The organism is Seohaeicola nanhaiensis (genome assembly GCF_042654245.1).
GTDB lineage: Bacteria > Pseudomonadota > Alphaproteobacteria > Rhodobacterales > Rhodobacteraceae > Seohaeicola_A > Seohaeicola_A nanhaiensis.
This window is the reverse complement of record NZ_JBHSGI010000002.1, coordinates 161,372-218,373: the sequence shown is the minus strand read 5'-3', so window position 1 is coordinate 218,373 and position 57,002 is coordinate 161,372. Positions and strand designations below refer to the sequence as shown.

The 57,002-nt window shown below is 64.3% G+C and carries 50 protein-coding genes and 2 tRNA genes (2 of these 52 running past the window's edge); 34 read left to right on the top strand and 18 right to left on the bottom strand.

All coding sequences use genetic code 11. The features are described from left to right. Positions 1-755: the 5' portion of an ACR3 family arsenite efflux transporter gene (arsB, locus tag ACFO5X_RS01215; protein ID WP_380715116.1), read on the bottom strand. The gene continues 298 nt to the left of window position 1, outside the view; the window shows 755 of its 1,053 coding nt (coding positions 1-755); it begins with the start codon at positions 753-755; its stop codon lies off the left edge, out of view. 118 nt (positions 756-873) lie between these two features. Between arsB and ACFO5X_RS01210 the strand changes: the two genes are divergently transcribed. The 3 genes from ACFO5X_RS01210 to ACFO5X_RS01200 all read left to right on the top strand — a co-directional run bounded on the left by ACFO5X_RS01210 (position 874) and on the right by ACFO5X_RS01200 (position 2,990). Next, complete coding sequence (locus ACFO5X_RS01210; RefSeq protein WP_380715114.1) at positions 874-1,203, top strand: ArsR/SmtB family transcription factor; 330 nt, start codon at positions 874-876, stop codon at positions 1,201-1,203. A 99-nt stretch (positions 1,204-1,302) separates the two neighbouring features. After that, positions 1,303-2,232, top strand: coding sequence for an ABC transporter ATP-binding protein (locus ACFO5X_RS01205; RefSeq protein WP_380715112.1), 930 nt, complete (start codon positions 1,303-1,305; stop codon positions 2,230-2,232). Next, complete coding sequence (locus ACFO5X_RS01200; protein WP_380715110.1) at positions 2,229-2,990, top strand: ABC transporter permease; 762 nt, start codon at positions 2,229-2,231, stop codon at positions 2,988-2,990. The genes ACFO5X_RS01205 and ACFO5X_RS01200 overlap by 4 nt, the downstream gene beginning before the upstream one ends. 4 nt (positions 2,991-2,994) lie before the next feature. On the opposite strand, the gene lipB is transcribed toward ACFO5X_RS01200, so the two are convergent. Both lipB and ACFO5X_RS01190 read right to left on the bottom strand, forming a co-directional pair. Further along, complete coding sequence (gene lipB / locus ACFO5X_RS01195) at positions 2,995-3,672, bottom strand: lipoyl(octanoyl) transferase LipB (protein WP_380715108.1); 678 nt, start codon at positions 3,670-3,672, stop codon at positions 2,995-2,997. Then, a complete protein-coding gene (locus tag ACFO5X_RS01190) occupies positions 3,669-4,316 on the bottom strand; it encodes a DsbA family oxidoreductase (RefSeq protein ID WP_380715107.1) in 648 nt (215 codons plus the stop codon). The genes lipB and ACFO5X_RS01190 overlap by 4 nt, the downstream gene beginning before the upstream one ends. A 150-nt stretch (positions 4,317-4,466) precedes the next feature. Here ACFO5X_RS01190 and ACFO5X_RS01185 point away from each other — a divergent pair. Then, a tRNA-Leu gene (locus ACFO5X_RS01185) sits at positions 4,467-4,553 on the top strand. Between the two features lie 277 nt (positions 4,554-4,830). Further along, complete coding sequence (locus ACFO5X_RS01180) at positions 4,831-6,501, top strand: thiamine pyrophosphate-binding protein (protein ID WP_380715105.1); 1,671 nt, start codon at positions 4,831-4,833, stop codon at positions 6,499-6,501. A 1-nt stretch (position 6,502) separates the two neighbouring features. Here ACFO5X_RS01180 and ACFO5X_RS01175 read toward each other — a convergent pair whose 3' ends face one another. Next, positions 6,503-7,390 (bottom strand): LysR family transcriptional regulator, encoded by an 888-nt coding sequence (locus ACFO5X_RS01175; protein WP_380715103.1) that lies wholly within the window; start codon positions 7,388-7,390, stop codon positions 6,503-6,505. A gap of 114 nt (positions 7,391-7,504) precedes the next feature. Here ACFO5X_RS01175 and cuyA point away from each other — a divergent pair, with 114 nt between their 5' ends. The 3 genes from cuyA to hisD are packed head-to-tail and all read left to right on the top strand — an operon-like array spanning position 7,505 to position 10,560. Next, entirely contained in the window at positions 7,505-8,527 is a 1,023-nt protein-coding gene (gene cuyA / locus ACFO5X_RS01170; RefSeq protein WP_380715101.1) for a D-cysteate sulfo-lyase, read from the top strand. Positions 8,528-8,545: 18 nt separating this feature from the next. Then, positions 8,546-9,289 carry a cysteate racemase gene (gene cuyB, locus ACFO5X_RS01165; protein WP_380715100.1) on the top strand — a complete coding sequence of 248 codons (744 nt, stop codon included), beginning with the start codon at positions 8,546-8,548 and terminating at the stop codon, positions 9,287-9,289. Continuing rightward, a complete protein-coding gene (gene hisD, locus ACFO5X_RS01160) occupies positions 9,286-10,560 on the top strand; it encodes a histidinol dehydrogenase (RefSeq protein WP_380715099.1) in 1,275 nt (424 codons plus the stop codon). Before cuyB ends, hisD begins: the two co-directional genes overlap by 4 nt. Before the next feature lie 67 nt (positions 10,561-10,627). On the opposite strand, the gene ACFO5X_RS01155 is transcribed toward hisD, so the two are convergent. The 6 genes from ACFO5X_RS01155 to ACFO5X_RS01130 form a co-directional block, all read right to left on the bottom strand. Then, entirely contained in the window at positions 10,628-11,611 is a 984-nt protein-coding gene (locus tag ACFO5X_RS01155) for an ABC transporter ATP-binding protein (protein WP_380715098.1), read from the bottom strand. Next, entirely contained in the window at positions 11,608-12,600 is a 993-nt protein-coding gene (locus tag ACFO5X_RS01150) for an ABC transporter ATP-binding protein (protein WP_380715097.1), read from the bottom strand. Before ACFO5X_RS01150 ends, ACFO5X_RS01155 begins: the two co-directional genes overlap by 4 nt. A gap of 2 nt (positions 12,601-12,602) precedes the next feature. After that, on the bottom strand, positions 12,603-13,520 hold the full coding sequence (locus ACFO5X_RS01145) for an ABC transporter permease (protein WP_380715094.1): 918 nt from the start codon (positions 13,518-13,520) through the stop codon (positions 12,603-12,605). Next, complete coding sequence (locus ACFO5X_RS01140; RefSeq protein ID WP_380715092.1) at positions 13,517-14,458, bottom strand: ABC transporter permease; 942 nt, start codon at positions 14,456-14,458, stop codon at positions 13,517-13,519. Before ACFO5X_RS01140 ends, ACFO5X_RS01145 begins: the two co-directional genes overlap by 4 nt. 61 nt (positions 14,459-14,519) lie before the next feature. Next, the gene (locus ACFO5X_RS01135) at positions 14,520-16,097 is read right to left on the bottom strand and encodes an ABC transporter substrate-binding protein (RefSeq protein WP_380715091.1); all 1,578 of its coding nucleotides are present in this window, start codon (positions 16,095-16,097) and stop codon (positions 14,520-14,522) included. A gap of 48 nt (positions 16,098-16,145) precedes the next feature. After that, on the bottom strand, positions 16,146-17,642 hold the full coding sequence (locus ACFO5X_RS01130; protein ID WP_380715089.1) for a M81 family metallopeptidase: 1,497 nt from the start codon (positions 17,640-17,642) through the stop codon (positions 16,146-16,148). A gap of 557 nt (positions 17,643-18,199) precedes the next feature. Here ACFO5X_RS01130 and ACFO5X_RS01125 point away from each other — a divergent pair. Next, positions 18,200-19,531: a PEP-CTERM sorting domain-containing protein gene (locus ACFO5X_RS01125; RefSeq protein ID WP_380715087.1), complete on the top strand. Its 1,332-nt coding sequence runs from the start codon at positions 18,200-18,202 to the stop codon at positions 19,529-19,531. 29 nt (positions 19,532-19,560) lie between these two features. Here the strand turns inward: ACFO5X_RS01125 and ACFO5X_RS01120 are convergent, their stop codons facing one another. The 4 genes from ACFO5X_RS01120 to ACFO5X_RS01105 all read right to left on the bottom strand — a co-directional run bounded on the left by ACFO5X_RS01120 (position 19,561) and on the right by ACFO5X_RS01105 (position 25,856). After that, the gene (locus ACFO5X_RS01120) at positions 19,561-21,315 is read right to left on the bottom strand and encodes an ABC transporter ATP-binding protein/permease (RefSeq protein ID WP_380715085.1); all 1,755 of its coding nucleotides are present in this window, start codon (positions 21,313-21,315) and stop codon (positions 19,561-19,563) included. 1 nt (position 21,316) lies between these two features. Beyond that, the gene (locus tag ACFO5X_RS01115) at positions 21,317-23,533 is read right to left on the bottom strand and encodes a TonB-dependent hemoglobin/transferrin/lactoferrin family receptor (RefSeq protein ID WP_380715084.1); all 2,217 of its coding nucleotides are present in this window, start codon (positions 23,531-23,533) and stop codon (positions 21,317-21,319) included. A 121-nt stretch (positions 23,534-23,654) separates the two neighbouring features. Then, entirely contained in the window at positions 23,655-24,704 is a 1,050-nt protein-coding gene (locus ACFO5X_RS01110; RefSeq protein WP_380715082.1) for an SIP domain-containing protein, read from the bottom strand. 255 nt (positions 24,705-24,959) lie between these two features. After that, a complete protein-coding gene (locus tag ACFO5X_RS01105) occupies positions 24,960-25,856 on the bottom strand; it encodes an IclR family transcriptional regulator (RefSeq protein ID WP_380715080.1) in 897 nt (298 codons plus the stop codon). Positions 25,857-25,912: 56 nt separating this feature from the next. Between ACFO5X_RS01105 and ACFO5X_RS01100 the strand changes: the two genes are divergently transcribed. The 11 genes from ACFO5X_RS01100 (at position 25,913) to ACFO5X_RS01050 (ending at position 41,127) form a co-directional block, all read left to right on the top strand. Then, positions 25,913-26,830, top strand: a complete 918-nt coding sequence (locus ACFO5X_RS01100; protein ID WP_380715078.1) for an amidohydrolase family protein — start codon at positions 25,913-25,915, stop codon at positions 26,828-26,830. A gap of 9 nt (positions 26,831-26,839) precedes the next feature. Then, a complete protein-coding gene (locus ACFO5X_RS01095; protein ID WP_380715076.1) occupies positions 26,840-27,808 on the top strand; it encodes an ABC transporter permease in 969 nt (322 codons plus the stop codon). Next, a complete protein-coding gene (locus tag ACFO5X_RS01090) occupies positions 27,805-28,719 on the top strand; it encodes an ABC transporter permease (protein WP_380715074.1) in 915 nt (304 codons plus the stop codon). Before ACFO5X_RS01095 ends, ACFO5X_RS01090 begins: the two co-directional genes overlap by 4 nt. After that, entirely contained in the window at positions 28,716-29,549 is an 834-nt protein-coding gene (locus ACFO5X_RS01085) for an ABC transporter ATP-binding protein (RefSeq protein ID WP_380715072.1), read from the top strand. The genes ACFO5X_RS01090 and ACFO5X_RS01085 overlap by 4 nt, the downstream gene beginning before the upstream one ends. After that, positions 29,546-30,577 (top strand): ABC transporter ATP-binding protein, encoded by a 1,032-nt coding sequence (locus ACFO5X_RS01080; protein WP_380715070.1) that lies wholly within the window; start codon positions 29,546-29,548, stop codon positions 30,575-30,577. Before ACFO5X_RS01085 ends, ACFO5X_RS01080 begins: the two co-directional genes overlap by 4 nt. Before the next feature lie 50 nt (positions 30,578-30,627). Next, positions 30,628-32,280 carry an ABC transporter substrate-binding protein gene (locus tag ACFO5X_RS01075; protein WP_380715068.1) on the top strand — a complete coding sequence of 551 codons (1,653 nt, stop codon included), beginning with the start codon at positions 30,628-30,630 and terminating at the stop codon, positions 32,278-32,280. A gap of 74 nt (positions 32,281-32,354) precedes the next feature. Next, on the top strand, positions 32,355-34,514 hold the full coding sequence (locus tag ACFO5X_RS01070; RefSeq protein WP_380715066.1) for an acetate--CoA ligase family protein: 2,160 nt from the start codon (positions 32,355-32,357) through the stop codon (positions 34,512-34,514). 695 nt (positions 34,515-35,209) lie between these two features. Continuing rightward, complete coding sequence (locus ACFO5X_RS01065) at positions 35,210-37,249, top strand: AAA family ATPase (protein ID WP_380715065.1); 2,040 nt, start codon at positions 35,210-35,212, stop codon at positions 37,247-37,249. 330 nt (positions 37,250-37,579) lie between these two features. Next, positions 37,580-38,068 carry a DNA packaging protein gene (locus ACFO5X_RS01060; protein WP_380715064.1) on the top strand — a complete coding sequence of 163 codons (489 nt, stop codon included), beginning with the start codon at positions 37,580-37,582 and terminating at the stop codon, positions 38,066-38,068. Further along, positions 38,061-39,845 carry a phage terminase large subunit family protein gene (locus ACFO5X_RS01055; RefSeq protein ID WP_380715063.1) on the top strand — a complete coding sequence of 595 codons (1,785 nt, stop codon included), beginning with the start codon at positions 38,061-38,063 and terminating at the stop codon, positions 39,843-39,845. Before ACFO5X_RS01060 ends, ACFO5X_RS01055 begins: the two co-directional genes overlap by 8 nt. A gap of 163 nt (positions 39,846-40,008) precedes the next feature. Beyond that, positions 40,009-41,127, top strand: a complete 1,119-nt coding sequence (locus ACFO5X_RS01050; RefSeq protein WP_380715061.1) for an SEC-C domain-containing protein — start codon at positions 40,009-40,011, stop codon at positions 41,125-41,127. 100 nt (positions 41,128-41,227) lie between these two features. Here the strand turns inward: ACFO5X_RS01050 and ACFO5X_RS01045 are convergent, their stop codons facing one another. Next, complete coding sequence (locus ACFO5X_RS01045) at positions 41,228-41,473, bottom strand: hypothetical protein (protein WP_380715059.1); 246 nt, start codon at positions 41,471-41,473, stop codon at positions 41,228-41,230. Between the two features lie 191 nt (positions 41,474-41,664). Here ACFO5X_RS01045 and ACFO5X_RS01040 point away from each other — a divergent pair, with 191 nt between their 5' ends. From ACFO5X_RS01040 to ACFO5X_RS01010, 7 genes are read left to right on the top strand one after another with little or no spacing between them, the layout of a single operon-like run. Beyond that, positions 41,665-42,237: a hypothetical protein gene (locus ACFO5X_RS01040; RefSeq protein WP_380715057.1), complete on the top strand. Its 573-nt coding sequence runs from the start codon at positions 41,665-41,667 to the stop codon at positions 42,235-42,237. Between the two features lie 2 nt (positions 42,238-42,239). Beyond that, the gene (locus ACFO5X_RS01035; RefSeq protein ID WP_380715055.1) at positions 42,240-43,628 is read left to right on the top strand and encodes a phage portal protein; all 1,389 of its coding nucleotides are present in this window, start codon (positions 42,240-42,242) and stop codon (positions 43,626-43,628) included. After that, positions 43,618-45,399, top strand: a complete 1,782-nt coding sequence (locus ACFO5X_RS01030; protein ID WP_380715053.1) for a prohead protease/major capsid protein fusion protein — start codon at positions 43,618-43,620, stop codon at positions 45,397-45,399. Before ACFO5X_RS01035 ends, ACFO5X_RS01030 begins: the two co-directional genes overlap by 11 nt. Further along, positions 45,399-45,617 carry a phage head-tail joining protein gene (locus ACFO5X_RS01025; protein ID WP_380715051.1) on the top strand — a complete coding sequence of 73 codons (219 nt, stop codon included), beginning with the start codon at positions 45,399-45,401 and terminating at the stop codon, positions 45,615-45,617. Before ACFO5X_RS01030 ends, ACFO5X_RS01025 begins: the two co-directional genes overlap by 1 nt. Before the next feature lies 1 nt (position 45,618). Continuing rightward, positions 45,619-45,945: a DUF2190 family protein gene (locus tag ACFO5X_RS01020; protein WP_380715049.1), complete on the top strand. Its 327-nt coding sequence runs from the start codon at positions 45,619-45,621 to the stop codon at positions 45,943-45,945. Between the two features lie 4 nt (positions 45,946-45,949). Further along, on the top strand, positions 45,950-46,195 hold the full coding sequence (locus ACFO5X_RS01015; RefSeq protein WP_380715048.1) for a helix-turn-helix transcriptional regulator: 246 nt from the start codon (positions 45,950-45,952) through the stop codon (positions 46,193-46,195). 15 nt (positions 46,196-46,210) lie between these two features. Continuing rightward, positions 46,211-47,260, top strand: coding sequence for a tyrosine-type recombinase/integrase (locus ACFO5X_RS01010; RefSeq protein WP_380715046.1), 1,050 nt, complete (start codon positions 46,211-46,213; stop codon positions 47,258-47,260). 90 nt (positions 47,261-47,350) lie between these two features. Here the strand turns inward: ACFO5X_RS01010 and ACFO5X_RS01005 are convergent. Then, positions 47,351-47,425, bottom strand: a tRNA-Glu gene (locus ACFO5X_RS01005). Between the two features lie 269 nt (positions 47,426-47,694). Here ACFO5X_RS01005 and ACFO5X_RS01000 point away from each other — a divergent pair. Genes ACFO5X_RS01000 through ACFO5X_RS00975 form a run of 6 tightly spaced genes read left to right on the top strand, consistent with a single transcriptional unit; the run spans position 47,695 to position 54,342 of the window. Then, complete coding sequence (locus ACFO5X_RS01000; protein ID WP_380715045.1) at positions 47,695-48,843, top strand: aromatic ring-hydroxylating oxygenase subunit alpha; 1,149 nt, start codon at positions 47,695-47,697, stop codon at positions 48,841-48,843. 10 nt (positions 48,844-48,853) lie between these two features. After that, on the top strand, positions 48,854-50,128 hold the full coding sequence (locus tag ACFO5X_RS00995; protein ID WP_380715043.1) for a flavin-containing monooxygenase: 1,275 nt from the start codon (positions 48,854-48,856) through the stop codon (positions 50,126-50,128). 21 nt (positions 50,129-50,149) lie between these two features. Beyond that, on the top strand, positions 50,150-50,566 hold the full coding sequence (locus tag ACFO5X_RS00990; protein WP_380715042.1) for a RidA family protein: 417 nt from the start codon (positions 50,150-50,152) through the stop codon (positions 50,564-50,566). 4 nt (positions 50,567-50,570) lie between these two features. Further along, entirely contained in the window at positions 50,571-51,245 is a 675-nt protein-coding gene (locus ACFO5X_RS00985) for a DUF1028 domain-containing protein (protein WP_380715040.1), read from the top strand. Between the two features lie 41 nt (positions 51,246-51,286). Continuing rightward, positions 51,287-52,243 carry a LysR substrate-binding domain-containing protein gene (locus ACFO5X_RS00980; RefSeq protein ID WP_380715038.1) on the top strand — a complete coding sequence of 319 codons (957 nt, stop codon included), beginning with the start codon at positions 51,287-51,289 and terminating at the stop codon, positions 52,241-52,243. Positions 52,244-52,275: 32 nt separating this feature from the next. After that, positions 52,276-54,342, top strand: a complete 2,067-nt coding sequence (locus ACFO5X_RS00975) for an oxidoreductase (RefSeq protein ID WP_380715036.1) — start codon at positions 52,276-52,278, stop codon at positions 54,340-54,342. Between the two features lie 9 nt (positions 54,343-54,351). On the opposite strand, the gene ACFO5X_RS00970 is transcribed toward ACFO5X_RS00975, so the two are convergent. Then, the gene (locus ACFO5X_RS00970) at positions 54,352-54,996 is read right to left on the bottom strand and encodes a pyrimidine 5'-nucleotidase (RefSeq protein WP_380715034.1); all 645 of its coding nucleotides are present in this window, start codon (positions 54,994-54,996) and stop codon (positions 54,352-54,354) included. A gap of 233 nt (positions 54,997-55,229) precedes the next feature. On the opposite strand from ACFO5X_RS00970, the gene ACFO5X_RS00965 reads away from it, so the two are divergent. Next, the gene (locus tag ACFO5X_RS00965; RefSeq protein ID WP_380715031.1) at positions 55,230-55,883 is read left to right on the top strand and encodes a GntR family transcriptional regulator; all 654 of its coding nucleotides are present in this window, start codon (positions 55,230-55,232) and stop codon (positions 55,881-55,883) included. Positions 55,884-56,020: 137 nt separating this feature from the next. On the opposite strand, the gene ACFO5X_RS00960 is transcribed toward ACFO5X_RS00965, so the two are convergent. Continuing rightward, a protein-coding gene (locus ACFO5X_RS00960; protein ID WP_380715029.1) for an ABC transporter permease crosses the window boundary here: on the bottom strand, positions 56,021-57,002 show its 3' portion. It continues 689 nt past the right edge of the window; only the last 982 of its 1,671 coding nucleotides appear in the window; its start codon lies beyond the right edge, outside the window — the gene reads right to left on this strand; it ends in the stop codon at positions 56,021-56,023.

Sequence of the window (57,002 nt, the reverse complement as noted above, 5' to 3'; positions counted from 1 at the left end):
ACGATGGGGCGGTCGAGGATGACGCCGCCCTGCAAGCCGAAGAGGATGACCACGGTGGCGATCAGGCCGATCATCGACCAGGGCTTGATGCGGGCGGTGAAGGCCTCGATGGCCTGCGGATTGCCAAGGGCGCGCCGGGTCGCCATGCCGGCCGCCAGGGGCAGGACGACATAGAGCAGGGTGGCCAGGATCAACGTGGACCAGGGCACAGCGATTTCGGTCACGCCGAGCAGGAAGGCGACGATGGGGGCGAAGGCCACGACCATGATCAGATCGTTCACCGAGACCTGCACGAGGGTATAGGTGGCATCGCCCCGGGTCAGCTGCGACCAGACGAAGACCATCGCGGTGCAGGGGGCCGCGCCCAGTAGGATCAGCCCGGCGGTGTATTGCGCGGCGTCCTGGGGCGAAATCAGCGGGGCGAAGATGTGGTCGAAGAATAGCACGGCAAGCAGCGCCATCGTGAAGGGCTTGATCAGCCAGTTGATGACCAGCGTCACGAGAAGGCCCCGCGGTTGGCGGGCCACGCCTTTGACGGCGCCGAAATCGACGCCAATCATCATCGGATAGACCATGGCCCAGATCAGCACCGCCACGACGATGTTGATCGAGGCAACCTCGGCGGCGGCGATTGCGCCGAACAGGCCGGGTGCCACAGCGCCGAGCAGGATGCCGCCGGCTATGGCCAGCGCGATCCAGAGCGACAGGAGACGTTCGAAGCGGCCCATGGGGGCGGGGAATTCGGAATTGGACATGGAGCGGATCACAGTCGAGGCAAAGCGTTTCTTCATTTCGCGTAAACACGAATTGATGGGTGCTTAGCGGTCTGTGCCGACCCTTGTCAACTGTCTTCATTTCGCATAATCCCGAAATATGGATGATGCTCTGGCAATAGACGCGCTGGGTGCGCTGGCCCATGCGGGACGGCTGGCGGTGTTTCGCCTGCTCGTGCGGCGCGGGCCCCGCGGCACGCCCGCGATGGAGGTCGGCAAGGCGCTGGACATGAAGCCATCGACCCTGTCCGGCCATCTGTCGGCCTTGAAACGGGCGGGGCTGGTCACGTCCGAACGGCGGCACCGCGAAATCCTCTACGCGCCGGATTTCGCGGCGGTGAACGGGCTGGTGGCTTTCCTGCTGGAGGATTGCTGCGACGGCAATCCGGACGCCTGCGCCGGCTTCCGGTCGGTCACGGCGCAAGTCTAGCGCCCATGGTCTTCAAGGCCGCACACCCCCCTGTGCGCGCCCCAGACTTGGCCGGAACAACACCAAGGGCTATCTGCCTGAGATCGAAAGGGCCCGAACATGTCAGCCATTCTTTCAATTCGTGATCTAAAGAAATCCTATGCCTCGGGCCAGGTGGCGCTGAAGGGCGTGACGCTGGACATCGAGGAGGGCGAGATCCTCGCGCTGCTCGGGCCCAACGGCGCGGGCAAGACAACGCTGATCGCGACCGTCTGCGGCATCGTCAATCCGACCTCGGGCAGCGTCACGGTGGGCGGGCACGACATTCAGCGCGACTATCGCGCCGCGCGCGAGATGATCGGCCTGGTGCCGCAGGAAGTGGCCCTGGAGCCCTTCGAGAAGGTGTGGAACACGGTGCGCCTGTCGCGCGGGCTGTTCGGGAAGCCGAAGAACGACGCGCTGATCGAGCGCATCCTGAAGCGACTGTCGCTGTGGGACAAGCGGACGGCGCGGATCAACGAGCTGTCGGGCGGAATGAAACGCCGGGTGCTGATCGCCAAGGCCCTGAGCCACGAGCCGCGGGTGCTGTTCCTGGACGAGCCGACCGCCGGGGTGGACGTGGAACTGCGCAAGGACATGTGGGACATCGTGGCCGAACTGAAGGCGCAGGGTGTCACCATCATCCTGACGACGCATTACATCGAAGAGGCCGAGGCCATCGCCGACCGGGTGGGTGTGATCGCCAAGGGGGAAATCCTGCTCGTCGAGGAGAAGGCCTCGCTGATGGACCGGATGGGCAAGAAGCAGATCGAACTGCAACTGGCCGAGCCGCTGGATGCGGTGCCCGAGGCGCTGGCCCATCAGAACCTGGTGGTGGGCGGGGACGGGCATTCGCTGGTCTATACCTACGATACGCGCGGGCCACGCACCGGGCTGACGCAGCTGCTGAACGATCTCGCCGCGGCCGGGCTGAGGCTGCGCGACGTGCAGACGCGGCAATCGAGCCTTGAGGACATCTTCGTCGATCTGGTGCGGGAGAACGCGCAATGAACCTGACCGCCATCCGCGCCATCTATCGCTATGAGATGATGCGCTTTTTCCGGACGCTGCTGCAAAGCTTCCTGTCGCCGGTGATTTCGACCTCGCTGTATTTCGTCGTGTTCGGCGCGGCCATCGGCAGCCGGATCGAGGAAGTGGAGGGCGTGAGCTATGGCGCGTTCATAGTGCCGGGGCTGGTGATGCTGTCGGTCATTACGCAGGCGATTTCCAACGCGTCCTTCGCGATCTACTTCCCGAAGTTCATCGGCACGACCTACGAGATCCTCTCGGCCCCGGTGAGTTTCATCGAGATCGTGACCGGCTATGTCGGTGCGGCGGCGACCAAGTCGCTGTTCATCGGGGTGGTGATCCTGGCCACATCGACGCTGTTCGTCGACATGTCGGTGGCGCATCCGGTGGCGATGGTGGCCTTCCTTCTGCTGACCTGTCTCAGCTTTGCGCTGATGGGGTTCATCATCGGGATATGGGCCAAGAACTTCGAACAGCTGCAGCTGGTGCCGCTGCTGATCGTGACGCCGCTGATCTTCCTGGGAGGGTCGTTCTATTCGGTGTCGATGCTGCCGCCGGTCTGGCAGACCATCGCACTGTTCAACCCGGTGCTTTACCTCATCTCGGGATTTCGCTGGGCGTTCTTCGGGATGGCGGATGTGCCGGTGGGGATGAGCCTGTTGGCCATCGCCCTGTTCACCGGGCTGTGCCTTGCGGTCATCTGGTGGATCTTCCGCACGGGCTGGCGGCTGCGGGTCTGAGCCGCTAGGCCGACTTCAGCGCGCATTTCATCCCCGCCCCGAAGACCTGATCGAAGGTCTCGCGCAGGGCGAGGTCGAGGTCCTCCATAGTCACCGGCAGGCCGAGGTCGACCAGGCTGGTGACGCCATGGTCGCGGATTCCGCAGGGGACGATGCCGTCGAAATGGGTGAGGTCCGGCTCGACGTTGATGGCGATGCCGTGGAAACTGACCCATTTGCGCAGGCGGATGCCGATGGCGGCGATCTTGTCCTCGGCCGGTCCGCCATCGGGCGCGGGCGGTTTCTCGGGGCGTTCGACCCAGACGCCGACGCGGCCCGGGCGGATGTGGCCGGTCACGTTGAAGCGGGCAAGGGCGGCGATCACCCAGCGTTCAAGGGCATCGACGAAGCAGCGCACGTCGCGCCCGCGCGCGCCGACGTCGAGCATGACATAGACCACCCGCTGGCCCGGGCCGTGATAGGTATATTGCCCGCCGCGCCGGGCCTGATGCACCGGAAAGCGGTGCGGATCGGTGAGATCCTCGGGGCGCGCACTGGTCCCGGCGGTGTAGAGCGGGGGATGTTCGAGGAACCAGATGCATTCCTCGGCCGTGCCCGCCGCGATGCCTGCCACGCGCGCCTCCATCGTGGCCAGAGCCGCGTCATAGGAGGTGAGGCCCGGCGTGGTGATCCACTCCATCACGCAGCCTCGGCGGCGCAGCGTTGCAGGACCTTCACATAGTTCTCGACCCCCTGCGCGCCGGTCACCAGGTATTTGCCGCCAAAGATCATTGCGGGCACGCCGGTGATGCCGTTCTCGATCCAGGTGCCGAGCTTCTCTCGGGTCTCGGCCGCGCGGCTGCCGCTTTCGATGATCTGGCGCGCCTCGGCCGGGTCGAGGCCGACGGACTGCGCAACTTCCACCAGAACGTCGATGTCGGACACATCGCGTCCTTCGGTGAAATAGGCGCGGAACAGGGCGAGCTTGAGCGGATGCTGCAGGTTCTGCTCCATCGCCCAGTCGAGCAACTGATGCGCGGCGAAGGTGTTCACCATGCGCATGTCGTCGCTGTACCGGAAATCGATTCCCACCTCCTTGCCGACAGCGCCCAGACGTGCCCGGGCGGCCTGGCTCTGTTCGACGGTGATGCCGTATTTCTCCATCAGATGTTCCCGCAGGTTCTGGCCTTCGGGGCCCATGTCGGGATTCAGCTCGAACGGATGCCAGCGGACGATGGCGCCAAGCCCGGTCTGGCCAAGCGCCTGTTCCAGCTGGCGAAATCCGACATAGCACCAAGGGCAGACGACATCCGAAACGATATCGACCTGAACGGTTGGCAAACTCATGGCGCGGCTCCTTCGCGGCGGGAGGTCTTCGATCTGTTAACATAGGGCGGCCGCCGACGGGACTCACCCCCGCGCACGAAAATCGTGCATATTTGCCTCTTCACAAGCTTCGCCCCCTCGGTTATAGCCCCCGCTACCAAGCCTAGATGTGCGGTCGTGGCGGAATTGGTAGACGCGCAGCGTTGAGGTCGCTGTTCCTTAACCGGAGTGGAAGTTCGAGTCTTCTCGACCGCACCATTTACCCCGAAAATGTGAAATTAGCTGCGCCCGAAGCGCTTTCGGGTGGCGGAGCAGTTTGCATTCTCGGCTGTAGGTCGGTCGCTATCCCAATATCATCGAGCGAGCGCGGCCCGGCTGACACCTCTGGCACGGCCCGAAGCGAAAAAAATCGCTGGTTGAGCTGTGGATCCGAGGCTTGGCGATGGACAAGGGGGGCCAGACGGTGACACACCGGGCCTGGTTTTGCCGCAGGGCGAAGCCGGTGACGAAGGCATCTAGCAGGATGGAGACGGCGATGCGCAACGGTGGACAGCTTCTGGTGGATTGCTTGATCGCATTGGGCGGGCGGAAGGCCTTTGGCGTGCCGGGGGAAAGCTATCTCGCGGTGCTGGATGCGTTGCATGACACCAATGGCAAGCTCGACTTCGTGCTGTGCCGCAACGAGGGCGGGGCGGCGTTCATGGCGGCGGCCTGGGGCAAGCTCACCGGTTCGCCCGGCCTGTGCCTTGTCACGCGCGGACCCGGCGTAACCAATGCCTCGATCGGCATTCACACGGCGATGCAGGATTCGGCGCCGATGATCGTGATGGTCGGGCAGGTCGGCACTGACATGAAGGGGCGCGAGGCCTTTCAGGAGATCGACTATCGCGCCGTTTTCGGCACGATGGCGAAATGGGCGGTGGAGATCGACGACATCGGGCGGATCCCCGAGATTATCGCCCGGGCCTGGAAGACGGCCACGACGGGCCGCCCGGGGCCGGTGGTGATTGCACTGCCCGAGGACATGCTGACCGACCTGACCGAGGCCGCGGCCCTGACCGGCCCGGCCGACATTCCCGAGCCCGAGCCGGCGGCGCGCGCCATGGACAAGGCCCGCGCAATCCTGTCAGAGGCCCGGCGGCCGGTGATTCTGTATGGCGGCTGCAACTGGACCGCCGCGGGCAGCGCCGCGCTGCAGGCCTTTGCCGAGGCGTCGGACATCCCCGTGGTCAACGTCTTCCGATATCAGGACCAGTTCGACAACCGCTCGCCGGTGTTCTGTGGCGAGGCGGGGGTCGGCATGGTGCCGTCGGTCAAGAAGCTATTGTCGCAGGCCGATGCGATCCTGGCCGTGAACTGCCGCTTTGGCGAGAACTCGACCGATGGCTATACGGTGCTGGATGTGCCGCTGCCGAAGCAGCGGCTGATCCACGTGCATGGGTCGGATCTGGAGATCGGCAAGGTGTATCAGCCGGAGATCGGCATTCAGGCCGGGCCGAACGCCTTTGCCCTGGCGCTGGCGCAGGAACCGGTACGGGGCGACTGGGCCGACTGGCGTGCCGAGGGGCGGGCGGCCTATGAGGCGGCGCTGGACCTGCCCGATCTCGATTCGCCAGTGGACATGGGCAAGGTCATGGCGCATCTGCGCGCGATCCTGCCCGAGGACGTGATCCTGACGAACGGGGCGGGGAATTTTGCGGTCTGGCCGAACAAGTTCTTTCCCTTCGGACCCAAGGCGCGGCTGCTTGCTCCTCAGTCGGGCGCGATGGGATATGGCTTGCCGGCGGCGGTGGCGGCCAAGATCGCCCATCCCGAGCGGACGGTGGTCTGTTTTGCGGGGGATGGAGATTTCCAGATGAACTGCCAGGAACTGGGCACAGCGATGCAGGCGGGGGCGCAGCCGATCGTTCTGATCCTGAACAATGGCATATACGGCACGATCCGGGCGCATCAGGAGAGGCATTACCCGGGGCGGGTATCGGGCACGTCGATGCAGAACCCGGATTTCGGGGCGCTGGCGCGGGCCTATGGCTATCACGGCGAGCGGGTGGAGCGGACCGAGGATTTTGCGGCGGCGTTCGAGCGGGCGCTGGCGTCGAAGACCGGGGCGGTGCTGGACCTGAACATCTCGGCCGAGGCGCTGACACCGCGGCAGTCGCTGTCACAGATGCGCGCGGCGGCGCTGGCCGCGCGCGGACAGGGATGAGCTAGCGGACCTCGAGAACGGCGAGTTCCGACCAGATGCGGTCTTCGGCCGCCGATTTGCGGCCGATCAGCCGGGTGGCGGCCGTCGCGAGGCGCGGGGTCGGGAGCATGTCTGCATAGCTTTGCAGGGCGCTGCGCGTCGGCAGGGTGTGAAGCATCGACTGCGGAATCCAGGCAATGCCAACGCCGCTGGCCGCAAGCTGCATGGCGGCGACGGTCAGCGCGGTTTCGACCCTTACCTCGGGGGTGATTTCGGGCGGGATGTGCGGGTTGACCTCGGTGTCGATGAGCTTGCCGAGGAAGACGTCGGAGGGATAGGCGATCACGGGCAGGTGCCCGTCGGCGATCAGGGGGCGCATCGATGCCGTGCCGACGGGGATCAGGTCTTCCTTCGCGATGATCCGTTCTTCGGCGTATTCCTCGGGCGGATGGGCGAGTTCGCTCATCGCCTTGTAGGTCAGGACCAGATCCGCCTCCTTGGTGATGAGCATGCCCCAGCATTCGGATCGGTTTGCCGAGCGCAGGCGGATCTTGTAGCCGAGCGCGCCGAGGCTGTCGGCGATCAGCTGCGGCAAAAGCGAGGTCGTGATCGCGTGCTGGCTGGCGATGACGATGCGGCTACTGACCTGGCGTTCGGCCTTGCGCAGGTCTACGACAAGGGCCTTCAGCTCGGATGACAGGCGGCGCAGGCGGTCTTCCTGTTCGATCAGCGTTTCGGTCGGGCGGGCCGGCTTGCGGGAACGGTCGATCAATTCGACGCCGAGATACTCCTCGATGCTGCGCACCCGGCGCGAGAAGGCGGGTTGGGTCAGGTAGCGGCGGTTTGCCGCCTCGTTCAGAGAGTCGCTTTCGAAGATCGCGACGATGTCTTCGAGCCATTCCAGTTTCATACGGGCACCCCTTCACATTATGCAAGTTTCGCATGATAGAGCGGGAAGTTCGCATTTGAGAAGCCATTTTTGTTGAGGCATTCTGTGTTTGGACGCTTTTCCGGAGGACAAACTATGCATTTTGCGCGATTTGAGCGCGTTCGACTGGCCCACCTGCCGACGCCGCTGGAACCGATGAACCGGCTTTCGGATGCGCTGGGCGGGCCGCGGCTGTGGATCAAGCGGGACGACTGCACCGGCATGTCCACGGGCGGCAACAAGACGCGCAAGCTGGAGTTCCTGATGGGCGAGGCGCTGGCGCAGGGGGCCGATACGGTCATCACCCAGGGCGCGACGCAGTCGAACCATGTGCGCCAGACCGCTGCCTTTTGCGCGCGGCTGGGACTGGAATGCCACGCGATCCTGGAAGACCGCACCCGGTCGAACGATCCCGATTACCGTTTGAACGGCAACGTCCTGCTGGACGGGCTGCATGGGGCGACGGTCGAGCACGTGCCGGCCGACACCAATATGGTCGAGGCCTGCGAGACCGCTGCGGCGGCGCTACGGGCGAAGGGCAAGTCGCCCTATGTCATCCCCGGTGGCGGGTCGAACGCGGTCGGGGCGCTGGGCTATGCCAATTGCGCGCTGGAACTGGTCAATCAGGCCAACGAGATGGGGTTGAAGATCTCACGCATTGTGCATGCGACCGGGTCTGCCGGAACGCAGGCGGGGCTGGTGACCGGGCTGCGGGCGATCAATTCCGGCATTCCGCTGCTTGGGATCGGCGTGCGTGCGCCCAAGGAAAAGCAGGAGGCGAACGTTTTTGCCCTTGCGCAGGCAACAGCCGACAAGCTGGGCTGTCCAGGCGTGGTGTCGCGCGAGGATGTCGTTGCCAATACCGATTATGTCGGCAAGGGTTACGGCATTCCCAACGAGGGGACCATCGAGGCGATCGAGATGTTTGCGCGGTATGAAGGTATCCTTCTCGACCCGGTCTATTCGGGCAAGGGCGGGGCTGGGTTGATCGACCTGATCCGCAGGAAGACCTTCGACGGAGCCGAAAACATCGTCTTTCTGCACACCGGCGGATCGGCAGGGCTGTTCGGATACCGCTCGACCTTTCGCGAACCGGAACTTGTCACGCTGGCGGCCTGACCGGCCGGAAGGACAGCCATGAAGGACCAAGGGCAGCGGCGCAGCGTGATCGGAATTCTGGGCGGGATGGGGCCCGAGGCCACCATCCTGTTGATGTCGCGCTTGCTGGCCGCCACGCCTGCCCGGGACGATTCCGACCACCTGCCGCTGCTCGTGGACAGCAACACGCAGGTGCCCTCGCGGATCGCGCATCTGATCGAGGGGACGGGTGTGGACCCGACGCCGGTGCTGATCGACATGGCGCGCCGGCTGGTGACGAGTGGGGCGGATGTGCTCGCGATGCCCTGCAACACGGCGCACAGCTATTACGATGCCATTGCCGCAGCGGTCCGGGTGCCCATGCTGAACATGGTGGAGCTGACCGCGCAGGCAGCCCATGGGCGCAGCGCGATGGGGCCGGTCGGTATTCTTGCCTCGCCTGCCGTTGAGGTCACCGGTGTCTTTGCCCGCGCCTTCGAGGCGTTGGGGCGCGAGGTGTTCTATCCAACGGACCGAGACGGCATTCTGGGCGCGATCCGCGCCATCAAGTCGGGGCGTGCAGACGAGGCGCTGCCGGTCCTGCGGGCGGCAATGGTTGAACTTGCAGGACGCGGTGCGCAGGTTGCGGTGATTGGCTGCTCGGAATTCTCGATTGTCGCGCCCCGGCTGGCGGACAGCCCGCTGGCTCTTGTGGACAGCCTCGACATGCTGGTCGCGGCCTGTGTCGGCTTCGCCGGCGGCGGCACCTCTTCCTCGAATACAGGAGTCACACTGACCCAATGACCGTTCGTTATCTCAAGACCGCGATGCCCCGTTCCCCCCGGCTTCAGATCGACCTGAGGGACAAGGTGACAGAAATCCTGCTGGACATCGAACAGGGCGGCGAGTCGGCGGCGCTGCGCTATGCCCGGCAGTTCGACAAGTGGGACGGCGCCATCGTGGTCGGACCTGACGAGATCGAGGCCGCCACGGCACGGCTGTCCCCGGCGGTGCGCGAGGACATCGAGTTTGCCCATGCAAATATCCGCCGCTTTGCCGAGGCGCAGCGCGCGACGCTGACCGACATGGAAGTGGAGATGGCGCCGGGGTTTCATGCCGGGCAGAAGTCGATCCCCGTGCTGGGCGCGGGGTGCTATGCGCCGGGCGGGCGGTTCAGCCATGTTGCCTCGGCGCTGATGACGATCACCACGGCCAAGGCGGCGGGGGTCGATTTCGTCGCCGCCAGTTCACCGCCGCGGGGCGAGACGGGGATTTCGGACGAGATGGCCTATGCGATGCACCTGGCCGGGGCCGACCGGATCCTGCGGATGGGTGGGGTTCAGGCGATTGCGTCGATGGCCTTCGGCTTTTTCGGCGTGCCGGCCGTGGATGTGCTGGCCGGGCCCGGGAACAGCTGGGTGGCGGAGGCGAAGCGTCAGCTGTTCGGCCGTGTCGGCATCGACATGGTGGCGGGGCCCACCGACAGCCTGATCCTCGCCGACCAGAGCGCGCAGGCCGAGACGGTGGCCTGGGACATGGTGGGCCAGATGGAACATGGCGCGGATTCGCCGGTCTGGCTGGTGACGGATGACGCGGGACTGGCGCAGGCGGTGCTGGAGATGATCCCGGGCCTCATCGAAACGTTGCCCGAGTCCAATGCCGGATCGGCGCAGGCGGCCTGGGCCAGTCTTTCGGAGATCGTGGTCTGCTCCACGCGCGAGGAGATGGCGGCGATGGCCGACCGCTATGCGCCCGAGCATCTGCACGTGCAGGCCGAGGACCTGGACTGGTGGCTGGGGCGGCTGAGATCCTACGGCTCGCTGTTCCTGGGGGCCGAGACGACCGTGGCCTTTGGCGACAAGGCGTCGGGGCCGAACCATGTGCTGCCCACCTCGGGCGCGGCGCGGTACACCGGCGGGCTGTCGGTGCACAAGTTCCTGAAGACGGTGACCTGGCAGCGGTCGACGGCCGAGGCGGCGCGGCGGGTGGCCGAGGTGACGGCGCGGATCTCGCGGCTGGAAGGGATGGAGGCCCACGCGCGCACCGCTGACATCCGCCTGCCGCCCCGGGCCTGATGGGGCGACCTCAGACCGGATTGTTGGGAAATGGCCCCGGACCGAGTCCGGGGTTTTTTCTTTTGGCTCAGACGGATTCGGCGTAGTGGCAGGCGCTTTGGTGGCCCGGCGCCATCTCGCGCAGCGCGGGCACTTCGCTGGCGCAGCGTTCGGTGGCCATCGGGCAGCGGGTGCGGAAGTAACAGCCGCTGGGCGGGTCGATCGGGCTGGGCACGTCGCCCGTCAGAACGACTCGGTCCCGCGCGGCACCGGGATCGGGCAGGGGCACGGCAGAAAGCAACGCCCTGGTGTAGGGGTGGCGCGGGTGCCGGAACATCGACTCGCGGTCGGCGATCTCCATGATGCGGCCGAGGTACATGACCGCGATGCGGTCGCTCATGTGTTCGACGACGGCAAGGTCGTGCGAGATGAAGAGCAAGGCCAGCCCGAGGCTTTTCTGCAGGTCCATCAGCAGGTTGATGATCTGCGCCTGCACCGAGACGTCGAGGGCGGAGACGGCTTCGTCGCAGATGATGATATCGGGTTCAGAGGCGAGCGCACGGGCGATACAGATGCGCTGACGCTGGCCGCCCGAGAACTGGTGCGGCATGCGCGCCATCGCCTCGCGCGGGAGGCCGACCTGTTCCAGAAGATCGCCGACGCGATTCTGGCGTTCGCTGCGGCTGCGGGCCATGCCGTGGCTTCGCAGGGGTTCGGCCACCAGGTCCTCGACCGTCATCCGGGGGTTCAGTGAGGAGAAGGGGTCCTGAAAGACCACGTTCAGGCGCTTGCGCACGGGTTTGAGCTGGGCGCGGCTGAGCCCGTCGATGCGTTTACCGTCCAGCGTGATCTCGCCTGCGGTCAGCGGAATCAGCTGGGCGAGGCATTTGCCGACCGTGGACTTGCCGCAACCGGATTCGCCGACCAGCGACAGCGTTTCGCCGCGCGCAATGTGGAAGCTGACGTCGCTGACGGCGTGCACCGCCTTGTCCGAGCGCCCGAACAGGCCGCCGCCGAGGGGGAAGCGCTTCACCAGATTGCGGACTTCGATGAGATGCGGGACTTGCGTCATGCGGCGGAGGCCTCTCTCGGCGCGAAATGGCAGGCGGCCAGGTGGTTCGGCGCCTTGGCTTCGAGCGCCGGGTCGATGCGGCGGCAAACGTCCTGCGCCATCGGGCAGCGGTCGGCGAAGGCGCAGCCCCGCAAGGGTTTGGAAAGGTCGGGCACCCGTCCCGGGATCTCGGCGAGGCGGCCCGAGCCCTGCGGGCTGAGCGACGAACCGAGCTTCGGCACGGCATTGAGCAGGCCCTGAGTATAGGGGTGGCGCGGATTGCGGAACAGGTCGGCGACCTTCGCCTCTTCCACCTTGCGGCCGGCATACATGACCAGCACGCGTTCGGCGAATTCGGCGACCACGCCCAGATCGTGGGTGATCAGCATGACGGCCGAGCCCACCTTGCGGCGCAGGTCCTGCATCAGGTCGAGGATTTGTGCCTGAATGGTCACATCGAGCGCGGTTGTGGGTTCGTCCGCCACAAGAAGCGCCGGATTGCAGGCAAGCGCGATGGCGATCATCGCGCGCTGGCGCATCCCGCCGGAGAGCTGGTGCGGATATTCGTCCACCCGGCGCTCGGGCGAGGGAATGCCGACGAGGCGCAGCATCTCGATCGCGCGCTCACGCGCCTGGGCGCGACTGGCCTTTTCGTGCAGGCGCACCGATTCCCCGATCTGCTGGCCGATCGTGAAGACCGGATTGAGCGAGGTCATCGGCTCTTGAAAGATCATGCCGATCTCCGAGCCTCGCAGCTTGCGCATGCGGCGGTCGGAGGCCTTGAGCAGATCCTCGCCGCGGAAGTTGATGTGTCCGGCGATCTTGCCCGGAGGCGTGGGCAGGAGGCGCAGGATCGACATGGAGGTCACTGACTTGCCGCAGCCGGATTCGCCGACCACGGCCAGCGCCTCGCCGGCGTGGATGTCAAAGCTCAGCCCGTCGACGGCGCGGTTGACGCTGGTGGCGGTTCGGAAGTGAATCTGGAGATCGCGGACTTCGAGAAGGGCCATGCTCACACCTGTTTCGCGAGCCGGGGATCGACCGCGTCTCGCAGCCCGTCGCCCAGCAGGTTGACCGCAAGGACCGTGACCGACAGGAAGATCGCCGGGAAGAAGACGATGCTGGGCTTCACCTGCCAGAGCGCGCGGCCCTCGGCCATGATGTTGCCCCACGAGGGGACTGACGACGGCATCCCGGCGCCGATGAAGCTGAGGATGGCCTCGGTGATCATGGCAGAGGCGCAGATATAGGTCGCCTGGACCGAAAGCGGCGCCAGAGTGTTGGGCATGATGTGGCGCCAGATGATGCCGAGTGTGCTGGTGCCGCAGGCTGTGCCGGCCTCGACATAGGGCTGTTCGCGCACCGACAGGACGACCGAGCGGGTCAGCCGGGCGACGCGCGGGATTTCGGCAATGGTGATGGCGAGGATAACGTTGAAGATCGAGCCGCCGCGCATCAGGGTCATGAGCGCGATGGCGAGCAGAATGGCGGGGATCGACATCAGCCCGTCCATCACCCGCATGACGATGTTGTCGGCCCAGCGCAGGAATCCCGACAGCAGACCGATGGCCAGTCCGATGACCGAGGCGCAGATCGCCACGCCGGCCCCGACCATCAGCGAGACCCGGGCGCCGTAGACGGTGCGCGAATAGATGTCGCGTCCCAGCATGTCGGTTCCGAACCAGGCGGCGGCCGAGGGCGGCTTGACCCGCATGGCGGGGTTCAGAGCGGCGGGATCGGTGGTGGCGACCAGGGGGGCGAAAACTGCCATCAGCGTGACGAGCAGAAGCAGGATGGCGCCGATCCACAGGGTCGGATGTTCGACCAGCAGGGCCATCGTCCGGCTGCGCTGTGGCGGTGGGGTGAGGATCTGCGGCCGGTCGGGGGCGGCGGCAAACTCCGCGTCGGGGCGCGTGGTCTGGGCGGTCAATAGCGGATCCTCGGGTCGATCAGGGTATAGCTGAGGTCGATCAGCAGGTTGATGATGACATAGACGAAACTGAAGATCAGGATGATCGCCTGGATCACGGGATAGTCGCGCCGCAGGATCGACTCGACTGTCAGGCGGCCGAGGCCGGGCAGCGCGAAGACGGTCTCGATCACCACCGCGCCCGAGATCATCAGTGCGATCCCGAGACCGACCACCGTCACGATGGGCACCAGCGCATTGCGCAGCGCGTGGACATAGAGGACGGTGTGTCCGGCAGCCCCCTTGGCGCGTGCGGTGCGGATGTAATCCTGCTGGAGGATCTCGAGCATGGTGGCGCGGGTGATGCGGGCGATGAGGGCGATGTAGACGCCTGAAAGGGTGGCGGCAGGCAGGATCAGGCTGTGGATCCAGGGCCAGATGCCCTCGGCAATCGGCTTGTAGCCCTGTACCGGCAGCCAGCCGAGCTGTAGTGCGAGGGTCCAGGCCAGGACGTAGCCAACCACGAACACCGGCACAGAAAAGCCGAGAACCGCGAAGAGCATGATCAACCGGTCGAGCATCGAGCCGCGTTTCCAGGCGGCGACGACGCCCATGGGAATGGCGATCACCAGAGCGATGACAAGAGTGACGACCATCAACGAGATCGTCGGTTCGACCCTTTGCAGGATCATCTGGGTGACCGGTTCCTTGGTGAAGATCGAGGTGCCGAAATCGCCGCGGAAGACGTTGAGGGCCCATTCGGCGAAACGCACGGGGAAGCTGCGGTCGAGGCCGAGCTGGCTGCGGATGTTCTCGATGTCCTGCTGCGTGGCCTGATCGCCGGCGAGGATTGCGGCCGGGTCGCCCGGGGCCAGATAGAGCAGGCTGAAGACGAAGATCATCACGAAAAGGACGACCGGGATCGTCGACAGGATGCGTCTGAGAATGTAGGCGCTCATGCGGCTTCGGTCCTTGGGCAAAGGCGAGGGGCACCCGGCTGACGGGCGCCCCTCGGGTGGTTCAGGCGCGGTCGACGTTCCAGAACAGGCTGACCGAGGCCTGCAGCAGGCCGGTCAGATTCGAGCGCACGGCGCCGTCCTGGAAGGTCTGGCCGAGCGGCACGGTCGGCACCTGATCGAGCGCGCGGGCGTGGGCCTTGTCGAAGAGCTGTTGCGCCTCTTCGTCGGACTGGGCCGAGAGCCAGGCGGCAACGGTCTCTTCCATCTCGTCGTCCTTGTACCAGCCCCACCAGCCTTTTTCGCCGAGGCCGCGGGTGGTGGCGTTGGTTGCCGGATTGTCGATGGAGATGGCCGGCCAGTTGGTGTGCGCGATGCTCCAGCCGCCGTTCTCGACCGGCTCCTTCGAGACGCGGCGCTGGACGACGGTGCCCCAGTCGGTGTCCTGAAGGTCGACGTTCATGCCGATCTTGGTCAGGATGTCCGCCGTGATCAGCCCGTGCGGGTGGATCGAGGCGATGTCGGTCGGGTTCAGGATCACGACCTTTTCGCCGTTGTAGCCGGCATCCTTGAGCGCCTGCTTGGCCTCCTCGATGTTGAGCGAGGCGATGATGCCTTCACCCAGCTCGTTCACGCCCGGCAAGCCGCAGGGGAAGGAGGCGAGGCACTGCTGGCGGTTGGCGTCGCTGGCGGTGACAGCCTGCATGTATGGCGTCTGGTCGATGGCCTTGAGCACCGCGCGGCGGATGTCGACGTTGTTGAATGGCGCCTGAAGGTGGTTGAACCGCATGACCGAGACGAGGCCGAAGGGATCCTGCCGGAACAGCTTGGCGTCGGGGCTGGCTTCGACCAGCGGGGCGAGATCGGGCAGGATCGAGGCGATCCAGTCGACTTCGCCGGCCTGGATGGCGGCGGCGGCGGTGGCGGGATCGGGGATGACCTGCCAGATCACGCGGTCGAAGTTGACGACCTTGCCGCCCGAGGTCCAGGCCGCCTGTTCGCTGCGCGGGACGTAGCCTTCGAATTTTTCATAGACCATGCGGTCGCCCGAGACAAATTCGTCGGCCACCCATTTGAAGGGGCCCGAGCCGACCATCTCGGTCACCTGTTCGGAAATGTCGGTCTGCGCCAGGCGTTCCGGCATGATCATCGCGGGCGAGGAGTGCGGCTTGCCGATGGCGTGGAGCAGGCGTCCGAAGGGGCGGGTGAGCTTGATGACGATGGTCTTGTCGTCCTTGGCTGAAAAGCTCTCGGTCGCAGCGCCCAGGGCCTGGCCGAAACCGTCGCGCTTGGCCCAGCGGGCGAGGCTGGCGGCGCAGTCCTGCGCGCGCACCGGCTCCCCGTCATGGAACATCAGGCCGTCGCGCAGGGTGATCTCCCAGGTCAGCCCGTCGTCCGAAACGGTGTGCCCGGCGGCCATCTGGGGCACGGGCTGAAGATTGCCGTCCATGCCGTAGAGCGTGTCGAAGACGCAGTAGCCATGCGTGATCGACACCGCCGCGGGGGTGAAGACCGGATCGAGGATCGTCAGGTTGGAACTGGGCACGTAGCGCAGGACCTTGGTCTTGTTCTGCGCCAGCGAGGGCAGGGAGAGCAGCGGCGTGGCCGCTGCGGCGCCGAGAATGGAACGTCTGGTAATCATTTCAATTTCCTTCCTGAGGGTGGGCGAATGGATTAGATATGTCCGCTCTTATGTCGTTTCGGGCGCAGGTTCCGGCGCCGCCATGTCGTCCGCGGGCCAGAAGGGGCGGATGCGGTTCTCCCAAGCCACGTCCTGGAGGCGCAGGGGCGCACCGCCGGGGCCGTGGATCGGAATATACTGCACGTCCGGGCCCAGCAGCTTTCGGTAATTCATCAGGTTCTTGAACGAGGCGATCTTGCAGGTCGCGATGTCGATGCCGCAGGCGGCGTAATGCTCGTCCATGTGTTCGTAGAAGGGCAGGCTGCCCACCAGGATTTGCACCCCGCCGGCGCGCAGCACGGCGGTGGGCCCGGTTGAGACGGTCGCACCCGCAGCCGGGCCACCGGAATAGGTGAAGCTGCCGTCGCAGAGCCGTTCGACGGTGGCGCGCACGGGGACCGGGCTGAACCATCGGTCGTCCTGCTTGGCGCCGACACCGAAATCCGCCTCGGCGCCTTCGCCAAGCTCGAACGCTTTGGCGGCGGTGTCGGGATCGACGATGAAGACAGCCGACGGCGTGTCCGGCGAGATGTCGAGGAGTGCGCCAAGCAGCGCGGGGGAGTCGCCTTGCGCGCCCGCTCCCATCGCGTCGGGGGCATCGACGATCAGCGTGCGCCCCGGGGCGGCCGTGGCCGCGCGCACCGCCTCGGCCGGGGTCATCGCGGGGAGCTCGAAGGCGCGGCGGCGGTCCCACATCGCGTCGAGCACCTCTTGCGCGGTCGCATCGGCGGCGGCGGGGTCGCCATCGGTGATGGCAAGGCCGGTTATTCCGACATCGGCCATGTCGAGCCAGGGCTGGACGGGGAAATAGCTGACAGAAAGCGCCCGCCCGTCGGCCTCGATCGCGCGGGAGAGGGCTGCGACCTGGGCCATCGGCTCGTCGCCCAGCGTCGCGCCGCCCAGCACGGGCACTATGGCGTTGTATTTGCGGATGCGGGTCACCGGCGAGATTTCTCCCTTCATCGCGCGCACCAGCAGGCCGGCGGCGCAGGCGCCGGTGCGGTAGGCGTCGACATGGGGATAGGTTTCGTATCCGACGATGATCTGGGCCAGGTCGGCCATCCGCCGGGAGACATGGGCGTGCAGGTCGAGGCTGACCGCAATGGGAATGGAAGGATCGCCCAGCCGGTCGCGCACGGCCCGGATCACACCGCCCTCCGGGTCTTTCTCGGTGGCGCAGATCATGGCGCCGTGCAGCGCGAGATAGACGCCGTCGAGCGGCAGGGCTGCCGTGATGCCATCGGCGATGATGTCCACGACCTCGTCATAGAAGGCGTCGTCGACATGTCCACCCGAGACGCAGCGCGACATGAAGATCGGCACTATTTCGGCCCCGGCGGAGGTCAGCGTGTCGAGGCCGCCGGTCACGGCAAGTTGTTTGCCAGTGGCCGCCTTGATGATGTCCTGGCCGCGAAAAAGGCCGAAACGAGCGAAATCTTCCTTATGAGCCACCCTCAGCGACAGGCTGTTGCCCTCGAATTCGAAGCTGGCAATTGCGACTTTCATGATGATTCCCTGGCCTGTATTCGCTTGGAACGCGGCGTCGGCCGGCACCTGTCGGGCGCTCTCGGTGCCTTCGCTTGTATGCGTCCATTGGTAAGTCTCGCAACAGGTCTGGCCGAGTTCAAATGCGAATTGGCGTGTGTATTATGCAAATAGTGCATATTACGCCTCTTTTCCGGGGTTTCGGGCCAAACGTCACAGCGCCCGCGACAAGACGGGATCGCACGGGGTGCGGGCTGGGGCCTGAGGCCGGTTTCAGTATGTCGCGCGCGGCGGGCGTCGGCAACCCGGGCCGACCGGTGGTCTGCGGGCGGCATAACACCGATTTGCCCGTGTCTCGGACGACCGATTCGCCTTCGGGCCATTCGAGCGCAGGGCGCTGTTTCCGAGATTGGCGCGCTATTCGATAACATTTCCCGTTGATCGGGGAGGAGTGTCTTTCGTCCGGGGACAAAGACACGAAATTGTTCGATTCCGCCTCGGAGTTGTCACATCAGACTTGGGCAAGTGCATCGAAATTTGGGCCGAGGCAGGGGGCGTCCGGTCCGGTGGTAGTAAAAATGGTAAACGAGTTCTCTTCCTTCGCGCGGCGCATCCTGAAATGCGGGATGCTGGTCGCGGCGCTGACGGGGATGCCCCTTCCGGCAGCGGCGACGCAGATGCCGGTTCCCGACGACAGTGTGGCCAGCATGGGCAGCGTTGGTCCGGCGATCATCCAGACCTTCCTGGACACCGGGGCCTCTGTTGTGCGGACGAATAGCGATACCAGCTGTGTCGTCAGCGCAAGGATCCTGATCGAGGAGTCGACCTATGTCGACACCGACGGAACGGTCCTGGACTTTGCCCGTATCCGCCGCAGCCCGGCAACCTCGATCCAGGCCATCGCGCCCGAAACTGGCGATCTGCGCTTTCGCATTCAGCTGAAATACAGCCCGCGCGCCGACCGTCCGATCCGCATGACCTTTGGCGATATCGACTGGGATCTGAGCGATGTGCTGGAAGACAGCACGGACTCGCTGTCGATCACCGGCGAGCGGGCGGCCGTTCTTGCCGCCGCCTTCCGTGCCGGCCTACGCCCTCAGCTGGTGGCGGTGTCGCGTGACAACGATCACGTGGTGACCGACCGCATCGAAGTTCCGGACCTGAACGACCTGGCCGCCTGCAAGGCCGAACTGAAGCCGGATGCGGCGCAGGTGCCGAGCACGCTGATCACCATGCGCTTTCAGGCCGATCCCGTGACCAGCCCGCTGGCGACGCTGGGCGAGCTGCAGGATTGCCGGATGGCCGACGAACCGGGCGAGCTCCATGTTGCCAAGATCAGCCAGACGACGGGGTTCTTCTCGCAGACCGACAAGGTATTTGTGGCCTTCGACAAGCACGGCAAGGTTTCGCGCGCCTATGTCCCCGGTATCTTCGATGGCGATTTCCGCAATGGCCGCCGCGACGTGCGGATCAGCATCGCGGCCAATTCGAACGTGCCGATGGAACCCAACGCGGTGAAGGGCTGCCTCGGCCTCGCTCCGGTCGCGATCTGCAGCTATGACAGCGGCGACCAGCGGTATCTCGGGGTCTGCGAGCAGGCGCTCGCGGCGCTGTCGACCCCGGAAAAACCGGAAGTGCCGAGCCTGCTGGACTCTGTGGGTCCCAACCCGTTCGGCGGCTTCCCGAAGGGCGGCGATGTGATCATCACAGGTGGCGTGACGCCGACTCCGACGCCGATCACGCCGAAACCGCCTGGACGCGGTCCCAAGACCCCGATCACGGACCTGCCGCCTGCGCCGCAGCCGCCGCAAGAGCCCGAGCCTTCGCCGGTTCCGGTCCCGTCGTCGGCCCTGCTTATGCTGGGCGGGCTGGCTCTGATGGCGGGTCTGCGCCGCCGGAAGGCCCGCTGAAGGAAGAATGGCCGGTCGCGCGGGCGTCTTCAGGCCTGACGTGCTGTCCGGATGCCTCCGTCATGTTCCGGCGCTTTGGCCAGATGTGGCGCTGAAAGGCGAATTTCCCGCGTTGCGTCGAGGCCCTCCGGAGGCCGGTGCGAGACGCAGAGGACGATCGTGTCGGGCAAGTCTTGCCGGATCAGTGTCAGAAGCGCGCGCTCACTGTCCGGGTCGAGCGCCGACGTTGGCTCGTCCATCAAAAGTACATCCGGCCGCGCCAGAAGGGCTCTGGCGATGGCGATACGTTGCCGCTCGCCCTGCGACAGACCCGCAATCGATAGTGCGGGCGGAGCGTCGAGCCTTGCAGTGTGCTGACCCAATCCCACCCGGTGGAGCAGGGCACAGAGATCCGCGCGCGATACATCGTCGGGCGGTGCCGGGCAGGTAAGGCTGGCAGCGAGGCCTTCTGCCATCAATCCGCTGCCCTGAGGCAGGAACAGCCAGGTGCCGCTTGGGGCCTCAATCTGACCCGTCCCATAGGGCCAGAGCCCGGATAACGCGGCAAGCAGCGTCGACTTGCCCTGCCCGGATGGACCGGACAGCCAAATGCGCTCGCCTGGTAATGCCACGATATCGGGCAGCGGGCGCAGCGCAGTGCCATCGGGCTTGAAGAGGTTCAGCGCCGACAGCCTGAGAGACCCATCCGGGGAAGGACGCCGGGAGATGGCCCTAGGCGTGCCGCGATTGGGCCTTGGCGCAGCGGCGGCATGGAACAGGCCATGCAGGCGGTCGGTCACGGCGGCGAATTCGGCGAGATCGCGATAGCTGAAAATGAACCAGCTGAGCGTCGTTGTAACGTTCGAGAAGGCGCTGGCCAGCTGCATCATGCCGCCGAGCGTGACAGCCCCCGCGAAATACGCCGGGACGGCCAGGAAGCTGGGGATGCGTAATACTGTTTGCTGGTAGGGTCTGGTGAAGAGGCCAAGGATGAGTCTCTGGTTGATGACCCGGCGCCAGTTTAGGCGCAGCGCGCCGAACAGAGCGGCGAGCCGTCGCCGCTCTGCCGCCTCCGCGCCCGCGCGGGCCACGGTCTCGGCATCTTCCCGCAGCCGGACCAGGGCGTGGCGGAAGTCGGCCTCGCGCTTTTCCTGCGCGAAAAGGCGTGATTTCAAGGGGCGGCCTAGAAGATGGGTGATCGAGCTGGCCAGGGCGACGTATAGGAAGGCGGCCCAGAACATGTAGCGTGGCAGGCTGATGTCGAACCCGAAGACCGTGAAGGTCAAGGTGAAGGTCGCAAGCGTCCAAAGCAGCGCGACATAGGAGAAGAGCGCTACCGATGAGGTGATCAAGTCCAAGGTCTCGCGGATCAGTGCCTGTGTGAAGTTGCGACAATCCTCGGCGACGCGCTGATCGGGATTGTCGACCGGTTCGGGGGAAAACCCCTCGCGCAGATGCCAGTAGGCGCGCCCGTCGACCCAGAGGGCCAGCGCGTGATCTGTCAACTGCGTGCGCCAGACCATCAGCAGGATTCCCTTTAGCCATTCGCTGGCCAGGTTGGCCGCCACCGAGACCGCGATGATGGCGAAAAAGATCGTGATCTGCCGGGCGGCCGCGGCGGCGTCCATGGTTTCCAGGGCGTCGTAGAAGACCTTGTTCCAGGAGATGAGCTGAAGGGTGACCCAGATGCCCAGAAATTGCAGGCCCAGGATCACGGCATAAAGGAGGAGGCCACGCCGCCCGGCGCGGCCCGCTGCAGCGATGCGGGCAAGACGCCAGATCCTGCCCAGAAGTCCGGTAAGCATCTCAGAACTTATAGTCCAGAGAGACGGTTACGCTGCGCCCGACACCAGTTTGCAATTCCAGCGGTACGGTATTGGCGACGCTGGAGCTGGGCACGATGTCGTATCCGGCGGCGGCGTAGTTATAGTATTTCTTGTCAAAGACGTTGTTCACGCGGACATTCAGCACGGCGTTTTCGGCCACGGTCCAGCTGGCGCCGAGGTCGAGGATGCCAAAGCCGGGAGGGGCGAAATTCGTGTTGGATGTGGGTTTCGTTGCGTCGGCCAGGGTTGCGGTGGCATCGAGAACCAGATCGGCGCCCGGGACGGTGTAGCTGAGACCCAGCACCGCTGTCAGCGGCGGGAGCAGCGTCCGGGTTTTGGGGTCGCCCGGCTCTGCGCGCTGGTCGCCTTCCATCCAGGCCAGCGAGCCGGTGAAACGGAGATCGTCGCGCAACATCCATGCGGTTTCGATCTCGATCCCCGAGGTCTTGACCGAGGACAGGTTACGATAGCTGTAGTCAGAGGTGCCGGGGATGTTCCAGAAGCTCTCGATGAAGTTGTCGTAATCCGCGCGGAAGGCGGTCACGGCCCAGAAACCCCGGCCGTATTCGCCGCGGAATCCGATTTCGATGCTTTTGACCGATTCCGGCACCAGCCAGGGGGCCGGGACCAGTCCGAAGCTGGCCGAACCGGACGAGGTGTAGAGCTGCTGGAAGGTCGGCATCTTGAAGCCTTCGCCATAGTGCATCCACACCGAATGGGATTCATCGAAATGCCAGGTCGCGCCGAGAGAGGAGAGCAATTTCTCCTCTTTTTTGGTTTCGAGTGAGTAGCCGGGCAGGGCGACGACCGATCCATTGAAGCGGGGATCCATCTGATAGGTGGCGAAGCGCAGGCCGGGCGTGATTTCCAGACGGCCGCCCAGAAGCGAGATCTGATCCTGAATGAAAAGGTCGGCGCGGCGGGTGACGCCGTCGGCGAAGTTCCAGCTGGTCGGCACGCTCCAGACGTCGGTGCCGGCGTTCATGTCGACCACGCGGCGCTTGCGGTCATAGGTTGTTTCTGTCCGATCGCCGTCGAAGCCGAAGGTCAGGACGTGATCGGCGCCGCCGATGGAAAAGCGCGATGTGGCCTGTATATCGAGTTCGAGGAAATCCTCGGAGAAGCTGGTGTAATCATGCGTTTCGGTGCGGTTGCCGCCGCTTTGCGCGATGCTGAGTGCGTGTTGTTCGTATCCCGAGGGGCTCCAGCCCAGCGTCGCCTTGACCTCATCGATGGCGCCCTGGAACTGGCCTTCGTAGTCCAGCGCATAGCGGGTGCGGGCGATGTCGCGCACGCGAGGGTTGGCGATGACGGTATCCGAGTGGTTGGTGGTGTTCTCGACTTCGCTCAGCCGGTCGGTGCGGTCGAAGGAAAACTTGAGGCGGTGCTGGTCGTTGATGTCCCAGACCAGTTTCATCAGCGTGCGGTCGGTCGTGCGGTCCAGCGGATTGAACTCGCCGCAAGTGACCGAGCCATAGGCGACCGGACGCGTGCAGGGCCAGGGGCCGCCATTGGGATCGGCGTTGGACAGCGACAGTTCGTGGTCGATGGTGCGGGCCCGCGCGATGAGCAGCGAAACGCCATCGCCAAGTTGCCACGCGTATGCCGCGGCCGCTTTGGTGGAATCGGTGACCTCGCCATAGCTGAGACGCATTTGCCCACCGCGTGCGCGGCCCTTCAGAAGGTCCTCGGGGTCGATCGTCTCGAGCGCGACGACACCACCGAGCGCGTCGGCGCCCCAGAGCACCGAGGCGGGGCCGCGAACGACATCCGCCTGTTTGACGAAGTTGAAATCCAGGTAGTCGCGCGACCCGTCGATGATCCGCTCGGGAATGCGGCCGCCGTCAACAGTCATCTGCACACGGTTGCCCGAGACGCCGCGGATCTGGACGCCGGTCTGACCGCCGAAGGGATCGGCGCCCGAGACCTGCCGCAAAGGTGTCACGCCAGGTGTGTAGCGCGTCAGGTCTTCGAGTGACTGGACGTTGCGCTCTTCTATCTCTTCGCCGTCTATGACCGAGATATGACCCTGCACGTCGGTCAGCGCCTTGCCAAGCCGGTCGGCCAGAAGGGTGATGGACCCGAGGAAACCCGGCTTTTCGCCCACGTCCTGTGCGAAGGCGGGCGCATGGGGGGTGAACAGGCAGAAGGCGGTCGTCGCAAGCAGCGACGCACGCCGCTTGGTGTGCAAGCGCATGAGAATACTCCGAATTGTGGGGATGCGCTGGCGGGTCCGCTGGCGGCGGGTTTTCGCCGAAATGGCAAAAAGCTCTGTCGGGGATACATCATTCCCGACAGAACTTGTCAACTAAATTTGATCAGCTGATCGTTTCTTCATCGCCATGCGACCAGAAGGCGGTCACATTGGCCTCGGCCCGGCTCAGGCCATTGACCTCGCGGAGCCATTTGCGCGCCTCGTCTGCATCCGAGCGTTCGGCGCCAAAATAGACAAAGCGGTTGTCGGGTGGCAGGGGCAGGGCCTTGAGTGCCGCGACCAGCGCTCCGGGAGTTCCGTCAATCCAGTCGAGTGTCACGCCGGGCGGCACAATCAGCGCCTGTCGGTCGGCGGGATCGGCGCAAGATATCAGCGCATGGCCATGCGTGCCTTCGGGCAGGCTGCGCAGATAGAGGGCAATGGCGGGCAGGGCGGTCTCGTCCCCGCAGAGCGCCACCCAGCCGGGCATGTCGCGCTTGAGCGTGGTGGGACCCATCAGGCCGATCCTGTCCCCCGGCCGGGCACGTTCGGTCCAGGCGCTGACCCGGCCGCCGTCATGAAGGAAGACGTCGAAGTCCATCCAGCCGGCGGCCGGGTCCACGTCGCGGACGGTGTAGACCGGACGATGCAGGGCGGCGTCACCCTCGGGCCAGCGGGTGCGGCCGCGCGCGTCGATATGCGGCCATTGCACGACCGAACCGCCGCGCGCTCGGTCTGGCGGGAGCGCGGAGATCAGCAGGCGGAAGTGCAACCCGTCCTCGGCATATCGCGCCACGTCCTCGAAGGAGACGCGGACTCGCGTGAAATTCGGGCTTATGCGGCGCATGTCTTCCACCGTGGCGATGGACAGGTTGGGCGGTAGGGCGCCAGCATCCACCCGTTCCCAGTCCAGCCGCGGGACGGGGGTCAGCCGGTCCAGCCGGTTCATCACCATCTGTTGCAGGAGGTAGAGCCGGCGGTCAGTATCGGCCTCGAGGCGCAGCGCAAGCCCGCCGGGCGCCGCGCGCATCCCGATCCGTCCGCCCGACACCGACAGCGCCAGGCCGTCGTCATCGCGTTCGAGGTCGATCTCGAGTATCTCGGCGAATTCTGTGAAGGTGGGCAGAACCTCTGCCGGGGTCACGTCATGAATCTGTGCGTGGATCATCTGCATGGGCCAGTCTCCATTTGGGGGTGGGGGCTGGCTTCGTCCGGGCCCGAAGCTGGGAACGCTGGCAACAGTCCCCATATGCGCGCCTGCGCGGTTTGCCGCAATGACAAATCGGCCATTACATGGGAGGCGGTCCTTTCAAAGCCGGGGACCGAAACCGCGCGCACGGTGCGGCCGCGCATTGGGCGGCGTTTGGAGCAGCGGCGTGCGAACAAGCCCCGCGCGCTGCGATATCTGGGCGCGCGGTATTGACCGGCGTCACTTGATCAGCCGGTCTTCTTTCGCATGGGCGGCATGCGCCCGAATAGCGCTGGCCAGTGACTTCAGGCGCGGCACAACTTCCTCTTCGAACTGTCCGGGTCTCAGACGGTGGATCGGAACCCGACAGTTGATCGCGAAAGCTTCACCATCCGCGTTGCGGAACAGAGCGGCACCAACCGAATTGGTTTCCGGAACCCAATCGCCCTTTATGATCGATGCCCCGGTCTGTCGGCAATCTTCGATGCCTTTCAGGAAGGCGCCACCGTGCGCAGTCCAGTCGTCCGGTGTCTTGCGGCGGATGGCATCGATCTTTTGTTCAAGCTCGTCGTCCGTCAGCAAGGAGCAAAGGGCATGACCGACCGTCGCCCGCAAAAGAGGGCCGACGGTGCCGACGTCAGGCGAACTCCAGATATTCTCGTTCGCGCGTGCGGTCTCGAGATACATGAAGTTGGTGCTGTCGATAACGCCGATCGACACAGTGCCGCCCACGTCCTGCGCCAGGCGGTCGACGGAGGGTTTGGCGAGCTGAAGGAAGCGCAAGCTCGAAATCAGAGGCAGCCCGAGCGACACCACACGCCAGCCGAGCCGGTATTTCGACTTCTCGGCCTTCAGGTAGCCCATCTTGGCCAGGGTATAGGTGAGGCGCGCGGCAGTCGGGCGGGTGATTCCTGCGATCTCGGCGAGTTCGGCGTTCGACATGCGGAGGCGACTTGGTCTGAAGGCTGACAAAATCGTCAAGCCCTTTGCCAGAGTTGTCGCAAAGTCTGGATCTCGCTCATCTTTTTCCAAGTTGGTTCTCGCTTTGGATTGTTCTTGTTGCCGACTGAATGTCCGAATATCGGACAAAACAAACAAAATCAACAAATAAGTTGACACAAATGAAATGCGAGTCATTACTTCTGACAAGTCGCACGTCAGCAATCTCTGGACGTTGGCGACACGGAGGAAAAATGACCCGCGTAATCGATCTTGAAGTCAGCATCCCGCGCAGCATGCGGGATGAGAACAATGCCGATGTAAGCCACGGCCGCCCGGGCACGCCGAACCCGTCATCCCTGCCGCGCCCGGAAGGCTATGGTTTCGAGAACTACTCGCGCGTCTTCCAGAAGGCCTCCAACCGCGCTTCGGCGGCTGCTGAACCGGATGCGCCCAAAGATGACGGGGGCATGGAAAAGCTGATCGCAGATATGGATAGCGCTGGCATCGCCAAGGGCTATCTCGTCGGGGCCAAGAATTCCGAACTCGGAAATATCCAGCGGAAATACCCCGGCCGGTTCATCACTTTCGCCGCTCTCGATCCGATGGACGGGATGCGGGCCTCGCGGGAACTGGAGCGTCTGGTAAAGGAAGACGGCGTTGGCGGCCTTCGCGTTTCGTCGCTCTACAACCTCCTGCCCTGTGGCGACCGCCGGTATTATCCGCTTTACGCCAAATGCGTCGAGCTGGACGTGCCCGTGCGCATCTACACGGCGATGAACTATGCCAACGACCGCCCCTACGATCTTGGTCATCCGCGCCACATCGATCAGGTTGCAATCGATTTCCCCGAGCTGAGGATCGTCGCCGGTCTGGCCGGGTGGCCCTGGATCAACGACATGGTCGGTCTTCTGCGCCGCCATCCGAACCTTTACGTCGACACGGCCGCGCACCATCCACGGTATTTCGGACAAGCCGGATCCGGTTGGGAGATGTTCCTGCAGTTCGGAAACACCCTGCTGCAGGACAAGGTGATGGTGGGGTTGTCACGCTATCTCTTCGATCAGCCCTTCGAGAAACTGATCGAGGCCTATCAGCAGCTCCCGCTCAAGGAGAAGGTCATCGAGAAGTGGCTTTACACCAACGCCGCGCAGTTTTTCAGGATCGCGTAGGGCGGGGACATGGCGCGCTTCATAATGATGAGATTGATGCACGCGATCCCCTTGCTGGTCGCCATCATCGCGCTCATATTGCTGATGTTGCAGCTGATCCCCGGTGACCCGGTGCAAGCAATGGTGGGGGACTATCCCGTGTCTCCCGCCTTTCGCGAGGCGATCACCAAGCAATATCATCTCGACGATCCCTTTCTGACGCGCCTGCTGAGCTATTTCAGCAATCTCGTGCAGGGGGACTTTGGCTATTCCTATCAGTTCCAGCGGCCGGTTCTCGACCTTATCCTGACCCATGCGCCGCGCACCATCCTGCTTACGCTCACCGGCTTCGCCTTCGCCATTCCGGTTGGCATCCTGATCGGATTGATTTCCGGCACGACCCCGAACCGGCGGACGGATCATCTGGTTACAACCGCGTCGCTTCTGGTTTACGCGATCCCGAGCTTCTGGCTGGGCCAGATCCTGGTCCTGGGTCTTTCGGTCAAGCTTGGCTGGTTTCCCACGCAGGGGATGCAGCCGATGATTTCTCGGGCCCAAGGATTTGACTGGTTCCTGGAACGTGTCCACTATATCGCGCTGCCCGCGCTGGCCTTCGCGGTTCACGAGGGGACGCGCTTTGCCCGCATCATGCGCGCCAGTGTCATGGATACGCTGTCCCAGGGTTATATCATGACGGCCCGTGCCAAGGGCCTGTCCCGCAACGGCATCATCCGCAAGCACGTGCTGCGCAACTCATCCCTGCCGCTTGTCACCATCGCCGGCTATGCCTTCGGCACGGCGCTTGGCGGAGCGGTGCTGCTGGAGACGGTCTTCGCCTGGCCTGGACTTGGCCTGCTCTTCGTTCAGGCGGTCCGGATGCGGGACAACATGACCGTCGTTGCCGTCGTGATCTTTGCGGCCATCGCCATCATTCTCATCAACCTGATCGTCGACGTGCTCTATGCACTTCTTGATCCGCGTATCCGGAGCCGGGCATGACCGACACTGCGGGAACGCGAGCGCCGCGCAAGGCGCCAAGCCGACTGTCCGACGCTCTGCGGGGTATCTGGGACACGCTGCGGGCCATTGCCGGCACGCGTCATGGGGCTACGGGCGGCGCAATTCTGCTCATCATGGTGGCAATCGCGCTTCTGGCGCCGGTCATCGCGCCCTATGATCCGCAATCCCTGACGCCGACCAGCCTGGCGCCGCCGTCCTGGACCCACCCGATGGGCACCGACAGTATCGGCCGCGACATCTTCAGCCTGGTGATCTATGGCACTCAGACCTCTCTGACCATCGGCCTGGGGGCGGCGCTGGGCGCCTTGCTGCTGGGCGGGACGGTCGGGATGCTGGCCGGCTACTTCGGCGGGATCGTCGACACCGTTCTGATGCGGATCGCCGAGCTGTTTCAGACCCTGCCGGTCATCATCCTGGTGCTGTTCACGGTCGCCTTCTTCGGTTCCAGCTTCTGGCTATTGATAACGGCTGTCATTCTGGCCATCTGGCCGATCGAGGCGCGGCTGGTTTACGGCCAGTATCTGCGGCTGCGCAACATGAGCTTTGTCGACGCCGCCCGCGTGGCCGACATGTCGGCGGCCCATATCATGCTGCGCGAACTGCTGCCGAACGCGATCCAGCCGGTGATCGTTCAGGTCGCGCTGGATGCCTCCGTCGCGATTCTGATCGAGGCCGGCCTCGGTTTCCTGGGGCTGTCCGACCCGAATGTCGTGAGCTGGGGCCAACTTCTCTATGACGCGCAAAGCTATATGACCGTCGCGTGGTGGATGAGCGTGTTTCCCGGTGCCGCGATCTGTCTTGCCGTTGCCGGCCTCAACCTCTTCGCCGATGGGCTGAACGAAGTGGTCGATCCCAGAACGCGCGGACGCAAGGGAGGACTGCAGCGATGACAAACATCGAGGGCCGGACGTCCGATGCGCTGCTGGACGTGCGCGATCTGAAGGTTCACCTTTCGGTCGATGGCAAGATCGTCCGGGCGGTTGACGGGGTAGATTTCTCGGTCGCTCCGGGCGAGGTCGTCGGCATTGTCGGGGAGTCCGGTTCGGGCAAGAGCACGCTGGCTCGGGCCATCATACAGCTCATGCCGAATGTGGGAATTGCGGAGCTGAGCGGCTCGGTCAGATTTCGCGACCAGGACCTGATCAATGTGTCCCCGAAGGCGATGCGGAGCCTGCGCCGGCGGAACGGGTTCTCGATGATCTTTCAGGATCCTCTGGGGTATCTCAATCCGACCCAAAAGGTCGGGCGGCAAATTGCCGAGGCGCTGGACGATCCTGATGACAACCGGGTTCATGCGCTCTTGCATGAGGTCGGCTTGCCGAAACCCCGGCAGGTTGCACGCAGCTATCCGCACGAACTGTCCGGAGGAATGCGCCAGCGCGTCATGATCGCCATAGCGCTGGCAAGCGAACCGGCCCTGCTCTTCGCGGACGAGCCGACAACCTCGCTGGATGCGACGGTGCAGCGGCAGGTCCTCGACACGCTGCGTCGCCTGCACAAGAGCCACGGGATGGCAATTGCCATCATCACCCACGATCTGGGCGTTATCGCCGAGCTTTGCGATCGCGTTTACGTGATGCGCGGCGGCAAGGTGGTCGAAAGCGGCGCCGTCATCGACGTATTCGAGGCACCGCAGCATCCCTATTCGGCAGAGCTCATCCGCCTCAGCACCCGCCATCTGCAAGTCGCCTCGTCGGGCGCCCAGAGAGCTGCCCCATGACCCCGCCGATCATATCGCTTCGCAATGTCGTGCGCACCTATGCCGACCGTCACAGGTCTGGCTGGCGCAAGGTTCACTTCAACGCGGTCGATGGTGTCGACATCGAAGTGAGGGAAGGCGAGATCCTGGCCATTGTCGGGGAATCCGGCTCGGGCAAGAGCACACTTGCAAAAGTCATGCTGCAGCTCGAAAAGCCCACTTTCGGTCAGGCGCTCTATCGCGGGGACGATCTGGCGGCGGTTTCGCGCGCGCGGCGGCATGAATACCGCTGCGACGTGCAGGCAGTGTTTCAGGATCCCGCCTCGTCGCTGAACCCGCGGATGCGCGTGCGCCAGTCGCTCTCCTATGTTGCGCGGCGGCATGAGCTGAAGCCGAAGGAAGGGCTCGACGCATTCCTGATCGCGCAGCTGGAGGCCGTCGGTCTGCATCCGGCCCCGGACATTCTCCTGCGCTACCCGCACCAGCTTTCGGGAGGACAACAGCAACGTGTCGCAATCGCCCGCGCGATGATGCTGGCGCCGAGTCTGATTGTCGCCGACGAACCACTGTCGGCGCTAGATGTGTCGATCCAAGCCCAGATTCTTGACCTGATGCGCGACCTGAGCCGCGAACGGAATGTCGGGTTTGTTCTGATCAGCCATGACCTGAACGCGGTGCAATCCATCGCGGACCGGATCGCTGTCATGTATCGCGGTTCTGTTGTGGAGGTCGGTCGCGATATTCTGAGCGCGCCGGCACATCCCTATACACAGCTCCTGCTGGATGCCCGACTGTCGTTCGATCCGCGTCGGAGACGCGAGGTGCCCGATCACGTGCCGCTGGCGGAAACCTTGACGCCGCTCGCACCGCAGGGCTGCCAGTTCCGCGACCGCTGTCCCCTGGCCGCAGAAATCTGTTCCAGCGTCAAGCCGCGGCTAGAGCCCGCCGGCCCGTCTGACGCGCTGGTGGCCTGTCACATGCACGCGTCCGCACAAGCGGGTGCCAACCTCAAAAACGAGAAGAGGCAAAAGCTTCCCGGTTCCGCCTGACCCTCCAATGCCCGGAGGCCGGCACTCTTTCCAACCAAGGAGACTGACACATGTATCTCGATACCCGGACGAAGGGGCCTCAGCCCCTGTGGACCAAAATGCGCCGCACGGCGCGCGCTGCGGGGCTCTCGCTGGCGCTGACGGCGGGGTGTGCCGTGTCCGCCCTCGCGGCAGGGGATACACCCGTGACTGGCGGCACCGTCGTTCCCGGAGTCGACGGTTCGACCATCACCAACCTGAACACCCAGCTGACCTCGATTACCGGGTCGCTCGTAATCGCCGACGTCTGGGCCGACGGGTTGATGACCTATGACGGCAAGGGCAACCGCATTCCGCGTCTGGCCGAAAGCTGGTCGGTCAGCGACGATAACCTGACCTATACCTTCAAGATCCGCAGTGGCGTGAAATGGTCCGACGGCGAGCCCTTCACCGCCGCCGACGTCGCGTTTACGCTGGAAGCCTTCGGCGCGTTGAACACCTATATCGCCAAGTCGATGCCGCTGATCGAAAGCGTTTCGGCGCCGGATGACACGACATTCGTCGTAAAGCTGAAGAAGCCGCTGACGGCGATCCTCGACCTCTTCGACAAGGAGGTCTTCCCGCTGATGCCAAAGCACATCTACGAGGGCACGGACGTCACCGCGAACGACGCCAACCGCGCGCCGGTTGGGCTCGGCCCTTTCCGGTTCGTGAACTGGGACACCGGCCGTGCGATTACCTTCGAGCGTAATCCCCATTATTGGGAAGAGGGCAAACCGTATATCGACTCGGTGATCTTCGCGCTGATCCCCGACGCCCAGCAACAGCTGAACGCGCTGACCAGCGGCGAAATCGATTGGGTCAAGCTGAATGCGACCCAGGTGCCGGCGGCCGAGGCGGCCTCGAAGAATGGCGCCTTCAAGGTGATCGAGATCATCAACAACGCGCCCGAGCGCGCGGTCGTCGATTTCAACATGCGCAAGGCGCCTTTCGACAACCAGAAGGTGCGCGCGGCCCTGTTTATGGCGATCGACCGTGACCGCGTGGTGAAGGACGCCTATCAGGGCCTCGCCAACAAGGCGGTCAACGCGATCCCGGTGCAGTTCAAGGCGTTGCACGACGGCTCGATCGACTATAACAGGCTCTACCCCTACGACCCGGTTGCGGCGGGCAAGCTGCTGGACGAGGCCGGCTATCCGATGAAGGACGGCAAACGCTTCAGCGCCGAAATCACCTATGTCGCAAAGCCGCCCTATGATGCGATTTCCCGCGTTGTCGCGGCGATGTGGAAAGAGGTCGGTGTGGACACGTCGCTTTCCGGGCTGGATGCGCAGATCTGGATCGACAAGGTCTACAAGCAGCACGAATTCGACGCCTCGGTGATTTCGCTGACCGGACGGACGAACCCGGTGCTTGGCATCGACCGCAGCTATCGCTGTACCGAGGGCGGCGTGCCTTTCGTCAATCCCACCGGCTACTGCAATCCCGAGCTCGACAAGCTGATCGACGCGGCAGCCGCCGCGCCGGAGGGCCAGCAGCAGGCGCCCTATGCGGCCTATGCGGCCAAGGTTGCCGAGGACATCAACGAGATCACCCTGACCAACGTACGCCTGTTCGAAGCCGCCTCGACCCGGCTGATGGGCCTCGAGAAGCAATTCGACTTCTCGTACAACACCCATCCCAACTGGCAGGAAGTTTGGATCCCGAAGGACCAGCAGAAGTAGCGCAGGCTTGTTTCACCACCATCGTGACGGGCGCGTCAGCGCCCGCCACATTCAATTTCTCAACGAGGACGAACATGTTCCGGGATGTCTCCCCCCTGATCAAGCCACGCAAGGTCGCCGTTATCGGTGCGTCTGCCAAGAAGGTATCGCAAGGCAACGTGGTCATTGCCAATCTGAAGGACTGGAATTGGCAGGGCGAGATCCTCCCCGTTCATCCTACGGCGCCGGAGATCGACGGCCTGCCGACCGTAAAATCCATTTCCGAGCTGCCGTGTGACACCGACACGGTCATCGTTGCGATCCCCGCCTCAGGTGTGCTTGCCGCCCTGCAGGAGATGGAGGCGCATGGCATCGCCTCGGCAAACGTTTTCGCCAACGGCTTCACCGCCGTGGAGGAAAAGGCGATCCGTGCCTTCGGCGAAACCAGCCGTCTGCATGTCCACGGTCCGAATTGCATGGGCCTGATAGACTTTTGCGGCCGCGCGCCTTTGTACCCCTCTCGGCCATCCCTTCGCATCAAACCGGGCAGGGTGTCGCTGATCGCCCAATCAGGTTCCGCGGCGATTTCCGTCATGAACACGATCACGGTGGGTCTGTCGAAGGTCGTCACGGTCGGCAGCGAGTTTCAACTCAGCGCGGCCGATTACGTTGCCTGGTGTGCCGACGACGCCGAAACCGATGTGGTCGGGGTGGTCATGGAATCCGTCAAGGATCCGGTGGCATTCGCATTTGCCGCGCAGAAGATGTGGGATGCAGGCAAGCCCCTGGTTGCGCTGAAAGTCGGCGCCTCTGAAATCGGGTCTGCCGCGACGCGCGCCCATACCGGCGCGCTGATCTCACCTCGTGACGCCTATGACCGGTATTTCGCCGACTGTGGGATCGCGCTGGTTCATGACTACGATGAACTGGTCGCTGCGCTGGAGTGCTTCAATCTGGCGCGACCGGTCATCAATCGCGGAGGCGCCGCCATTGCCGGCATCTCTGGCGGGCAGACGGCGCTGGCCTGTGATGTGGCGGAAGAAGTCGGCCTGGAGGTTTCGCGCTTCACGCCCGCAACCCAGAGGGCTGTCAGCCAGTTCCTGCCGGGCACCTCCGGCGGGAATCCGATCGACATAGGAGCGGTCGTCTCCAAGGAAGAACGAAAATCCGAAGACGCGTTGAGAGCGGCAGTCGAGGACGACAACGTCAGCGTCATGGCGCTGCTGCAGGATTGCCAGAGCAGTCTCAACCCGGCGACGCTTGAAAACTACATGCTGCACATTCCCGGCTATGCCGCCATCGGTGCAAGCGTCAAGAAACCGGTTGTCGTCATCTCGCCGACCAGCGAGGAAATCGCTCCGCGGATCCGCGCCGAGTTCGATCGTGCGGGTGTCCCGATCGTGCGCGGGTTGCGCGCCGGTCTGGCGGCTGTGCGGTGTCTTGCAAACTCGCTTGACGGGGCACCGGGTCGATGGGCCCGGGCCCGCGTCGATCAGACGCCCGGCACCGACGATCTCGCCGCCTTGCGGCGGGAAATTGAAAGCCATACCGGAGCGCTGCCCGCCGATCTCGCCTTCCGGCTTCTCAAGGCCTACGGCATACCAACCGTTCCTGCCTGTGTTGCGAAAGACGAAGCCGATGCCCTGGCAAAATCGGCTCTGATCGGGTTTCCAATGGTGGTCAAGGTGGCCTCGGGCGATATCGCGCATCGTTCGGACGTCGGTGGAGTGATGTTGGACGTGCGGGACGAGGGCGCTTTGAAACAGGCAATTGCCGCGATCCGTCGCAACGTTGCCGCAAAAGCGCCCAAGGCCGTCATAGATGGGTTCGAGATGCAGGCGCAGCTTTCTGGTGAAGAGGCGGTGGCCGGCTTTGCCGCTGCGGCGCCTTTCGGTTCCATGATCGTGACGGGAACGGGCGGCGTCAGGGTTGAGATCGAGGCAGATCGTGCGGTCGGTCTTGCGCCACTGTCCCTATCAGACGCCGAACGGATGATCGGGTCCACGCGCCTCGGCAAAATGCTGGCCGGATACCGAGACCTTTTGCCGAAAACCGATCTTTCTGGCTATGCCGACCTGCTGGTCCGCCTGTCGCGCCTGGCGGCGGATCTCGGCGACTTGATCGGCGGGTGCGACCTCAACCCTGTGCTGATAACCCCGGGCAAGGGCAGCGTTTGCGTGGTCGATGCCCTTTTCGTCGTGTCGGATACAACCGGGCAGGATGCGGAAGAAAGTCCCGAACTCGTCCTTTCATAGCGACCTGGCGGGTGTGACATTGGCGCAGGGGAGGGCGCGAAGGGCTCGCCCTGCCAACGGTGTCTGACCGGTGCCGGAGAGCGGGAGTTCGACAAATCCGGGCGCCGTGTGGTTTTGTCGCGCCGCGCGGCAAAGATATCGTCCACGTCGTTCCCCAGCGGGAGCCCGCAAGGAAGCGGATACCGATACCGGGGTTTTTCGCCGCCTTTGCCAACGCGCCGGAAGAGATCACCTTCTGGCTCCGCACTGTTGCGTCGACCAATGGGATGCGTCACCTGTTGGTATCGCGTAAATGGCCGATGGCAGCATTTGATGCCAGCACCGGGCTGATACATACGGGCACTTCCCGAACGCATGGTTTCTTGGGGGATTCATCTTAAACGATGTTTTCCCCAGAGAAAATTCGCAGAAAACATTTCGGGGAGATGTGGCAGCCCGTAGGGGGCTTCAACAAATTTTCCTTTTCAATGGCTTAGTGAAAAGTGGGACAGTCAGCTTTCCCATAGTTTCATTATGTTTTTCGGGATTTTTGTCCCACCGGATTGCGCGGAGAATCCCGCGACAAAGGCAATTTCTCTCCTGACCAGAAATGAGATCGCCCCCTGCCGGGACCAGCGGCAGAGGGCGAAGGACGAGGACATCAAAGGAGGGAAGCCTTCGATGAACACGACACCCACCAGAGCGAGGACGGGCAGATGAAGCGGTATCTGGATACCCCAAACAACAAGGCAGCACAAGACGCCAATTTGGAAGCAGCACTGGCGTTGGCGAAGGCGGGCGTCCCCGTCATTCCTGCCGAGATTGTCGAACGGCCCGGCAAGGCCCCCGTAAAAAAGCCGTGCATTGAGGGATGGCAATCGAAGGCCACCACCGACCCGGCCCAAGTTCGTCGCTGGTGGAAGCAGTTCGCCCATGCGCTTCCGGGAATTGTCACTGGCCCCCGCTCTGGCATTGCCGTGCTCGACCTCGACCGCAAAGACGGCAAGGACGGCTTCGCCACGCTGCGTGCAATGGGCCACGATCCTGACGGGTTCGCAGGGCCTTCACTCGACACGCCGACTGGCGGGCGGCACATCTACTTCCGACACTCGCCCGGCCTGCGTTCCACCACTGGTAAGATCGGCGATGGCGTTGACGTGCGGGCCGAAGGCGGCTTTGTGGTGGCCCCCGGCGCAGTCAATGGCAGCGGCGTCTATGGCCAGCTCAGCGGATCGCTGGGCGATCTGCCGGAGTGGCCCAAAAGGCTGAAGCCGCCGCCGCGCGAGCGAAAGAAGAGCACCGGCGAGAAGACCGGGCTGCCCTTCGCTGAAGTGGTGGACGCGCTCATGGCAATCCCGAATGACGGCACCAATCCCGATGATGATGGCCGCGACTGGTGGCTGCATATCGGCATGGCGCTGCACCACGAGACGGACGGCGATGAAGAGGGGCGCGAAGCATTCCACAACTGGTGCGACCAGCACCGCAAATACGACTTCGACAAGACCGAAGCCGCTTGGGACTCGTTCGGCGGTGAGGGCCGCACCGCAGCCACGATCCTACGCGAAGCCTACAAGCACGGCTGGCACAATGCCGCCGCCCATGAACGCCGCCTCGCTGAAGACCTCGAACTGCTGGACGAGTGCTGGACGCCTGAAGAACTGGTAGCCGGATCGGCGCGGGCCGCGCTAGAGGAACTGGACCGGATCGTCTTCGGCGACGATCAGACCGAGTCCCGCCTGACCTTCCTGTCCCCGTCCGATTGCGAAGACCTGCCGTCGCGGGCTTACATCATCAAGGGGCTGCTGGCCGAAGGCGACGTGGGCACCATTGTGGGCGCACCCGGCGCAGGCAAGTCGCTGCTGGCCCCATACCTGGCCTTCAAGGTGGCACAGGGCAAACCGGCGTTCGGGCGGCGCACCCGGCAGGGTGGCGTCTTCTATGTCGCCGCCGAAGACGCGCTGGGGATGCGCGCTCGCGTCCGGGCGCTGCGCGAAGAGCATGGCGAAGCGGACGGCTTCAAGCTGGTCACGGGCGTGTCCGACCTGTTGACCAAGGGCAGCCCCGACCTGAAGGAACTGGTGAAGGCGATCAAGCGCCACCAGCCCGCGCTGATCGTCATTGATACCGTGGCCATTGCCTTTCCCGGACTGGAAGAGAACGACGCCAAGAGCATGGGCCGCGTGGTGGCTGTGGCGCGTCACCTGACCCGCTGGGGCGCGGCGGTCCTGTTGATCCATCACGATACCAAGGACGGCGCGAACGGGCTGCCCCGAGGCCATTCCATCCTGAACGGTGCGCTGGACGTGAACCTCTTCCTGAAGCGGGAAGACGGGGCCGTCACCGGCAAGCTGACCAAGAACCGCAACGGCAGCACCGACGAGAAACTGGCCTTCACCGTGGCGACGATCCCGCTGGGGGAGGACGAAGACGGCGACACCATCACAACGGCGCTCTGCCGGGAAGCGGACAGCGCCGACGCTGGCAGCCGCGAAGTGAAGCTGTCCCCCAGCGCAAATGCCGCGCTGACCGTGTTCTGTGAAATCGGTGACGGTGCCCCTGTGGGAGAATCCATCTGGCGCGACCGGGCGATTGAAGGTCGCAGAGTTTCCGCAGCCGACGACCGTGACGGGCGACGGCGCACCTTCAAGCGAGCCGTAGAGGAACTGACCCGCAAGAATGTGCTGGTGTTCCGCGAGGGCAAATTCACCATGGGGGATTCCCCTGAAGCCCTGCTGGGGGATGACGATGTTTGAGGGGACCGGACAAGACCGGACCGTCCGGGTTTCGTCCTGTGTCCGTCCGGCTGGGCAAAGGTGGCCCGGAAACCGGACGGACAGGACAGGGGCCTTTAGGCCCTGTCCGGCTGTCCGGTCCGGCCATGCCCCGGACCTGAGAGTATCAGTTCCATTATGCTGGGGAACTGCTGATCCCCGTGGCGGGGATGCAAAGGGTCCCTCTGGGGACTCTGTGATGCGGGGGGCGCTGAGCCCCGACTCTTCCCCCCGTGAGAAAAATTCTGTTTTGGAAAAACCTCCTGAGGGAAATCCCCCTCACGGGGAAAGCCCCCTGAGAGGAACCGTGCGATGACGACACTGGCGGACATAGACGCGATGCTGGCCGATCCCCTTGTTGGGGAGCCCTTGTCAGCGTCGGAACTAGCCGACTGGCTGGGGCTGACCCCGAACCGGGTCCACGCGCTTGGGCGCGATGGCGTGCTGCCCCGGATCGACGGCACCCGCTATCCGCTTCGACCGGCGATCCTCGCCTATTGCGAGCACGCCCGTTCGCTTGCCAAGGGCAAGCAGGTTGACGCGGAACTGGCCTCCGAGAAGCTGCGGCTGGCGAAGGCCAACGCCGAGAAGGCCGAGACCGCCAACGCCAAGGCGCGCGGCGACCTGATCGCCGCAGTAGAGGTGGAACGGGAATGGGCCGCCGTCCTGCGCGGCGTCCGGGCCGCGATGCTGGCGCTGCCGTCACGGGTTGCGCAGCGGCTGGGCCACCTCAGCCCGCATGACGTGGCCGAGATCGACCGGGAAGTCCGGGACGCCTTGGAGGAACTGGCCAATGACTGACGCGCTTGCAGAAACCCGAATCCGTGCGCTGAAGGCCCTGACCCCGCCGCCGCGCCTCGCTCTGTCCGACTGGATCGAAGCCCACATGCGACTGCCGGAGGGAGTCTCAGCCATGCCGGGCCGGGTGACTCTCTGGCCCTATCAGCGCGAGATTGCGGACGCGATCAGCGACCCGACCATCGAACGGGTGACACTGGTCAAGCCCGTCCGGGTGGGCTTCACGACGCTGCTGACCGGTGCGCTGGCCAGCTATGTGGCGAACGAACCCGCGCCGATCCTCGCCCTGCTGCCGACCGAAGCAGACTGCCGCGATTACACCGTCTCCGACCTCGAACCGATCTTTGAGGCCACCCCAGCGCTGCGGGGCCTAATCTCCGCCGATGCCGACGAGGCCGGGCGCTCCACGCTGCTCAGCCGTCGCTTTCCCGGCGGTTCGCTGAAGATCATCGCGGCCAAGTCGCCCCGGAACCTCCGCCGCCACAACGTCCGAATCCTGCTGATCGACGAAGCCGACGCTATGGAGGCCGGAATAGAGGGCAGCCCGATCACGTTGGCCGAACGCCGCACCCTTAGCTTCGCAAATCGCAAGATCATCCTCGGCAGCACCCCGACCTTGGAGGCCACCAGCAACGTGCTGCGGGCCTATGCCCGATCCGACCAGCGCGTTTATGAGGTTCCGTGCCCCGATTGCGGCCACCATCACGAAATCCTGTGGGGCGATATCACATGGCCGGAAGGCGAGCCGCTGAAGGCCGCCTATGTGTGCCCTGCTTGCGGCTCTGTTGTGGACGAGCGGCACAAAGCGGAGATGGTGGCCAATGGCCGTTGGCGGGCCTCAGTTCTTGCCGCAGAGGGGCACGCGGGCTTCCGGCTCAATGCGCTGGTCTCTACGCTGGCGAACGCCTCGTGGGGCAAGCTGGCGGCAGAGTTCGTGGAGGCAAAGAAGGCCCCGGACACATTGCAGGTCTTCGTCAACACGATCCTTGCTCAAGGTTGGCGCGAGGAGGCAGAGGAACTTGATGAAGTCGAACTGGCGGCCCGCGCCGAACCTTTCGGTCTGCCGGATGCGATCCCGGCGGATGTGCTCTTTGTCACCGCCGGAATCGACGTGCAGCGGGACCGGCTGGAGGTGGTCTTTCTGGGCTGGGGCCGCGATGACATCTTCGTGCTGGCGCAGACCGTCATTTGGGGCGACCCGATGGGCGATGATGTGTGGGCCGAACTGGACGAGGCCCTGCGGACCATCTGGAAGCACCCCAAGGGCGGCTTCTTGCGGGTGGACGCCGCCGCCGTGGACGCGGGTGACGGGGCCACAATGGACCGTGTGATCGGTTTCTGCCGCCCGCGCTTGGCCCGACGCATCGTCGCGGTGAAGGGGGCCGCCGGAAACCGGCCCGTGATCCGCGCCAGCGACACACGCGGCAGCCGCCTTTTCATAGTGGGCGTGGATTCGGTCAAGGCTCAGCTTGCCAACCGCCTGAAGCGGGGCCGCAGCGTTCGCTTCAGCGACGGGCTGGAAGGCCGGTTCTACGAAGAACTCGCCAGCGAGCGGGTCTTGGTGCGCTACGTCAAGGGCGCTCCGGTGCGGCATTGGGAGAGGATACCTGGGCGGCGGGCGGAAAGCCTCGACTGCGTGGTCTACGCCGTTGCCGTTCGCAATCTGGTCAACGCCAAGCTGGAACGGCGCGAGGAAGAGGTAGAGGCAAAAAGCCTTCCCAAATCAACCCGAGCTATGGTCAAATCGCAGTGGTTGTCCCAGGGGTTGACCTCGCAATAGTTCTGCTCTGTAGGTCTTCGATTATTGCAAGAAGATCCGAAAGCAAGTTAAGGAGCCACAGCTGGCTAAGAACGCACAAGGATTATCCCGGCATATTCCGGACAGTGTCACGCTTGAAGTCAGGCGGCAATGCGGCTTCGGATGCGCCATTTGCGGAGCTGCATTGTATCACTACGATCACTTCGATCCCGAATTCAAGTATGCAGAGTCGCATGAAGCAAAGGGCATCATCTTGCTTTGCCCTACCCACCATGAAGAAAAGAAGAAAGGCCTCCTGACAAACGCCCAGTTACGGGAATTTTGGCGTTCGCCATTCGCTAAAAGCACTGCAGGAGCGCACTATCCAATCAGACTCGATCACCCCCCTGAGATCATTTTATCGAAGCTGATATTCACAGCCGGGACCGTCGCTCTCCGTACAGACGACGAGACAATATTGGGCGTCAAGCCTCCGGATGAAGCAGGGCTACCGCCTCTGCTGACCTTTGTAGCTCAAGACAAAGTCGGCAATGTGTTTCTCCGAATTAAAGACAATGAAATTCTGTTTAGCTCGTCATCATTCGATATCGAAACGACCGGCCAAAATTGGAAAATCCTCTCAAGCGACGGATCGCTCGAAATCAGAATGTCATTCGATCTTCCAACTCGAATTACGTTCAGCAAAATCCTAATGTACTTTGGTCCATGGAGAATTTCCTCGTCAGAGAGCAGCCTCGATTTCAGCCACAAAGATAAGGGTCTGATAAGTATGTCGACCAAAGGCGAATGGTTGAGATTTGGGCCGGAGCACAATTTTGCGCTTTCTAGCGAACTAAATGCAGTTGTTTTATACAAGCAAGATATGTCTGATTTTGCGCCCGCACCATTAGGCTCTTTGCCAACAAAGACAGAGCCCTACTTTGCACTTAACCCCCCTTACTATGTGGTTTGGGATGATGAGGAAGACAATATTTCGCCTGTGGAAATCAATACCGCGGGGCTGATCTTAAGGAGATATGTGCGCTTATTCTTGCGGCCAGAAGACGCTTACGAAAGAGCAAAGGGAAGTCTACGAGTTCTTGAGATTGGCAACGACAATATTGGCCCGCTTCTAACACACGCCTTTGATAAGGTTGTCGCAACACATCTAATATTTGATGAGCATAAATCTTCGCTCTGGGAGTATTACATTCCGAAATTTGTGAAGGAGAACATTTTACCGGCTGGCGTGGGGCGGCGTAATGCGGGCTGCTTCTGTGGCTCTAGAAAGAAGTACAAGCACTGCCACGGCGCTCCCAGTTGATAACTTGTCAGAACGCGTGGTTGTGTCGGCGCTAGATTGAAATCTAGACTTGCTTCTGAAGCCCAGCAAGATAGGTCAGTTATGCGATGTTGTCCCTGTGTTACACGCGCACCAATTCAAGCCCGCCGTTCGGCGCGTCCCAATCGGTAACGTCTTCGTCGCTCACCTGACCCTCGCTGGCAAAGGCGAGAATGTCATCGGGGACGGGCAGCCGAGCGAGGTTCTTCAGATACCAGATGACTCCATCGCGCGCTGCCCACATGGGGTAGCCGACTTTCGCGCTTTCGAACACGATGCCCTGAGCGTTGATGCGAGCCTGTTTCACGGCGTTCAGATGGTTTTGCATTGAGTGGTCCTCTCGAATGGTTGGGGGCCGCAAAAGGACGAGAAACGCGGCCCCCTAGGAATGTCCCCTGCGTGTGTTTCTCACCGGTGACTGACGCCGTTCTACCTCAGTTTGGGCCATGTGGCCAGAAAATTCTGGCCACCCTGCGAGAAATGGGTTATTAGGGCATCAACCGATGAGGAGTCCTGACTTTGAAACTCTATACCGCGACCGAAATCACCCACATCTTGTGCGAGGCCGATGGCCTGACCGACCGCGAGGACTGGCGTGTCACCCATGAGCGGGTCCGCCATCTCTCGAAGCGCGGACTGCTGCGCAACGGCGAGCAAATCGACGGGCGGGGCAAGATGGCCTTCCCTGAGATCGAAGTCTTCCACGCGGCTGTTCTCTGCGACCTGCAATCCTTCGACATGAGCGCGCATCTGCTGCGCAAGGTGACGGAAGCCGCCGACGCGCTGCCGATGCTGTGCGAGGGCGAATGGGCACCGTCGCAGATAGGCGGCGGTGTGCGCCGCTCCGATGGCGGACTGAAGGACGCTGTGCGGGGCACGGCAGCCGGGGAACGTTGGGGGCTGACGATCCGGCAGGATCAGCCGGGCCGCGCTGTGCCCGCGCAGGTGACGGCTGTTTTCGGATGGCTCGACAAGCACCCGACTGATGAAGCCGCAATCGCCGCATTGCTGGGCCGCGCGCCGAACCGGCTGCGCCTGCTTCTGGACTTCACCGACCATTTCGCCGCTATCCACGAGTTACTGAAGACCTGAGCATGGCTTTTCCGTTCACCTACCTCCGCCGCCTGCTGACGCGCGACTCCGGTCCCGCGCCGCAGGTCCGGCACGTCGAAGCCGCCTATGGCGGGCGGCGCGGCGCGTCCGGGCCGCGTCACTTCGGCAGCCACGGGCCGGAGACGCTGGCGGCGGGGCCGATGGTGCGCAGTCGCGCGCGCCACAGCTACTCGAACAACGGCTATATCCGCAACGCCGTGGACGCCATTGTCGCCGAGGCTGTGGGGGCTGGCATCGAAGCCAATTCGGCGCATCCGGACAAGGACATTGCTGCGCTGATCGACAAGGCGTTCTCCGCCGCCGAACTTGACGCTGAAGGCCGCACCGACTTCCGGGGCATGACCGCCGCCGCCGTGCGCGCGGAGATCGTGGACGGCGAAGCCTTCTTCGTCGCGGAGCACCGGGAAAGCGGCACCGTCTGGCGGCAATACCCGGCGGAGTTCGTGGACGAGTCCGACACGCGCGAACTGAGCGACGGCTATGTGGTGGGCGGTATTGAGTTCGCCAGCAATGGAATCCGCCGCGCCTATCACTTCCGGCCCCAGCGCCCGACAGACCTCTATCCGGTGACGCAAGATTCCATCCGCGTCCCAGCGGAAGACGTGCTGCACATCTATCGCCAGCTTGGCCCCGGTCAGGTGCGGGGCATCTCCCAGCTTGCGCCGATCTTGCTGACCGTGAACGAACTGGACCAAGCCCTAGACGCCATGCTGGTGGGGCTGAAGACCTCTGCCATGTTCGCGGGCTTCGTCACCGATCAGACGAACATGGGCGGGGTGGCCGATGCTTTCCCGGACGGCATGGACGACATCAGCCTCGAACCGGGCGTGGTTCGGGTTCTGCCGGGCGGCACGGACATCAAGTTCAGCACCCCCGATCAGGCCAAGGAATCCATCGCCTTCGCCAAGCTGACTCTGGGCCAGATTGCCGCCGGGCTGGGCGTCCCTCAGCACCTTGTTGACGGCGACCTGACCCAAGCCAACTACAGTTCGCTCCGGGCCGGTCTGCTGCCCTTTCGGGCCAAGGTGGAGCAATACGTCTACCACACCCTTGTCCCGCAGTTCCTGAACCCGGTCTTCCGCCGCTTCGTCACCGACGAGTATCTGGCGGGCCGTCTCGACGTGCCCGACCTCAGCGCCGCGCTGAAGGCCGAATGGCTACCGCCGCGCCCGATGCAGGTTGACCCGCAGAAGGACATGGCGGCGGCCCGCGAAGCCCTCGCCATGGGCCTCACCAGCCGCCGTCAGGCCGTCGCCGCCTTGGGCTGGAACGTGGCCGAACTGGACCGGGAGATCGCCGCCGACCGCGCCCGCGAAGCCGAGCTGGGCCTTTCGTTCACCGCCGCCGAGGAGTCGCCCGATGCCGCTTGACGATACCTGGACTCGTGCCGCCACGACCCGGCCCAACTCATTCGACCCCCAGACCCGAACCGTCTCCGCCGTGATCGCCACCAGCAATCCGGTGCAGCGCAGCGATGCACGGGGGCCTTTCGCCGAAGTCCTGACCGCCGACACGCTGGACCTGAGCGCATCGCAGGGCGTGGCGGTTCTCGACTCTCACAATACCAGCTCCGTCCGGCATCAGCTTGGACGGGTCCGGTCCATCGGCTTGGAGGGCGGCTCCGTTGTCGCTGTCTTGGAGCTGACCTCTGCCGAAGATGCTGCCCCGGTCTTGCAGCGGATCGCAGACGGGACCGTGAGCGGGGTGTCCATCGGATACCGCGTCACGGGCTGGACCGAGACAAACTCGCCTTCGGGCCGGGTCAAGACCCCGACCGGCTGGCGCATCAGTGAAGTCACTCTGACTTCCAGTCCGGCGGACCCGTCCGCCCGTCTCAGGCATCAAGAGGAGTCTGTCATGCCCGAAACTCTCGAAACCCAAACGCCCGAGGCGCTGGAAACCCAGCGCCGGGCCGACATTCGCGGGCTGGTCCGGGCCGCCGGGCTGGCCCCGGATGTGGCGGACCAGCTCATTGACCAGCGGGCCGACATGACCGCCGCCAAGGCTACCGTCTTCGACGCACTCGAAGATCGCCGCCGCTCCGCTCCGGTCATCCGCACCCATGCGCCGCAGAACGATGACCCGAGCGTTATCCGCCAGCGCCGCGAAGAGGCGTTGCACATCCGCATGGCGGGTGGCGAGCCGAAGCCCGAGGTGCGGCAGTTCATGGGCGAGTCCTTCCTCGACATGGCCCGCGACAGCCTGACCCGTTCGGGCGTCTCGACGCGGGGCCTGACCCCGGACGAAGTGTTCACCCGCGCGGCGGAGCACACCACCAGCGACTTCCCCACGCTGGTCAGCAACGCCATGAACAAGACGGCGCTGGCCAGCTATCTGGCCGCTGCATCGCCGCTGAAGCGGCTGGGCCGCCAGCGCAGCCTGAGCAACTTCAAGTCCGCCACCAGCATCCGTTTGGGCGAGATGGGACGGCTCGAAGAACTGACCGAGTCCGGTGAGATCACGGCAACATCGCGCGCCGAGAACGGCGAGACGATGAACCTCAAGACCTACGCCCGGAGCCTCAACGTCAGCCGCACCTTGCTCATCAACGATGACCTGAACTTGTTGGGCGACATGACCGCCGCCTTCGGCGAAGCCGCCGCGCAAACCGAAGCCGACATCATGGTGGACCTCATCACCAGCAACCCGGACCTGAGCGACGGGACCCCGGTCTTCGACGCAAGCCGGGGCAACCTCGCTGGCACGGGCGTGGCTCTGGGCGATGCCGGGGTTCAGGACGCGCTGGACGCGGCCCGCAAGTCCATGCGCACGGTCAAGGGGCTGGATGGTCAGACGATCATCAACGTGTCGCCGAAACTTCTGCTGGTCGGGCCGGACAGCGAGTCCGATGCCGAACGGCTGCTGGCGTCCATCTATCCGGCGACGACCGACGATGTGAACGTCTATGCGACGAAGCTCAGCCTCTTGGTTGAGCCGCGTCTTGAAGGCCCGAGCTGGTATATCTTCAGCGATCCTAACCGTCTGGCGGCGCTGCAATACGGCTATCTCAGCTCCGCTCAGGGCGTCCAGATTCAGCGCAGCGAGGCGTGGAACACCCTCGGGATGCGCTTCCGGGCGTGGCTCGACTTCGGCGCGGGCTGGCTCGACTGGCGCGCGGCCTATCTGAACGAGGGCGCGTGATGGCCACGCTCGCCGAGCTGACCAAGATGCGGGCGGGCCTCTTCGCCGCCCGCATGAACGGCGCGCGGGCCTTCCACGACGCCAACGGCGAGCGCGTGGAGTTCAAGTCCGACAACGAGATGGCCAAGGCACTCGCCGCGCTGGACGCCGAGATCGCCGCCGCCAGCGGGGCCGCCAAGCCCCGCGTCCTCACCTTCACCACCTCGAAAGGAACATGACATGCGCAACTATGTGCAACCCGGTGACTCCATCACCTTCACCGCGACTGCCGCCGCCAGCTCCGGAGATGGCGTCCTTGTGGGCAGCCTCTTCGGCATCGCCAGCGGAGACGCTGGCATCGGCGACAAGCTGGTCATCACGACCAAGGGCGTCTTCACCATGCCCAAGGTCAGCACCGATGTGATGACCCTTGGCGCTGTCGTCTATTGGGACGACTCCGCCGGGCTGGTCACGACCGACGACGACACCGGCAGCAATCCCCGGATCGGGCTGGCCGTCACCGCCGCAGGCAACCCCAGCGGCACCGTGAACGTCCGGCTGGACTGACCCGATGACCTCCGCTGCCCTTCAGAACGCACCGCTCCCGCCGCCGACGCGGCGGGGGCTGTCGCGCGTGGAAGCGGCGGAATACATCGGCATCGGTCCGTCCAAATTCGACTGTATGGTTTCCGATGGGCGGATGCCCAAGCCCAAGAAAATCGACGGGCGGCGCGTCTGGGACGTGCGCGCTCTGGACCGATTCTTTGACCTCTTGCCCGGTGGCGACGAGTCGGACCACAATCCTTGGGACGAATAGATGCCCGAGGATTCCATGAAAATGCGATTGAAGTATGTGGTGGAGGACACCGACCGGCACGGCAACGTCCGGCTCTACTACCGCCGCGAAGGGCGGAAGGTGCGCCTGCGCGGCCCCGCCGGATCACCCGAGTTTCTGGCCGACTACAAGGCTGCTGCGAACCCCAAGACGCCCCGTGCGCCGCGCGCTGCCAGTCCGGGCAGCACCAAGGCAGGATCGTTCAAGTGGCTCTGCGCCCAATACTACAAATCGTCCATGTGGGCAGAGCTGGACCCCAAGACACAGAAGACCCGACGCAGCGTCCTCGAACGATTTGCCACCCACAAGGGCAACGGCGACAAGCCCTATGCGCTCATGCTGCCCAAGCACATCCGCAAACGGCGCGATGAGATGATGGCTACTCCTGAGGCTGCCAACAGCATGGTAAAGGCGCTGCGCCAGCTCTTTCGGTTCGGCATCCGTTATGACCATCATGACGCGAACCCGGCCACGACTGTGGAGCTGCTGAAGTCCAAGTCTTCGGGCTACCATTCGTGGACCTTGGCAGAGATCGAAAAATACGAAGAGACGCACCCGATTGGCACGACGCCGCGCCTCGCCCTCGCGCTAGCCCTCTACACCGGCCAGCGCCGCTCTGACGTGATTCAGTTCGGGCGACAGCACCTGCGCGACGGGTGGCTGACCTTCACCCAATACAAGGGGCGCAACCGGAACCCTGTGCGACTCGAAATCCCGGTTGTCGCTGAACTGCAATCCATTCTGGACGCCAGTAAGACCGGCGACTTGACCTTCCTTGTGTCGGAGCAGGGGAGAGCCTTCACCAACAACGGCTTTGGCAACCGATTCCGCGAGTGGTGCGACAAGGCCGGACTGCCCCATTGCTCCGTCCATGGGCTGCGCAAGGCGGCTGCGGCACGGCTGGCGGAGCGAGGGTGCAGCGAGTTCGAGATCATGGCCATCACCGGCCACCAGACCTCCAAAGAGGTGACGCGCTACACCAAAGCCGCCAGTCAGCGGGTCCGTGCTGAAGCGGCACTGAAGAAGATGACGGACGGACAGACGTAGAACAAAAGTGTCCCACTTTTGGCCCCTGTGTTCGACGGTGGGACAATTTCGGGACTTAAGGGACTGATAACGCTATGGAAAATTTTGTAGTGGCAGCCCGTAGGGGAGTCGAACCCCTCTTTTCAGGTTGAAAACCTGACGTCCTAACCGATAGACGAACGGGCCACGCGTGGTGTCGGGTGTTTAATAAGACGGCGCGGGCTGCGCAAGAGGAAAACTGCGCTATTTTCGAGGTTCTCTTGCGGAACTTTGCGGAAAGAAAACCGGGGCGCAGGTGGAGACCGTTGATTAGATTTTTTCTAATCAAAGGTAACGGAAAGGATTCTTGTTCCTAAGCTCGGGATGACGGATTGTCAGGCGGCAGGCCGGGCGGGATCCGAACCTATCCGCGGCAGGCTGTGCACGCAACGGGAAGAACGATAGAGGAGCACCTGATGGCGCGGGACCTTACCGAGACCGATCCGATTGCCGCGCTGGCGGCCAATGCGGCGCTGCCCTTTGTGCAGGCGCGAGCGATGCCGCCCTCGGTCTATACCTCGCAGGCCTTCCTGGACGCGGAACTGTCAGAGATCTTCCGCAAGGAATGGTATTGCATTGGCCGTGCTGGCGCGCTGGCGCAGCCGGGCGACTATGTGACCGCCGAGCTTGCAGGGCAGCCGCTGGTCGTGGTGCGCGGGCAGGACGGTGCGCTGCGCGCCATGTCCAACGTCTGCCTGCACCGGATGTCGACCCTGCTCGAGGGGCGCGGCAGCGCAAGGGCGATCGTCTGCCCCTATCACGCCTGGACCTACAATCTGGACGGGACCCTGCGCGGTGCGCCGGCCATGACGCTGAACGAGGGATTTCAGCGGGGCGAGTACTGCCTTCCGCAGATTCGCTGCGAGGAATGGCTGGGCTGGGTCTTCGTCACGCTCGACCCCGAGGCCGCGCCGGTCGCCGACCGTCTGAAGGACGTGGAGGCAATGGTCGCGGGCTATGACATGCTGAACTATACCGAGACCTTCTTCGAAGAGCATGTCTGGGACACAAACTGGAAGGTGCTGGCCGAGAATTTCATGGAGAGCTACCACCTGCCGGTCTGTCATGCGGGCACCATCGGCGGACTGTCCAAGCTGGAGGAGATGGTCTGCCCGCCCGGGCGCGAGGCGTTCAACTGGCACACCATCCTGAAGGACGATTCGCTGCGCATCGCGATGGCGCATCCGAAGAACACGCGGCTGGAGGGCGACGAACGGCGCACGACGTTTCTCTTGGCGCTTTACCCGAGCCTGCTGATTACCCTGACCCCGGGATACTTCTGGTATCTCTCGCTGCACCCCAAGGGTCCGGGGCAGGTACATATCCGTTTCGGCGGCGGCATGTCGGACGACTACAAGGACGATCCTGACGCGCAGGCCAATTTCGCTGCGCTCAAAACCCTGCTCGACGCGGTGAATGTCGAGGATCGGGGCTGTACCGAGAAGGTCTATCGAGGCCTCTGCGCGCAGCTCAGCGCGCCGGGGCATCTGAGCCATCTGGAGCGGCCGAACTACGATTTCGCCCAGTATCTGAACGCGCGTGTCTCGCAGGCGCGCGCCAAGTGAGGACCTGAAATTGACGACCGAGAAGATAGACACCCTCGTCGTGGGGGCCGGGCAGGCCGGCGTCGCGATGAGCGAACACCTGAGCCGCAACGGCATCGCGCATCTGGTTCTGGAGAAGGATCGGATCGCAGAGCGATGGCGCACCGGGCGCTGGGATTCGCTGGTGGTGAACGGGCCCGCCTGGCATGACCGGTTTCCAGGTCTGGGGTTCGATGATGCCGACCCGGAATCCTTCCCTGCGAAGGATCGGGTGGCGCGTTATTTCGAACAATATGCCGAGAAGTTCGAGGCGCCGATCCGCTGTGGCGTCGAGGTTCTGAAGGCCGAGCGTAACCGCGACACACCCGGCTTTATTGTCGAGACCTCGCAGGGCGTGATCGAATGCGACAACATCGTTGCCGCTACTGGCGCTTTCCAGATTCCGGTGATGCCGGACCTCGTGCCGGAACGGCCCGGACTGACCCAGATGCACTCGATCGACTACCGCAATCCCGGCCAGCTGGCGGATGGCGCGGTGCTGGTGGTGGGAGCGGGCTCCTCGGGCGTGCAGATTGCCGAGGAACTGGTGCGCGCCGGGCGTCGGGTCTATCTGTCGGTCGGTCCGCATGACCGGCCGCCGCGGGTCTATCGCGGGCGCGACTATTGCTGGTGGCTGGGCGTGCTTGGCCTGTGGGATATCCCGGCGCCGCGGCCCGGCACGGAACATGTCACCATCGCGGTGAGCGGCGCCGACGGCGGGCATACGGTCGATTTCCGCGACCTCGCGCGGCAGGGGATTACTCTGGTCGGCCGCACCACCGCCTGCGAGGACGGTGTGCTGACCTTCTCGGATGACCTTGCGCGGAACATCGCGCAGGGGGACGCGAATTATCTCTCGGTACTCGATGCCGCCGACGCCTGGGTCGCGCGCAACGGTGCCGATCTGCCGGAAGAGCCCGAGGCCCGCATCTTTGCCGCCGATCCCGAGTGCGTGACGAACCCTCTGGCGTTTCTGGACTTGGCCGAGGCGGGGATCACCACCATCATCTGGGCCACCGGATACCGCCGTGATTACAGCTGGATGAAGGTCGATGCCTTTGACGAGAAGGGCGAACCCCGCCATCAGCGCGGGGTGTCGACCGAGCCGGGCGTCTACTTCCTCGGGCTGCCCTGGCAATCGCGCCGGGGGTCGACCTTCATCTGGGGCGTCTGGCATGATGCGCGTCATGTGGCCGACCAGATCGCCATCCAGCGCAGCTATCGCGACTATGTCGGCCCGGCCCGTTCGAGCCGGCAGACCGCCTGACCCTTCAACACGGAGACCGAATTGGCCCATTATCGCCATCGCAAGTTCAACACCAAGGACACCTACCCCGAGCAGAAGCTCGACAACGATCTGGCGCAGGCGGTGGTCACGCAGGGCGGGCGCACCATCTGGCTGCGCGGCCAGTGCCCGCAGGATCTTGACACGGCCAAGAACATCGAGAGCCACGATCCGGTCGAGCAGACCCACAAGGTGATGCAGAACATCCAGCAGCTGATCGAGGAATGCGGCGGCAAGATGGAGCATCTGGTGAAGGTGGTCGTCTATATCACCGATGTGCGCCACCGCGAGGCGGTCTACCGGACGATGGGCGAGTATCTGAAGGGTGTGCATCCGGTGTCCACCGGGCTTGTGGTGAGCGCGCTGGCGCGCCCCGACTGGCTTGTCGAAATCGACGGCACCGCCGTCATTCCGGACTGAGGCGATGACCTTCTCGCTTGTCGCCCGCTGCGCCAGGACCGGGATGTTCGGGGTGGCGATCTCGTCGTCCTCCCCGGCCGTTGCGGCGCGCTGTTCCTATGCGCGCGCCGGCGTCGGGGCGGTGGCCTCGCAGAACGTGACCGATCCGACGCTGGGCCCGCTGGCACTCGACCTGATGGAAGCCGGGATGAGCGCGCCCGAAGCCATCGCCGAGGTGCAGAAGCGCGGCAGGTTCATCGAATACCGTCAGGTTCTGGCGGTGGACGGGGCCGGGCGCACGGCGATCCATTCTGGGCCCAACAGTCTGGGCATCTGGACACAGGCGCAGGCGGAAAACGTCGCGTCTGGCGGGAACTTGCTGGCCAATGATGGCGTGCCGCAGGCCATAGTCGATGCCTACCTTGGCGCGGAGGGGCATCTGGGCGACCGTCTGATCGCCGCAATGCGGGCGGGGCTGGCTGCCGGCGGCGAGGCCGGGCCAGTGCATTCGGCGGGCATGAAGCTCGTCGACAAGGTCGCCTGGCCGGTCGCCGACCTCCGCTGCGACTGGACCGAGGACTGTCCCATCGAGGCCGTCGCCACCGCCTGGGAGATCTACAAGCCGCAGCTCGAGGCCTATGTGCAACGCGCGCTCGATCCGCGCGCGGCCCCGTCCTACGGCGTGCCGGGGGACGAATGAGCCGGGTTGCCACGGCCCGGCCGCGGCGCGAATACTCTTCCATGCCCCTGCGTTTCACCCTGCGCCAGCTTGAATATTTCGTCGCCGTGGGCGAGGCGGGGTCGATTGCCCTTGCCGCCGAAAAGATCCGCGTCTCGTCGCCGTCGATCTCGGCCGCCATCGGCCAGCTGGAGGATGAATTCGGTCTGCAGCTGTTTGTGCGCAAACATGCGCAGGGCCTGTCGCTGACGCAGGCCGGCCGGCAGTTCCTGGACCATGCGCGGCATGTGCTGACCGAGGCCGACCGTCTGAACCGTCTGGCCGGCGCGCTTTCGGGCGAGGTGCAAGGACCGCTACGGCTTGGCTGCCTGTTGACCTTCGCCCAGTTGATCGTGCCCCACCTGCGCCGCCAGTTCGAAACGCGCTATCCGGAGGTGCGCGTCAGCCAGAGCGAACGAGACCAGCAGCAGATCTTCGAAGGGCTGCGCCGGGGCGAGTTGGACATCGCTCTGACCTACGATCTGGAAATTCCTGCCGATCTGCGATTTGTGCCGCTGGTGGAACTTGCGCCCTATGCCATGCTGGCCGAGGGACATCCGCTGGCGCGGCAGTCGGAGGTTTCGGTCGAGGACCTGCAGGACGAGCCGATGGTCCTGCTCGACCTGCCGATGAGCGCTGACTACTTCCTGTCGTTCTTCAAGGCAGCCGGCCTGCGGCCAAATATCGCCGAACGAACGCGGGACATGGCGGTGATGCGCAGCCTGGTCGGCAACGGCTTTGGCTATGCCATTGCCAATGTGCGTCTGCTGAACGATCTGGCGCCCGATGGCCGCCGCCTGCGCTTCGTGCCGCTGAAAGGCCCGGTGCGGCCGATGGTGCTGGGCCTGCTGATGACGGAAGGCGCAGAGAACGTGCTGACCCTGCGGGCCTTCATAGACCATTGCCGCGAACAGATCACCACCGACGGGGCGCCTGGCATGAAGATGCAGGCCGGCGCGTCCACCACCTTCTCCCATTGATCCGACAGCCCCTGCCAGAACGGAGCCGAGCCTTGCGCGATCCTCGATACGATATCCTGTTCGAACCGATGAAGATCGGCCCGCTGACCGCGAAGAACCGTTTCTACCAGGTGCCCCACTGCAACGGCGGCGGCTATCGCGATCCCTCTGCTGTGGCCGAGATGCGCGCGGCCAAGGCCGAAGGCGGCTGGGGCGTGATCTTCACCGAGCAGACCGAGATGCACCATTCCTCGGAAATCACGCCCTTCATCGAGCTGCGGCTGTGGGAGGACCAGGACATTCCGGCACTGGCCCGCATGGCAGACCGGATGAAAAGCCACGGCGCCCTGGCAGGCATCCAGCTGGCCTATTCCGGGATCAACGGGCCGAACCTCTATACCAAGGAGGTGCCGCTGGCACCCTCTGCGCTGCCGATCCGGACCTTTACCAACGATCCGGTGACGGCACGGGCGATGGACAAGGAGGACATCCGCAACCTGCGGCGCTGGTTCATCAACGCCGCGAAACGGTCGCGCACCGCGGGGTTCGACCTGATCTGTCTCTACGGCGCGCATGGCTTTGGCATCTTCCAGCACTTCCTGAGCCGCGCCACCAATCAGCGCAGCGACGAATACGGCGGAAGCCTGGAGAACCGCGCGCGTTTCGTGCGCGAGGTGATTTCCGACATGCGCGATGCGGTGGGCGAGACCATGGCGCTGACCCTGCGCCTGTCGCTGGACGAAACCATCGGTGAGCTTGGTTTTTCCAATGCCGAGGTGCGGGATTTCATCGAGATGCATGGCGATCTGCCCGATCTCTGGGATCTGGCACAGGGAACCTGGGAGGATTGCTCGGGCCCCTCGCGTTTCAAGGAGGAGGCCGCGCAGGAACCGCTGGTGCAGGGCATACGCGACCTGACGTCGAAACCGGTCGTCGGTGTCGGCCGCTTCACCAGCCCCGATGTGATGGTGCGCATGATCCGGCAGGGGCGGCTTGATTTCATCGGCTGCGCGCGGCCTTCCATCGCCGACCCCTTCCTTCCGAAGAAGATCGAGGAGGGGCGGATCGAGGACATTCGCGAATGCATCGGCTGCAACGTCTGTATCACCGGCGACATGACGCAAGGCATGGGCCGCTGCACCCAGAACCCGACCTGGATGGAAGAATGGCGGCGCGGCTGGCACCCGGAACGGATGAACGCCAAGGGGCCGAGTTCCAGCGTGCTGATCGTCGGCTCGGGCCCGGCGGGACTCGAGGCAGCGCGGGGGCTCTCGCTGCGCGGATACGATGTCGCCATCGCCGAGGCACGCGAGCAGATCGGCGGCCGCGTGACTCGGGAGCGCTGGTTGCCGGGGCTGTCCGCCTGGGGCCGGGTCGTCGACTATCGTCAGTATCAGCTGTCGCAGCGGCCGAATGTCGAAACCTACCTGGTGTCGGAGCTCGATGCCGGCGAGATCCTGGAGTTCGGGTTCGAGCATGTCTGCATCGCCACCGGGGCCAGCTGGCGCGCCGACGGCGTCGCGCGGCAGCACGTCGTGCCGATGCGGATGGACCCCGCGATGCCGGTCTTTACCCCCGATGACATCATGGAGCGCCGGCATCCCTCGGGTCGGGTGGTCGTCTATGACGACGACCACTATTACATGGGTGGCGTCCTGGCGGAACTGCTGGCGCGCGAGAGCTGCGACGTCACTCTGGTGACGCCGGCGCCCTATGTCTCGGATTGGTCGCGCAATACGCTGGAGCAGGCAGCGGTGCATGTGCGGCTGGCGCAGGCCGGGGTGAAGATCGTGCTGAACCGGGGAGTCACGAGGCTGCGCGCAGATGGGGTGGAAACGAACTGTACCTATACCGACGCGCGCGAGGTGCTGCCCTGCGATGCGGTGCTGCTGGTCACCTCGCAACAGGCGAATGGCGCATTGCACCGCGATCTGCTCGCCCGGAAGGCGGATTGGGCGGATGCCGGGATACGTTCGGTGAAGGTGATCGGGGATGCCAATGCGCCAGGACCCATCGCGTGGGCAACCTTCGCCGGTCACCGCTATGCGCGCGAGCTGGATGAGCCGGAGATCGGCGATGCGCTGCCGTTCCGGCGGGAGGTGACGGCGCTGGCTCGCTAAACCGTCGCGTCAGATCACGGTTGCGAGGAAGCCGGTCAGGTCGTCGGTGTGGTGGTGCACATGCGGGGCCGGATTGGGCTCGGGCGTGACCAGAACCGTGCGCATTCCCATGGCATGCGGAGCTGCGAGGTTGCGCACGTCGTCCTCGAACATCGCGGCGAGGGCGGTGTCGGTGCCGTCGGCTGCGAAGACCGCCTCGAAGGCGGCGCGTTCTGGTTTTGGCAGGAACCCCGCGTGTTCGACGCCGTAGACCGCGTCGAACAGACCGCTCAGGCCGCGATGGGCCAGCACCTGCTCGGCATAGGGTGCGGTGCCGTTGGTATAGACGATCCGCCGCCCCGGCAGGGCGCGGATCCGATCGGCGAGCACGGGGTCGGGGTCAAGCCCGCCGAAGTCGATGTCATGCACGCTGGTCAGGTAGGGGCCGGGATCGACGTCATGTTCGCGCATCAGTCCGGCGAGCGTGGTGCCGTAGGTTGCCCAGTAGTGCTTGCGCAGGCTGTCGGCCTCGGCGCGCTCCACCCCGAGGGCCTCCATCACGAAACGGGTCATGCGCACCTCGATCTGGTCGAACAGGCGCATCCGGGGTGGGTAGAGGGTGTTGTCGAGATCGAAGACCCAGGTCCGCACGTGGCTGAAGACATCCTTGACCATTGCATTCTCCTGTCGCGCGGCCGCGGCCGTCTTGTCACCCGGAGCAGGCCGGGGCTGCAATCCCCTATTGCTACAGCGCCCTTCGGGCGCGAAGCCGCCTGGCGGCGGCTGCCTCCGGCGGAGGTATTTGGGGAACCAGAGAAGCCAGGAGGTGGTGCTGCTCTGGCAATCGCGGGGTTGATTGGCGGGCACGGCGCTGTAGACAGGTCGGCAGAGACCAACACGAGGCCGGCATGACCCAGACGAAACCTTCGCCGACCGATGCCTACAGTCTGATCCTGGAGGCCATCGATTCCGGCACCTACCGGCCTGGCGACCGGCTGGTGGAGAGCGAGCTGGCCGACCGCTTCGGCATGTCGCGCACCCCGGTGCGGGAGGCCCTGCAACGGCTCGAGACGCAGTCGCTGCTGGCGCGGGACGGGCGGTCGCTGATCGTGGCTTCGCTCGACCACAACCAGATGGGCGAGCTTTATGTGGTGCGGCGCGAGCTGGAGGGGCTGGCGGCGCGGCTGGCGGCGCAGCATGCCAATGCCGAGGAGATCGAGGTGCTGCGCGGGATGGTGCAGGCGGATGACGCTCTGATCGACGACCCGCGGGCGCTGGCGCGGGCGAACCGGCGGTTTCACAAGCAGATCCACCTTGCCTCGCACAACCGGTATCTGGTGCAGCAACTGGACCTGGTGCACCGGTCGATGGCGCTGATGGCGACGACCTCGCTGGCGGCCGAGGGGCGGGGTGCGCGGGCGCAGGCGGAGCACAAGGCGATTGTCGAGGCGATTGCGGCGCGGGATGCGGGGGCGGCGGAAAAGGCGCTGCAGGATCACATCTCGGTGGCCTTCACCACCCGGCTGAAGCTCGATGCGGACAAGCGGGAAAGGCGGGGCTGAAGGGTCGCGGCAAGGCGTCCCAGCTGGGACGGGGGGTCAACTCTCTGTTTTTGATCGTTTTTTGGCGAGTGACGTTTTGGGGCGCGTTCGCCAGACAGGAGTCCGGGTGAGCTATGAGCCTCGGACCGGAGGCATGCCTAGCGGTTGCGTCCGACCTGACGGCAGATCAGGATCACCGGCAGCAGGCCGACGGCGACGATCACCAGCGAGGGTACCGCTGCGCCGTCGAGCCGTTCGTCGGCGGCGAGGCGATGGGCCTGCACCGCCAGCGTGTCGAAGTTGAACGGCCGCATGATCAGGGTGGCCGGCAGTTCCTTCATCACGTCGACGAAGACGATCAGAAGGGCGGTCAGCAGGCTGGGCGTCAGGATCGGAAGGTGGACGCGGGCCAGAGTGCCGAGGGGCCCCTTGCCGAGGGATCGCGCCGCCGCGTCCATGTTGGCGTGCACCGTCGCCTGCCCGCCCTCATAGGCGCCGAGCGCCGCAGCGAGGAAGCGCACCATATAGGCTGCGACCAGCAGCCAGATCGACCCGGTGACCAGCAGGCCGGTCGAGACGTCGAAGGTCGACCGCATCCAGGCGTCGAGGCGGTTGTCGAAGGCGGCGAAGGGCACCAGCAGGCCAACGGCGATCACCCCGCCCGGAACCGCATAGCCCAGGCGCGCGACATGGCCGGCGAAGGCAGCGCCGCGGCCCGGCCGGCTGCGCTGAAAGAACCCGACCGCGATGGCGGCGGCAAGCGTAACCAGCGCGGCTATTCCGGCGAGCGTCAGGGAATTGCTCGTGAAAGCGATATAGCGGCGGCTGAACAGATCCTGTTCCGAGCCGATCCCCATTGCAAAGAGAACGATGACGGGCAGGACGAAGCCTAGCGTGACTGGCACGACGCAAAGAGTCACGGCCAGTCCGGCGCGCCAGCCCGAGAGCGGTTCGGGGGGCATGCGGACATGGGCCTTGCCGGTGTGGTGATACTGCGCGCGGCCCCGCTGCATCCGTTCGGCGACCGCCAGCATCAGCGCGAAGACCAGCAGGCAGAGTGCCAGCTGTGCCGCCGCCGAGCGGTCGGCGAGGGTGAACCAGCTGGTGTAGATGCCCGTGGCGAAGGTCTGCACGCTGAAA

Excerpts from the sequence above, each read along its gene's own strand:
- ACFO5X_RS01120 (WP_380715085.1), bottom strand. The coding sequence starts at position 21,315 with ATGCTTACCGGACTTCTGGGCAGGATCTGGCGTCTTGCCCGCATCGCT.
- ACFO5X_RS01100 (WP_380715078.1), top strand. The coding sequence starts at position 25,913 with ATGACCCGCGTAATCGATCTTGAAGTCAGCATCCCGCGCAGCATGCGG.
- ACFO5X_RS01205 (WP_380715112.1), top strand. The coding sequence starts at position 1,303 with ATGTCAGCCATTCTTTCAATTCGTGATCTAAAGAAATCCTATGCCTCG.
- ACFO5X_RS01115 (WP_380715084.1), bottom strand. The coding sequence starts at position 23,533 with ATGCGCTTGCACACCAAGCGGCGTGCGTCGCTGCTTGCGACGACCGCC.
- ACFO5X_RS01025 (WP_380715051.1), top strand. The coding sequence starts at position 45,399 with ATGGCCACGCTCGCCGAGCTGACCAAGATGCGGGCGGGCCTCTTCGCC.
- ACFO5X_RS01055 (WP_380715063.1), top strand. The coding sequence starts at position 38,061 with ATGACTGACGCGCTTGCAGAAACCCGAATCCGTGCGCTGAAGGCCCTG.
- ACFO5X_RS01180 (WP_380715105.1), top strand. The coding sequence starts at position 4,831 with ATGCGCAACGGTGGACAGCTTCTGGTGGATTGCTTGATCGCATTGGGC.
- ACFO5X_RS01090 (WP_380715074.1), top strand. The coding sequence starts at position 27,805 with ATGACCGACACTGCGGGAACGCGAGCGCCGCGCAAGGCGCCAAGCCGA.
- ACFO5X_RS01030 (WP_380715053.1), top strand. The coding sequence starts at position 43,618 with ATGCCGCTTGACGATACCTGGACTCGTGCCGCCACGACCCGGCCCAAC.
- ACFO5X_RS01175 (WP_380715103.1), bottom strand. The coding sequence starts at position 7,390 with ATGAAACTGGAATGGCTCGAAGACATCGTCGCGATCTTCGAAAGCGAC.
- ACFO5X_RS01110 (WP_380715082.1), bottom strand. The coding sequence starts at position 24,704 with ATGCAGATGATCCACGCACAGATTCATGACGTGACCCCGGCAGAGGTT.
- ACFO5X_RS01200 (WP_380715110.1), top strand. The coding sequence starts at position 2,229 with ATGAACCTGACCGCCATCCGCGCCATCTATCGCTATGAGATGATGCGC.
- ACFO5X_RS01020 (WP_380715049.1), top strand. The coding sequence starts at position 45,619 with ATGCGCAACTATGTGCAACCCGGTGACTCCATCACCTTCACCGCGACT.
- ACFO5X_RS01140 (WP_380715092.1), bottom strand. The coding sequence starts at position 14,458 with ATGAGCGCCTACATTCTCAGACGCATCCTGTCGACGATCCCGGTCGTC.
- ACFO5X_RS01105 (WP_380715080.1), bottom strand. The coding sequence starts at position 25,856 with ATGACTCGCATTTCATTTGTGTCAACTTATTTGTTGATTTTGTTTGTT.
- cuyB (WP_380715100.1), top strand. The coding sequence starts at position 8,546 with ATGAAGGACCAAGGGCAGCGGCGCAGCGTGATCGGAATTCTGGGCGGG.
- ACFO5X_RS00980 (WP_380715038.1), top strand. The coding sequence starts at position 51,287 with ATGCCCCTGCGTTTCACCCTGCGCCAGCTTGAATATTTCGTCGCCGTG.
- ACFO5X_RS01155 (WP_380715098.1), bottom strand. The coding sequence starts at position 11,611 with ATGACGCAAGTCCCGCATCTCATCGAAGTCCGCAATCTGGTGAAGCGC.
- ACFO5X_RS00970 (WP_380715034.1), bottom strand. The coding sequence starts at position 54,996 with ATGGTCAAGGATGTCTTCAGCCACGTGCGGACCTGGGTCTTCGATCTC.
- ACFO5X_RS01015 (WP_380715048.1), top strand. The coding sequence starts at position 45,950 with ATGACCTCCGCTGCCCTTCAGAACGCACCGCTCCCGCCGCCGACGCGG.
- ACFO5X_RS00965 (WP_380715031.1), top strand. The coding sequence starts at position 55,230 with ATGACCCAGACGAAACCTTCGCCGACCGATGCCTACAGTCTGATCCTG.
- cuyA (WP_380715101.1), top strand. The coding sequence starts at position 7,505 with ATGCATTTTGCGCGATTTGAGCGCGTTCGACTGGCCCACCTGCCGACG.
- ACFO5X_RS01130 (WP_380715089.1), bottom strand. The coding sequence starts at position 17,642 with ATGAAAGTCGCAATTGCCAGCTTCGAATTCGAGGGCAACAGCCTGTCG.
- ACFO5X_RS01210 (WP_380715114.1), top strand. The coding sequence starts at position 874 with ATGGATGATGCTCTGGCAATAGACGCGCTGGGTGCGCTGGCCCATGCG.
- ACFO5X_RS01150 (WP_380715097.1), bottom strand. The coding sequence starts at position 12,600 with ATGGCCCTTCTCGAAGTCCGCGATCTCCAGATTCACTTCCGAACCGCC.
- ACFO5X_RS01070 (WP_380715066.1), top strand. The coding sequence starts at position 32,355 with ATGTTCCGGGATGTCTCCCCCCTGATCAAGCCACGCAAGGTCGCCGTT.
- ACFO5X_RS01085 (WP_380715072.1), top strand. The coding sequence starts at position 28,716 with ATGACAAACATCGAGGGCCGGACGTCCGATGCGCTGCTGGACGTGCGC.
- ACFO5X_RS01075 (WP_380715068.1), top strand. The coding sequence starts at position 30,628 with ATGTATCTCGATACCCGGACGAAGGGGCCTCAGCCCCTGTGGACCAAA.
- ACFO5X_RS01065 (WP_380715065.1), top strand. The coding sequence starts at position 35,210 with ATGAAGCGGTATCTGGATACCCCAAACAACAAGGCAGCACAAGACGCC.
- ACFO5X_RS00985 (WP_380715040.1), top strand. The coding sequence starts at position 50,571 with ATGACCTTCTCGCTTGTCGCCCGCTGCGCCAGGACCGGGATGTTCGGG.
- ACFO5X_RS01095 (WP_380715076.1), top strand. The coding sequence starts at position 26,840 with ATGGCGCGCTTCATAATGATGAGATTGATGCACGCGATCCCCTTGCTG.
- ACFO5X_RS01125 (WP_380715087.1), top strand. The coding sequence starts at position 18,200 with ATGGTAAACGAGTTCTCTTCCTTCGCGCGGCGCATCCTGAAATGCGGG.
- ACFO5X_RS01000 (WP_380715045.1), top strand. The coding sequence starts at position 47,695 with ATGGCGCGGGACCTTACCGAGACCGATCCGATTGCCGCGCTGGCGGCC.
- ACFO5X_RS01135 (WP_380715091.1), bottom strand. The coding sequence starts at position 16,097 with ATGATTACCAGACGTTCCATTCTCGGCGCCGCAGCGGCCACGCCGCTG.
- ACFO5X_RS01060 (WP_380715064.1), top strand. The coding sequence starts at position 37,580 with ATGACGACACTGGCGGACATAGACGCGATGCTGGCCGATCCCCTTGTT.
- ACFO5X_RS01190 (WP_380715107.1), bottom strand. The coding sequence starts at position 4,316 with ATGAGTTTGCCAACCGTTCAGGTCGATATCGTTTCGGATGTCGTCTGC.
- ACFO5X_RS01080 (WP_380715070.1), top strand. The coding sequence starts at position 29,546 with ATGACCCCGCCGATCATATCGCTTCGCAATGTCGTGCGCACCTATGCC.
- hisD (WP_380715099.1), top strand. The coding sequence starts at position 9,286 with ATGACCGTTCGTTATCTCAAGACCGCGATGCCCCGTTCCCCCCGGCTT.
- ACFO5X_RS01035 (WP_380715055.1), top strand. The coding sequence starts at position 42,240 with ATGGCTTTTCCGTTCACCTACCTCCGCCGCCTGCTGACGCGCGACTCC.
- ACFO5X_RS01045 (WP_380715059.1), bottom strand. The coding sequence starts at position 41,473 with ATGCAAAACCATCTGAACGCCGTGAAACAGGCTCGCATCAACGCTCAG.
- ACFO5X_RS01010 (WP_380715046.1), top strand. The coding sequence starts at position 46,211 with ATGAAAATGCGATTGAAGTATGTGGTGGAGGACACCGACCGGCACGGC.